Annotated in this window: 39 protein-coding genes (2 of these 39 cut by a window edge); 27 read left to right on the forward strand and 12 right to left on the reverse strand. The window is 70.2% G+C overall.

The window, feature by feature from the left end:
- On the reverse strand, nt 1–140 hold the beginning of the coding sequence (locus AMK34_RS00525) for a PadR family transcriptional regulator (RefSeq protein ID WP_038515089.1). Its footprint begins 454 nt before the window's first position; the window shows 140 of its 594 coding nt (coding positions 1–140); it begins with the start codon at nt 138–140; its stop codon lies off the left edge, out of view.
- A gap of 141 nt (nt 141–281) precedes the next feature.
- A complete protein-coding gene (locus AMK34_RS00530; protein WP_073842274.1) occupies nt 282–578 on the reverse strand; it encodes a DUF1330 domain-containing protein in 297 nt (98 codons plus the stop codon).
- Between the two features lie 301 nt (nt 579–879).
- Here AMK34_RS00530 and AMK34_RS00535 point away from each other — a divergent pair, with 301 nt between their 5' ends.
- Nucleotides 880–1,800 carry a phosphotransferase gene (locus AMK34_RS00535; RefSeq protein ID WP_073842275.1) on the forward strand — a complete coding sequence of 307 codons (921 nt, stop codon included), beginning with the start codon at nt 880–882 and terminating at the stop codon, nt 1,798–1,800.
- 69 nt (nt 1,801–1,869) lie between these two features.
- Here the strand turns inward: AMK34_RS00535 and AMK34_RS00540 are convergent, their stop codons facing one another.
- Nucleotides 1,870–2,427, reverse strand: coding sequence for a hypothetical protein (locus tag AMK34_RS00540; protein ID WP_038515081.1), 558 nt, complete (start codon nt 2,425–2,427; stop codon nt 1,870–1,872).
- A gap of 136 nt (nt 2,428–2,563) precedes the next feature.
- On the opposite strand from AMK34_RS00540, the gene AMK34_RS00545 reads away from it, so the two are divergent.
- The 3 genes from AMK34_RS00545 to AMK34_RS00555 all read left to right on the forward strand — a co-directional run bounded on the left by AMK34_RS00545 (nt 2,564) and on the right by AMK34_RS00555 (nt 6,061).
- On the forward strand, nt 2,564–3,223 hold the full coding sequence (locus tag AMK34_RS00545; RefSeq protein WP_073842276.1) for a DUF4255 domain-containing protein: 660 nt from the start codon (nt 2,564–2,566) through the stop codon (nt 3,221–3,223).
- Nucleotides 3,220–5,208: an ATP-binding protein gene (locus AMK34_RS00550; RefSeq protein WP_073842277.1), complete on the forward strand. Its 1,989-nt coding sequence runs from the start codon at nt 3,220–3,222 to the stop codon at nt 5,206–5,208. The genes AMK34_RS00545 and AMK34_RS00550 overlap by 4 nt, the downstream gene beginning before the upstream one ends.
- A gap of 112 nt (nt 5,209–5,320) precedes the next feature.
- Nucleotides 5,321–6,061, forward strand: coding sequence for an eCIS core domain-containing protein (locus tag AMK34_RS00555; RefSeq protein ID WP_073842278.1), 741 nt, complete (start codon nt 5,321–5,323; stop codon nt 6,059–6,061).
- 14 nt (nt 6,062–6,075) lie between these two features.
- Here AMK34_RS00555 and AMK34_RS00560 read toward each other — a convergent pair whose 3' ends face one another.
- Both AMK34_RS00560 and AMK34_RS00565 read right to left on the reverse strand, forming a co-directional pair.
- A complete protein-coding gene (locus AMK34_RS00560) occupies nt 6,076–6,774 on the reverse strand; it encodes a hypothetical protein (protein WP_073842279.1) in 699 nt (232 codons plus the stop codon).
- Nucleotides 6,771–10,073: a phage tail protein gene (locus AMK34_RS00565; protein WP_241832647.1), complete on the reverse strand. Its 3,303-nt coding sequence runs from the start codon at nt 10,071–10,073 to the stop codon at nt 6,771–6,773. The genes AMK34_RS00560 and AMK34_RS00565 overlap by 4 nt, the downstream gene beginning before the upstream one ends.
- A gap of 189 nt (nt 10,074–10,262) precedes the next feature.
- Here AMK34_RS00565 and AMK34_RS00570 point away from each other — a divergent pair, with 189 nt between their 5' ends.
- The 15 genes from AMK34_RS00570 to AMK34_RS00645 all read left to right on the forward strand — a co-directional run bounded on the left by AMK34_RS00570 (nt 10,263) and on the right by AMK34_RS00645 (nt 28,606).
- Nucleotides 10,263–11,804 carry a phage tail sheath family protein gene (locus AMK34_RS00570; protein ID WP_073842280.1) on the forward strand — a complete coding sequence of 514 codons (1,542 nt, stop codon included), beginning with the start codon at nt 10,263–10,265 and terminating at the stop codon, nt 11,802–11,804.
- 15 nt (nt 11,805–11,819) lie between these two features.
- A complete protein-coding gene (locus AMK34_RS00575; protein ID WP_037344451.1) occupies nt 11,820–12,263 on the forward strand; it encodes a phage tail protein in 444 nt (147 codons plus the stop codon).
- A 4-nt stretch (nt 12,264–12,267) separates the two neighbouring features.
- Nucleotides 12,268–12,708, forward strand: coding sequence for a hypothetical protein (locus tag AMK34_RS00580; RefSeq protein ID WP_073842281.1), 441 nt, complete (start codon nt 12,268–12,270; stop codon nt 12,706–12,708).
- Entirely contained in the window at nt 12,705–12,863 is a 159-nt protein-coding gene (locus tag AMK34_RS42420) for a DUF6760 family protein (RefSeq protein WP_016333592.1), read from the forward strand. The genes AMK34_RS00580 and AMK34_RS42420 overlap by 4 nt, the downstream gene beginning before the upstream one ends.
- Nucleotides 12,864–12,870: 7 nt before the next feature.
- Nucleotides 12,871–15,303 carry a hypothetical protein gene (locus tag AMK34_RS42930; RefSeq protein WP_158073267.1) on the forward strand — a complete coding sequence of 811 codons (2,433 nt, stop codon included), beginning with the start codon at nt 12,871–12,873 and terminating at the stop codon, nt 15,301–15,303.
- Nucleotides 15,304–15,314: 11 nt separating this feature from the next.
- The gene (locus AMK34_RS00600; RefSeq protein ID WP_016333594.1) at nt 15,315–15,761 is read left to right on the forward strand and encodes a phage tail protein; all 447 of its coding nucleotides are present in this window, start codon (nt 15,315–15,317) and stop codon (nt 15,759–15,761) included.
- A gap of 2 nt (nt 15,762–15,763) precedes the next feature.
- Nucleotides 15,764–16,528: a CIS tube protein gene (locus AMK34_RS00605; RefSeq protein ID WP_038515063.1), complete on the forward strand. Its 765-nt coding sequence runs from the start codon at nt 15,764–15,766 to the stop codon at nt 16,526–16,528.
- Nucleotides 16,521–18,341: a VgrG-related protein gene (locus tag AMK34_RS00610; protein WP_038515061.1), complete on the forward strand. Its 1,821-nt coding sequence runs from the start codon at nt 16,521–16,523 to the stop codon at nt 18,339–18,341. Before AMK34_RS00605 ends, AMK34_RS00610 begins: the two co-directional genes overlap by 8 nt.
- 182 nt (nt 18,342–18,523) lie before the next feature.
- Complete coding sequence (locus AMK34_RS00615; RefSeq protein ID WP_037344462.1) at nt 18,524–18,805, forward strand: PAAR domain-containing protein; 282 nt, start codon at nt 18,524–18,526, stop codon at nt 18,803–18,805.
- Nucleotide 18,806: 1 nt separating this feature from the next.
- On the forward strand, nt 18,807–19,217 hold the full coding sequence (locus AMK34_RS00620; protein ID WP_037344464.1) for a GPW/gp25 family protein: 411 nt from the start codon (nt 18,807–18,809) through the stop codon (nt 19,215–19,217).
- Nucleotides 19,217–21,178: a putative baseplate assembly protein gene (locus AMK34_RS00625; RefSeq protein ID WP_073842285.1), complete on the forward strand. Its 1,962-nt coding sequence runs from the start codon at nt 19,217–19,219 to the stop codon at nt 21,176–21,178. Before AMK34_RS00620 ends, AMK34_RS00625 begins: the two co-directional genes overlap by 1 nt.
- Nucleotides 21,175–21,714, forward strand: a complete 540-nt coding sequence (locus AMK34_RS00630; RefSeq protein ID WP_073842286.1) for a phage tail protein — start codon at nt 21,175–21,177, stop codon at nt 21,712–21,714. Before AMK34_RS00625 ends, AMK34_RS00630 begins: the two co-directional genes overlap by 4 nt.
- Before the next feature lie 3 nt (nt 21,715–21,717).
- Nucleotides 21,718–22,692, forward strand: a complete 975-nt coding sequence (locus AMK34_RS00635; protein ID WP_073842287.1) for a zinc ribbon domain-containing protein — start codon at nt 21,718–21,720, stop codon at nt 22,690–22,692.
- 11 nt (nt 22,693–22,703) lie between these two features.
- Nucleotides 22,704–26,702: a DPP IV N-terminal domain-containing protein gene (locus tag AMK34_RS00640; protein ID WP_143202305.1), complete on the forward strand. Its 3,999-nt coding sequence runs from the start codon at nt 22,704–22,706 to the stop codon at nt 26,700–26,702.
- A 584-nt stretch (nt 26,703–27,286) separates the two neighbouring features.
- On the forward strand, nt 27,287–28,606 hold the full coding sequence (locus tag AMK34_RS00645; RefSeq protein ID WP_038515054.1) for a COG1470 family protein: 1,320 nt from the start codon (nt 27,287–27,289) through the stop codon (nt 28,604–28,606).
- Nucleotides 28,607–28,613: 7 nt separating this feature from the next.
- Here AMK34_RS00645 and AMK34_RS00650 read toward each other — a convergent pair whose 3' ends face one another.
- The 3 genes from AMK34_RS00650 to AMK34_RS00660 form a co-directional block, all read right to left on the reverse strand.
- Nucleotides 28,614–29,237, reverse strand: a complete 624-nt coding sequence (locus AMK34_RS00650; RefSeq protein ID WP_038515053.1) for a response regulator transcription factor — start codon at nt 29,235–29,237, stop codon at nt 28,614–28,616.
- Between the two features lie 99 nt (nt 29,238–29,336).
- On the reverse strand, nt 29,337–29,987 hold the full coding sequence (locus AMK34_RS00655) for a response regulator (protein WP_073844463.1): 651 nt from the start codon (nt 29,985–29,987) through the stop codon (nt 29,337–29,339).
- A gap of 5 nt (nt 29,988–29,992) precedes the next feature.
- Nucleotides 29,993–30,670: a sensor histidine kinase gene (locus AMK34_RS00660; RefSeq protein ID WP_073842288.1), complete on the reverse strand. Its 678-nt coding sequence runs from the start codon at nt 30,668–30,670 to the stop codon at nt 29,993–29,995.
- Nucleotides 30,671–31,033: 363 nt separating this feature from the next.
- Between AMK34_RS00660 and AMK34_RS00665 the strand changes: the two genes are divergently transcribed.
- Nucleotides 31,034–31,801: a dioxygenase family protein gene (locus AMK34_RS00665; RefSeq protein WP_038515049.1), complete on the forward strand. Its 768-nt coding sequence runs from the start codon at nt 31,034–31,036 to the stop codon at nt 31,799–31,801.
- A gap of 526 nt (nt 31,802–32,327) precedes the next feature.
- Here AMK34_RS00665 and AMK34_RS00670 read toward each other — a convergent pair.
- Together AMK34_RS00670 and AMK34_RS00675 are read right to left on the reverse strand one after the other, a co-directional pair.
- Nucleotides 32,328–33,563 carry an RNA polymerase sigma factor gene (locus AMK34_RS00670; RefSeq protein ID WP_073842289.1) on the reverse strand — a complete coding sequence of 412 codons (1,236 nt, stop codon included), beginning with the start codon at nt 33,561–33,563 and terminating at the stop codon, nt 32,328–32,330.
- The gene (locus tag AMK34_RS00675; RefSeq protein WP_037348370.1) at nt 33,560–33,934 is read right to left on the reverse strand and encodes a YciI family protein; all 375 of its coding nucleotides are present in this window, start codon (nt 33,932–33,934) and stop codon (nt 33,560–33,562) included. Before AMK34_RS00675 ends, AMK34_RS00670 begins: the two co-directional genes overlap by 4 nt.
- A gap of 266 nt (nt 33,935–34,200) precedes the next feature.
- On the opposite strand from AMK34_RS00675, the gene AMK34_RS00680 reads away from it, so the two are divergent.
- The gene (locus tag AMK34_RS00680) at nt 34,201–35,391 is read left to right on the forward strand and encodes an NAD(P)/FAD-dependent oxidoreductase (protein WP_073842290.1); all 1,191 of its coding nucleotides are present in this window, start codon (nt 34,201–34,203) and stop codon (nt 35,389–35,391) included.
- 27 nt (nt 35,392–35,418) lie between these two features.
- Here AMK34_RS00680 and AMK34_RS00685 read toward each other — a convergent pair whose 3' ends face one another.
- Complete coding sequence (locus AMK34_RS00685; protein WP_073842291.1) at nt 35,419–36,219, reverse strand: SAM-dependent methyltransferase; 801 nt, start codon at nt 36,217–36,219, stop codon at nt 35,419–35,421.
- Nucleotides 36,220–36,467: 248 nt separating this feature from the next.
- Here AMK34_RS00685 and AMK34_RS00690 point away from each other — a divergent pair, with 248 nt between their 5' ends.
- The gene (locus tag AMK34_RS00690) at nt 36,468–37,247 is read left to right on the forward strand and encodes a S1 family peptidase (protein ID WP_083649695.1); all 780 of its coding nucleotides are present in this window, start codon (nt 36,468–36,470) and stop codon (nt 37,245–37,247) included.
- 52 nt (nt 37,248–37,299) lie between these two features.
- On the opposite strand, the gene AMK34_RS00695 is transcribed toward AMK34_RS00690, so the two are convergent.
- Entirely contained in the window at nt 37,300–38,277 is a 978-nt protein-coding gene (locus AMK34_RS00695; RefSeq protein ID WP_038515037.1) for a hypothetical protein, read from the reverse strand.
- Between the two features lie 879 nt (nt 38,278–39,156).
- Here AMK34_RS00695 and AMK34_RS00700 point away from each other — a divergent pair.
- The 5 genes from AMK34_RS00700 to AMK34_RS00720 all read left to right on the forward strand — a co-directional run.
- On the forward strand, nt 39,157–42,552 hold the full coding sequence (locus AMK34_RS00700; RefSeq protein ID WP_241832648.1) for a beta-ketoacyl synthase N-terminal-like domain-containing protein: 3,396 nt from the start codon (nt 39,157–39,159) through the stop codon (nt 42,550–42,552).
- Nucleotides 42,549–46,001 carry a non-ribosomal peptide synthetase gene (locus tag AMK34_RS00705; protein ID WP_073842293.1) on the forward strand — a complete coding sequence of 1,151 codons (3,453 nt, stop codon included), beginning with the start codon at nt 42,549–42,551 and terminating at the stop codon, nt 45,999–46,001. The genes AMK34_RS00700 and AMK34_RS00705 overlap by 4 nt, the downstream gene beginning before the upstream one ends.
- Nucleotides 46,002–46,014: 13 nt before the next feature.
- Nucleotides 46,015–51,327, forward strand: a complete 5,313-nt coding sequence (locus tag AMK34_RS00710; protein WP_073844467.1) for a type I polyketide synthase — start codon at nt 46,015–46,017, stop codon at nt 51,325–51,327.
- 327 nt (nt 51,328–51,654) lie between these two features.
- The gene (locus AMK34_RS00715) at nt 51,655–54,693 is read left to right on the forward strand and encodes a non-ribosomal peptide synthetase (protein ID WP_073842294.1); all 3,039 of its coding nucleotides are present in this window, start codon (nt 51,655–51,657) and stop codon (nt 54,691–54,693) included.
- On the forward strand, nt 54,690–57,671 hold the 5' portion of the coding sequence (locus AMK34_RS00720; protein ID WP_073842295.1) for a non-ribosomal peptide synthetase/MFS transporter. Its footprint extends 2,448 nt past the window's final position; 2,982 of the gene's 5,430 nt are visible here — the first part of the coding sequence; its start codon is at nt 54,690–54,692; its stop codon lies beyond the right edge, outside the window. The genes AMK34_RS00715 and AMK34_RS00720 overlap by 4 nt, the downstream gene beginning before the upstream one ends.

Genomic DNA, 57,671 nt, shown 5'->3' on the forward strand with positions numbered 1-57,671 from the left:
TGATAGAGCGCGCCGTGGGTGACCTTGATCAGGTGATCGAGTCCCTCTTCTCGCAGGCGCTGCCGGACTTCGTAGGGGTGTTGGGGTTGCCGGCTGAGCAGTCGCAGCACGGCCAGCCCGAGGATGGTCAGGGTTCGCAAGGGCGCTTCTCCGATCTGGTCCGATCAGTATAGTCTAAACAGACTAGTTTGTTCGGACGGGTCTGCGATTGGGGCGCGACCAGGGCGGACGCAGAAAACCCGCGCCGGGAGGTCCTCCCGGCGCGGGTGTCGGCTAGAACGTCAGTCGAGGCCTTCGACGATGCGGAAGTCGCGCTCGAACCCTTCGGGGAGTGCGGCCAGTGCCTCCCGGTAGGCCGCGCTCTCGTAGGCGGCGACCGCTTGTTCGAAGCTGTCGAACTCGATCAGGACGACGCGCTCGGCGATCCCGGCTTCGTGGGCGACGACCCGGCTGCCGCCGCGGGCGAACGTCCGCCCGCCCGCGGCCTTGACGGCCCGGCCGGCCAGCTTGTTGTAGGCGTCGAGCGCCGCGGGGTCCGCGATGGTGGGGTAGACGCTGACCCAGTAGCCCTTGGGCATGGAACCTCCAATGTCGAGATGAGTGCATCCTGACTTACCGGGTGGTCCCGGACGAGCGTTGGAGGGTGTGGTTTTCGTCGCGCGGTCCGTCCATTGTGGATGCCGCGGTGCCGGGCGGGCCAGGCGGAACAGGTCATCGCGCTGATCATGCTGACGCCACAGACCGCGGCCAGAGTGGGGAGGATCTTGGACGCTCAACGGCCGGAATCCTCCCCGCTCGACAGGCTTGTCGATTCCGGGGTGAGGCCTTCACGCGCAAACCCGGGCGCGGGAGGGCGGCGAACCTGGCACAGTCCCCCTCGTGGAGTTGAACGATCTACCGGACTGGCTGCCGGTCTGGTGTGCGGAGCATTTGGGAGCCGGGCCCGTCGGCGTCCGGTTCGAACTGCGGTCGATGTCGACGGTGTTCGGCCTGCGGCTGGCGGACGGGCAAGACGTCGTGGTGAAGGCTCGCGAGGACGACGGGCGGGCCGCGTCCTGTGTCGCCGCGCAGACCTGGTTGGCGGACAAGGGGTTTCCGTGTCCGCGGCCGCTCACACCGCCGGTCGGCGTCGGCGCGCTGGCCGTGCACGCCGAGGAGTTCCGCCCCGGCGGCGAGCTGCTGCCTGGCGACTCGCCGGACGTGGCCGCGCGTTACGCGGAGGTGTTCGCCCGGCTGATCGCCGGGCTGGCCGGCTTGGCCGTCCCGCCGCCGTTGCCGAATCCGCGCTGGTCGCGCTGGGATCACCGGGATCCCGGGGTGTGGCCGTCGATCCGGTCTCTCGACGAACTGGATCAGAGCGCGGTGCCCGCGTATGTCGTCGACACGGCACGCCGGGCGCGCGAGCGGCTGCTGGCCGCGGACCTGCCGTGCGTGCTGGGCCACGCCGACTTCGAGGCGCAGAACCTCTGCTGGCACGGCACGGAGGTGTGGTCGGTGCACGACTGGGACAGTCTGGCCTGGCAGCCGGAGGCGGCGCTGGTGGGCGGCGCGAGTGGCGTGTTCCCCAAGACCGGGCCCGCGAGGCTGCCGCCGATCGAGAGTTCCGCCGCGTTCCTAGCGGCCTACCAAGACCATCGTGGACGCCGGTTCACCGAGGAGGAGCAAGAGGTCGCGTGGGCGGCCAGCCTGTGGACGGCGGCGCACGACGTCCGCTGGGAAGCCCTGCACGGCACGGCTCCGAAGGCCGACGACGCTCTCCGCGCACAGGCGGCCGAGCGTCTTAGGCGCGCGAACGCCTGACCCTTCGATACGCATTTGTTCCGCATGGCCCGGCGGGCCACAGTGGACGGCCTTCACGGACTTGTGACGCTAGGCGACCAGGTCCGGCCGGACTCTCGCGATCTCCTGGGTCAGCTGCCGGACGATGGTGCTGTTCGGCAGTCTCAGCTCCACTTCGGGACCGGGAGTGGACGGGCGCGTGAACAGTTTCGCGTGGCGGCTTTCGAAGTACGGGTCCTTGGTGGTGAACACCAGGGCCGACAGGATGACCTTCGCGTTCGGGTCGCCCTGGGGCCGCGGGCGCGGTTCCTGGCCGCGCACCGCACGCACCTCGTCCCACCCGATGAGGTCGGATTTGCGGCCGGCTCGCCACCACAGACCACGTTCGTCGGCCGCGAAGCGAATCTTATGGGGGACCGAGCCGATCGCCGTCAGCAGACCGCCCACCGCGAGCGCGCCGAAGATGAAGGCCGCGGGTTCCTCGGGCATCTTGATTCTGCGCGACGACGAGGGGCTCCCGACGTCCGGGAAGATGGCGGCCAGCCCGAAGAAGACCAACAAGGCCAGTCCGCCGATGAACAACCAGCGACTGGACCGGTACTCGATTACGGGTGTCCCTGGAGTGGGTGACCATGTCTGTTCGGGCACGACCGGCAGCGTAACCGACGGTGGCTCGGTTGCCCGTACGGGCAGCACGGCATACCCGAAGGTCTGCCGTTGCGAGGCTGGCCGCCCGGCGCCACCGCGATCATCGTGGGAAGACCGCCGTTCGAGGAGGTCCGCAGTGATCCATGAGGTCGACGAGGCGCTGCGGCGGCTGGTACGCGGCGAGACCCGGCGCGGCAGCGAGATCGAGGTCGCGTTCGACGCGCCCAACAAGGAATGGGCGGCGCGGCGCAACGCCCCGACGGTGAACGTCTACCTCTACGACGTACGCGAGGACCTTCGACGCCGTTCGCGAGGCCTGCTCAACGAGTACGACCAGCGCGGCAAGGTTTCGGCGCGGCACCTGCCGCCCCGGCACATCAAGCTGTCCTATCTGGTCACCGCGTGGACGCAGCGGCCGGAGGACGAGCACCGCGTGCTGTCCGACCTGTTGCTCGGCCTGCTCGCCCACGACGCCGTCCCCGAGTCGGCGCTCACCGGGTCGCTGGCCGAGATGGGCCTGCCGGTGCCGATGACGGTCGCGTTGCCGCCGCCCGAGGATCGCGCCTTCGCCGACGTCTGGACCGCTTTGGGTGGCGAGCTGAAACCGTCGCTGGACGTCGTCATCTCCGCGCCGGTCCACAGTGGACGGGTGGTCCCGGCCGAACAGCCGCCGAAGGAAGGCCTGAAGCTCGACGCCCACGACGGTGAGCTGGTCGGGCACCACGTGGCGGAGAGCGGAGCGGTCGAAGGGCAGCGCCGGGTCGCGATGGCACGCACCCACCGGAAGTCCCGATGAGCCTGGAGTACCTGTTCGAGCGGCTGGCGCGGCTCGAACAGCGGATCCGCGACGCGGTCGAGAGCCGCCGGGCCGCCGACCCGAACCCCGACGACCCCTTCCGCGGGCTGTACCTGTCGAACGAGACGATCGACGCCCTGCTGGAGGGCCACCGGGAGCCGTTCCCGCCGTTCACGGACTCCGTGCCGGGCGGCCGCCTGTATCCCCTGGCGGAGCGCGCGGGACTCACCGGCGTCGACGTCGAACTGCTGCTCGTCGCGCTCGCACCCGACCTCGACAGCCGGTTCGAGCAGTTCTACGGCTATCTCAACGACGACGTGACCCGGCGGCGGGCGACGGCGGGCTTGGCCTTGCGTCTGTGCGGCGTCCCCGAAGCGTCGGCCGCCGGCCGTGCGCGGCTCGACGCCGACGCCCCGCTGATCACCTGTGGCCTGCTCACCATGGAGGACGAGGAACGTCCCTTCCTGTCACGCACGCTCCGGGTGCCCGACCGGGTGGTGAACCACCTGCTCGGCGACGATCGGCTCGCCCCGGAACTCGCCGGGTGCGCCCACCTCGGCACGAGGGTCACCGACGTGGCCGGTGCCGATCGGCTCATCCGGGCGATCAGAGGCCAGGTCGGGTTGGTCTATCTCAGGGAGCATCCCGGCGGCGGCGCCGAAGAACTCGGTGTCGCGGCGCTGACCGGGGCGGGCCATCCCGCGCTGGTGGTCGACGCGGCACGATGGCAGGCGGAATCCCGGCACGGCGAGCTCACCGGGTCGCTCGTGCGGGAGGCGTTGCTGCGTGGTGCGGGGCTGGTGCTGGGCCCGGTCGACGACTCGCCGCGGCTGGAGAAGCTCGCTCATCCGGCGGTCCCGTTCGTCGTGCACGGCACCGGGGCCTGGGATCCCCGGTGGAGCGCGATCCCGCCGCTGCAGCTCGACGCCTTCCCCCTGTCCGCGGCGAGCCGGGTGGATCTTTGGCGCAGCCATCTCGACGGCGGGCTCGCTCCGGACGTCGATCCGGGGGAGGCGACCGCGCATTTCGTGCTGGGGCCGGGGCAGATCGCCCGCGCGGCGAAGGCGGCGTCGGTGACGGCGCTGGCCGACGGCGGGCCGGTGCGGACATCCCATCTGCGTGCGGGCGCGCGGAGCCAGAACGCGGCCGGCCTGCAGCGGCTCGCCCGGCGGATCGAACCCGTGGTCGGCTGGAGCGACCTCGTGCTGCCTGCGGGCGTGCTGTCCCTTTTGGACGAACTGGCCGCGCGGGCACGCTACCGGGACCAGGTGCTCGACGAGTGGCGGATGCGGCCGGGCGGTGGCCGCGGCCGGGGTGTGACGGGGCTCTTCGCCGGGGATTCGGGGACGGGCAAGACCATGTCCGCCGAGGTCATCGCCGCCTCGCTGGGGCTGGATCTCTACACCGTGAACCTGGCGACGGTGGTCGACAAGTACGTCGGCGAGACGGAGAAGAACCTGGAGCGGATCTTCACCGAGGCCGCCGGAGTCAACGGTGTGCTGCTGTTCGACGAGGCGGACGCGATCTTCGGCAAACGATCCGAGGTGCGCGACGCACACGACCGGTACGCGAACATCGAGAGCGCGTATCTGCTGCAACGGATGGAAACCTTCGACGGTATCGCCGTACTGGCCACCAACCTGCGAGCGAACCTCGACGAGGCGTTCACCCGGCGGCTGGACGTGATCGTGGACTTCCCGTTGCCGGACGTCGAGTTGCGGCGCCAGCTGTGGGACCGCTGCCTCGGCGCCCGGATGCCCCGCGCCGACGACCTGGACCTCGGGTTCCTCGCCGAGGCCTTCGAGCTGGCGGGCGGACACATCCGCTCGGCCGCGGTCACAGGTGCCTATCTGGCCGCCGAAGCCGGCCGCCCGGTGGCGATGACGGATCTGGTCGGCGCGGTCGCGCGGGAGTATCGCAAGCTGGGCAGACTCTGCCTTGACCGCGAGTTCGGGCCGTACCTGGCGATGGTGACCGACGGCTGACCTGCCCGTTCGGGCAGCCGATGCCGCCCTTCCGGCCGCGCATCGCAACCTGGCGCGCGGCGCGGCGACGGCGCAAGCTGGACGGGCGGCGTAGCGACCGAGGGAGCGGACCATGCGCGGGCACAGTCACGACAACGACCTTGAGCCGAGCCTGCGGCCGAAGGGCGACCGGGTAGAGCGGGACGAGGGCGGTCTTCTGGGCCGCGCCGCCGCGGCCGGGCGCACCGACGTCCTTGGCCCCGCCGGCCTGCTCGATCTGCAGCGTGCCGTGGGAAACGCGGGCGTGAGCACCCTGGTCGACGAAGAACGTTCGCCGGTGCACGACGTCGTCGGCTCAGGCGGCGGCGCGCCTTTGGACGCCGCGACGCGTACGGACATGGAGGGCCGCTTCGGGCACGACTTCGGCGACGTCCGGGTGCACACCGACGGAGCCGCCCACGATTCGGCGAAATCCGTCAACGCGCAGGCCTACACCGTGGGTTCGAATATCGTGTTCCAGCGGGACAAGTACGACCCCGGTTCGGATTCGGGCAAGCACATGCTCGCGCACGAGCTGACCCATGTCGTCCAGCAACGCAGCGGGCCGGTGGACGGGACCGACGCCGGTGGTGGTGTGAAGGTTTCGGATCCCTCGGATCGGTTCGAGCGCGAGGCCGTCGCGAACGCGGACCGGCTGATGTCGGCTCCTGCGCCTGCCTCCGCCGTTCAGCGTTGTGAGGACAGTGGGCACTCCGCCGAGGATTCCGCCGCTGTTCAGCGCGAGGAAGCTCCTGAAGCCGAGGAAGGCGAAGAGGAGAAGATGGCGCAGACGTACGTGCAGCGCGAGGAAGAAACCGAAGAAGAGGCCTCGTAGGTTCGTGGCTCACATCAGGTGGGCTCCGCGACACCTGCCGCTCGGAGTTTGCGGATTCCGTCGATGAACGCGGCCGCGTGACGGTCCCTCAGTGGGGTCACCAGAATCGCTTGGTCGTAATTCTGCGCGAGCATGGTCTCGAGAACTTGGGGCCACCACGTCTCTCCAAGATCCAGTGCGCGCCAGACATCTTCGCGCGCGGCTGATTCGCGGAGGACCACCGCTTGGGTCTCGGGATCACGGCGCACGAGGGAGGCCGGTACGTCGTAGATCTCCAGGCTGCGGGCTTCGACGTGGCGGATGTCGAGAGCCCAGTCGATCCGCGAGTAGAACTCTTCGCGTGCTTCGTCGAACAGTGACCCGTTCGCGTCGGGGTAGGTCACGGGGTCGGCGCGCGGCGAGATGACGACACTGTCGAACTTCCCGGTCAGCGTCGTCCGGTGAAACAGAGCGCCTTGAGTGAACAGAGGATTCGATCCCGACTTGAGGCCATCGATCGTCACCTCCTCGAGGATCGGGCTCATGACGAAACACCATGAGGATTCGCAGTCGCGGAGCGTGACGCGGCGGACCGTGGTCCTGGTATCCGGGGTGCGCGCCATCGACAGGGCGCAACTCCGGAACTTGCATCTCACGAACTCGAGATCCTCATAGGTTTCGCCGGAGTCCTCGTCATAGAGATCGGCGAACGTCTGTCGGCTGAATGTGGTCACTTCGGCTCCGGGGGCGCGGTGTACTTGATCAGTATGTCAACCTTCTTGTCCCACCACCAGCGACCCTCGTGCTTCTTGATCGTTGCTTCATTGTCGGTGGTGACGTCGTACTTCGCGCCCTTGATGATGTCCTTGCCCGTCCAGTCCGGCGTGCCCGCGGTGCCGACGTGGGTCAAGTACTTGCGCAGCTTCGGCGAGGCGGCGATCCGGGCGGCCATGACGCGCTCCATGGCTTTGCCGAAGTTCGCGCGCCACAGGAACGGCTTTCTCTCGAGTATCTTCCTTTCCGCGGCGGTCAGGACGGCGTCGACGTCGACCGGAGTGGCGACGAGGTGATCGCGTACCGCGTGCGCCATCGTCTGCAGGTCGGCTCCTACCTCCCCCGCGAGTTTGAGTCGTTCGCCCTCCAGTACTTCGGCTGTGATATCCGTGGCCTTGTATTTCCTGGCGTATGCGACGATAAGGCTCTTCAAGCTGCGGAACGCACCGGGGAATCCGTTGTATTCGAGCAGAGTCTTCGCTTTCCCCTCTTTCCCTGCCTGCTTGACCAGTTTCTCGACGGCCTCGGCGGAGGCGACGATTTCGTTGAGCGCGTCGATCTGTCCCGGCTTGGGCGTGATGTTCTTCTTCGTGAAATCCGCGATCGCTTTCTTGGCCTTGGTCGAGACCTTGCCCCGCGTACTGGCCATCTCGACGACGCCACCGTCCGGCGTCGGAGTGGCGATCAGCGTGTGGCCGTCGCCGTTCATGTTCAGGCTGTCCTGCTCGGGCCTGAGCAGCTTGACGATCTTGTCCTTCAGGTCGCGTCCGGCGCCTTTGACCTTCGACCAGATCTTCTTGCCGGCCTTGACGATCGTCCCGACCACCGTGTCGATCACCTTGCCGACCGGGGCCTGGACCTTCTCCAGGATCGACTTGATCTTCTCCGAGATACCGCCCAGCCCGAGGAGGCTCGCCAGGAAGCCGAGCACCATCGGCAGCGCCTTCGCCAGCGTGCGCTCGATCAGCCCGGCCACCGCGCCCGCGCCGCCCCGGGCGATCGACTCGACCGAGTCCAGCACCGACGAGACGAACTCCTTGATCTGGGCGGCCTTGTCGACGAAGAACATGACGATGTCGTAGATCGCCTTGCAGGCCTTGATGAACGCGGCCGCCGGGTTGAGCATCGAGATGATCCAGGTGATGCCCGCCTTGACGATCTTCTCGATCACGAACTCCTTGATCTGGCCGAGCACCAGCTCCTTGAGGTCGCCCAGTTTCTCGATCACCCAGCGCCAGAGCCCCGGCACGCCTTCGGTGATCAGGATCTTGACCACTTCGAACGTCTGCTCCAGTTTGGCGAGCACGGGTTCCGGGATGAAGCGGAGGATCCGCGCGCGGACACTCGCCCAGGTGAGGCCGAGGATCGACATGATCATCTTCAGGATGCCCTTGGCGTCCAGCGTTTCCGGGATCTCGATGCCCGCGCTGGCCAGGTTTCCGAGCAGCCAGGCCTTCAGACCGTCCTTGAGGTGCTGCACGATGTTCGCGCCGAAGTTCATCACGCCGGTCTTGACCGCGTTGACCAGGTTGCCGAGGAACTCGATCGGTTTGGCGATGATCAGGCCGACCGCGTTCGCCGCCCGCGCCAGCACGCTCAGCAGCATGTCCTTCAGCTTGAGGATCGTGTCGATCGCGCCGCCGATCGCCTCCTTCGCCTTGTCCCACAGGCCTTTGTTCTCCGCCTGCAGCGCCTTGATCTCCTCGTCGACGGCGTTGCGGGCTTCGCTGTACTTCTGTGCCAGATCCTCGACCAGCGACTGCTGTTTCTCGTCGACGGAGTTCTCGAGTTCGTCGAACTGGCCGCCGAACTCCTTGGCGGCCTCGCCCGCGATCTTGCGCAGGGCGGGGGACTGCGAGTCGACCTTCTGCCGCACGCGCTCGCGGCCTTCCGCGATCAGCCGTTTCGCTTCGGTCAGCTGCTGGCCGACGAAATCGGCGATCTCGCCGATGACGCCCTGCATCTTCGACTCGTAGACCTTCTTGGCCTCGAGGAAGAGGTTGTTCGCCTCGGCGGGCAGGCCGGCGAACAGGTCGTAGCTCCAGCGGGCCGCGCCGGTGACGCCGTCGTAGCGTTCGTCCTTGTACTTCTTCATCCGGGCCTGGTGATCGGCGGTGAACGCGGCCTTCGCCGCCGCTTCGCCGGTCTCGAACCGTTTGGCCACCTGTTCGTCGAGCGCGCCGAGGACACCCTCGACCTTCGTCTTGGTCTCCTCGAAGATCGCCTTGATCTCCGCGGTGATCCGCGCCCGGTCCTGTTCGTCCTTGGCCTTCGTGGCCGACTTCGCCGCCTGCCCGCGTTGCCCGGACGACGACCGCGCGCCGGTCATCCCCGCCATCGCGGCCTGCCCGGACGCTTGTGCGGCGCCGGTGACGGCGGCCAGCCGGCCCGCCTCCGACTCGCGGACCGCCGCGGGGGCCGACTCGGTGTGCTGTTCGCCTTCTTGTTTCGCCGCGAGCGCGCCGGTGAACTCGGGTTCGTTGGACTGCGCCAGCTGCTGGTCGGTGACGCCTGCCTCGGCCATCTTGCCGTGGGTTTCGCATTGGTCGGCGCGAAGGTCGGTTTGGGCGGGCGGCGCCTTGTCCGGGGTGGCCTTGCGGGCGTCCGGCGGGGACAACGCGGGCGGTGGAGGGGTTTCCGGCAGCGGTTTCACCGGTTTTTCCGTCGCTCTGCTGGTGTCCGGCGCTTCTTTGGTGCGCTCGGTGACGTCCTTGGCGGAAGCGTCCTTGCCGCTGGTGACCTTGCCCATCACTTCGGACTTGATCTGGTCCGCCTTGCCGGACGAGGCGAACTTGTCGGCCTCGTCGAGATTCTGCGGCGCCTGCTTGGCGACGGCGGCGTTCACCGCGGCGACGAAGGCGGCCTTGTCGAATCCGGCCGGTTTGGCGGCGGCCATCTTGTCCGCCTGCGCCGCCTTGGCTTGGGCTTCCTTGTCGTCGGCGGGCGCGACCGCGGCGTCCTGCGCCTTCTTGACCTCCGCGGAGGCGGGCGGATGCGCTTTGGCCGCCTTCGCCTGGCCGCTCACGTCCTTCTTGAGCGACCCGAACTTCGGGTCCGACGCGGGCGTCACCCCGGCGGGCGCGACCGGGGGAGCGGGGCAACTGCTGCGCTGCAGACCGACGAGGCGGGTCACCGCCGCGTTGCCCGCGGCGGCCTGCAGCCGCAGCAGCGCGGGCGGGGTGGCACGGCGCGCGGGCTTGACCGGCCGCGCGGGTGGCGTGGCCGGAGCCTGTGTCACCTTGTCCCGGCCCGCCGGCATGTCTTCACTTTCGGCGTCGGCGGGCCGATTGCCAACAGCCGGAGGGGCGGGCCCCGCTGCCCGAACGGGCAGTTGCCTTTTCGGGCAGAGATTGGTTCCCGCCGACCTATCCGCTCGGTCGTTCCGCTGTGAACGTCCACGCAGGAACATCGCCGATGTCAGCGAGTGCACCGAAAAGGGGAGGCACGGATGCCCACCTATCTCACGCCGGGTGTGTACGTCGAGGAGATCGAGGCCGGCGCCCGGCCGATCGAGGGTGTGGGCACGGCCGTCGCCGCCTTCGTCGGCTTCGCGGCGGACGGCCCCTTCAACACGCCCACCTTGGTGTCCAACTGGACCCAGTTCACCCAGACCTTCGGCGATTTCGTCGAAGGCTGCTATCTGGCCCAGTCGGTCTACGGCTATTTCCTCAACGGCGGTGCCAACTGCTACATCGTCCGCATCGGCGGTCCGCGGGGGCAGGAGAACGGTGCGGCGCCGAAGGTGGCGACGCGCCAGGCCGTGCTCGGCGGCTACCGTTTCGTCGCGAAAGAGCTCACGAGTGGTGGACAGACCGGAGAGCTCACCGTCGAGGTCACCGAACCGACCGGCGAGAACCCCGGCGACGACCGGTTCACCGTGCTCGTCAAGAAGGACGGCAAGGTCGTCGAGACCCATAACGTGACCACCAAGCGCACCAAGGAAAACGTCGTCACACTGGTACGCGAGAAGTCCAGCTTCATCACGATCGAGGAGCTCGCGACCGGTGGCGCGGTGGCGAAGCCGGACCGTGGCACCGCGGTGCTCACCGAACCGCCGCAGCCCCCGCCCGTCCCGCGGCGCATCGCGGCCGACGACTACGTCGGCGACGTCGCCGACCGCACCGGTTTCGGCGGCCTGGAAGCGATCGACGAGATCACCATGGTCGCCGTGCCGGACCTGATGGCCGCCCACCAGCGCGACCTGATCGACCTCGACGGCGTCAAGGCCGTGCAGCTGGCGATGATCGCGCACTGCGAGCTGATGGGTGACCGGATGGCGATCGTCGACCCGCCACCCGGGCTCAACCCGCAGGAGGTCCGCTCCTGGCGGATGGACCAGGCCGGGTACGACTCGAAGTACGCGGCGTTGTACTACCCGTGGGTGCAGGTGCTCGACGCCGCCAGCGGGACCAACACCTACGTGCCGCCGAGCGGATACATGGCGGGGGTGTGGGCACGCACCGACGCGACCCGCGGTGTCCACAAGGCACCGGCGAACGAGGTCGTCCGCGGCGTGCTGGCGCTCGAAACGCATCTGACCAAGGCGGAGCAGGAACTGCTCAACCCGATCGGCGTGAACTGCGTGCGCTCCTTCGCGGGCAAGGGGATCCGGATCTGGGGAGCGCGCACGCTGTCGAGCGACCCGGCGTGGCGCTACCTCAACGTGCGGCGGCTGTTCAACTACCTCGAGGAATCGATCCTCAACGGCACCCAGTGGGTCGTGTTCGAGCCGAACGACGACGCGCTGTGGGCCCGCATCCGGCGCACGATCAGCGCTTTCCTGGTGATGGAATGGCGCAAGGGCGCGCTGTTCGGCCTCACTCCCGACGAAGCGTTCTTCGTGAAATGCGACCGGGAGACCAACCCGGCCGAGGGGATCGATCTCGGCCAGGTGATCTGCGAAGTGGGCATCGCGCCGGTCAAACCGGCGGAGTTCGTGATCTTCCGGCTGGCCCAGATGTCCGGCGGCACCAGCCTGGTCAACGAATAGTGAAAGGGCTCCGAAATGGCACTTCCCGATCTTGACAAGGCCGTCGGCTGCTCCTTCGGGCTCGAGATCGACGGCGTTCAGATCAAGCAGATCTCCGAGGTCTCCGGACTGAAGATGGAGCAGGACGTCATCGAGCTCAAGCAGAACACCGTGGACGGCAAGTACGTCATCAAGAAGCTCCCCGGCCGCCCGAAAGCGGGCGAGGTGACGCTGACCCGCGGTCTGACCGAGGACAGCAGCTTCGAGAAATGGGTCAAGGACGCGCACTTCGGCAAAATGGGTTCCGCTCGCAAGGGCGGCGCGATCATCGTCTACGACTACGAAGGCGCCCCGATCAAACGCTACAAGCTCACCAACGCGTGGCCGAAGAGCCTGGAGATCGGCGCGCTGAAGGCGGGCGACACCAGTGTGCTCACCGAGAAGCTCGTGGTCACCTACGAGCAGATGGAAGTCGAGTGAGCCCATGCGCAGGGTGATGGCGTCGGCGCCGGCCGAAGAAGCCCCCGTCGTGCCGGAAGCGCAGGCGCGGCCGAAACTGCGGACCGAGTTCGCGTTCGAACTCCCGCGCGGTTATGTCGACGACGCGGGCAACGTGCACCACTCCGGCGTGATGCGGCTGGCGACCGCGCGGGACGAACTCGTCCCGTTGCGAGACGACCGGGTGCGCGAGAACTCGGCCTTCCTCACGGTGGTGCTGCTGGCCAGGGTGATCACCCGGATCGGCGACGTCACCGACGTGCACGCCGGAGTCATCGAGAACCTGTTCGCTTCGGATCTGGCGTTCCTGCAGGACATGTACCGGCGGATCAACAGCGAAGGCCATACGCGGGCGGGCGTCGCCTGCCCGGAGTGCGGCCACGAGTTCGTCGTCGACGTCGCCGGCGGCCGCCTGGGGGAATCGTGACGTACGCGGCCGGACGGCTGCACGAGGAAGTCGCGTACGTCGCCTACCACCTGCACTGGTCGCTCGACGACATCCTCGACCTCGAACACCACGACCGGTTGACCTACGTCGCCGAGATCGCCCGGATCAACACTCGGATGAGCGAGGGACGGTGACGTTTCGATGTGGACGTGGCGCAGGAAGGAGCCGGGCTCGCCCCCGGAAGCGGCGACACCGGCCCCGCTGCCGGTGACCCGTGCCGAATGGCGAAGCCTGCCGCCGATCCAGCGCGTCGTCGCCGAGCATCCGCTGATCAATCCAGTGCAGAGATTCAGTGCTTCGCTGACGTCCTGGCGGAGCCCGGCGTACCTGGAGCCGTTGGGACATCGGGTCGGTCCGGCGGAACCTTCGGGTGTCATCGACGGTCTCGCGCGGGCGCCGATGGCACCGCCGGACATGCCTGTGGTGCAGCGGTCCGCCCGCAAACGCGGCGTGCTGTCGCGTCTTTGGGGAATGTCGGTGCAGCGCGCCGCCGAACCGGCCGGTCCGGTGACCGAAAGCCGTGCCCCTGAACAGGAATCCGTGCCTGCCGTGCAGTCGTACGAGGAGCCGTTGCCGGACGAGCCGGGGCCGGCTTTCGAACCGACCGTCGCGCTGGAGCCGACGGCGACGCTCGTGCTGCCGGCCGTCGCGGCGGCGTCGCCTGACGCCGACCGGCCGCCGATGCCGTTGACCACCGCGGGCTCGTCGGCGCGCCCGCCGGTGAGGACGGTCCAAGCGATCCGGTCGGAAACCCCGAGCGCTCCGGTCCCCACTCCGGAGCCCGCGGCCGAACCGCGGGCAGTCGAGACATTCGAGCCTGACCACGACCCGGTCGTGTCCACGCCCGAGCCGGTCGATGTCGAGACCGTGCCGGTCCAGGTTCCGGACCCGCTCCCCGCCGAGCCACCCACTTCGGAGGTAGTGACACCGCGGCCCGCGCTGCCGGTCGTCCAGAGGACGGAACAGGTCGAGGCGGCGCCGCGGCGGTTGGGGCTCGGCGCGCCGATCGTGCCGGACTCGGTCCAGGCGGAAGTGCCGAGTGCCGACGTGCCAGCAGTAGAAGACAACGTCGCCGAGGTCGACGCGCCACTGGCGGGCGATGCCGAGACTCCGGTGCTGCCCACGGTTTCGACGCCGGCCGAGGTGGCGCGGGAGGAGCGGACGTTTCCGGCCATGCCCGTGGAGACGCCGACGTCGCCGACTTCTGTACCGGCCGTCCAGCGTTCGGTCGTCGAATCGGCTCTGGAACTTCCGTCGCCGAACCATCGGGACGTGTCGCAGGCCGGGGCTTCGGTTCGGAAGCCGGTGCAGCGTTTGCGTGATGAATCGCCGGTGGGGCCGATATCGGTTCAGGGACCGATACAGCGCCTGCGCGAGGAAACACCAGCGGAACCGCTATCGGTTCGGGAACCGTTGCAGCGCCATGAATCGCCAGGCGAGCCTGCGTCGGTTCAGAGGCCGGTGCAGCGTTTGCGGGACGAGTCGCCATTAGGACCGATATCGGTTGAGCGGCCGGTTCAGCGCTATGAGCTATCGGGGGAGCCTGCTGCGGTCCAGGAGCCGGTGCAGCGCTATGAGTCACCGGGGGAGCCTGCGCCGGTTCACCGGCCGGTTCAGCGGTTGCGTGACGAATCGCCAGGGGAGCTGGCTTCGGTTCGGCGGCCCGTGCAGCGCCTGCGGGATGAACCGCCAGCGGCGCAGAGACCGCTGCAGCGTCGGCGCGACGAATCGCCGGTGGAGCCTACGTTCGTTCAGCGGCCGGTGCAGCGCCTCCGCGACGAACCGCCACAGGAGCATGCAGAGGCGCCGATCTTGGTCGCCCGGGCGCTCGAACCGCCGCCGAGCCTGCCGACGGTCGCCTCGTCGCGTTCTTCACCCGACACCACGTTCCACCCGCCCGAACCACCACGAATCCGGTCCGGGACGACAGCAACCCCAGAGCCGCCCGGGACGCCGGGCGGCTCGGTGAGCGCGCCACCGGCATCGGTGATCTCGACGTCACCGCTGCCGGTGGCACGAGTCGTCGACGGCACGGCCGCGGTCTCGCCCGCACCGGCGGCGGTGGACCAGCGCCCGACCCTGACCGCCTTGCTGAGCGGGGGCGGTGCCACTCCGCTGCCTTCCGTATCACCGAGGACTCCGCTCATGCCAGAGACGTTTACGGTCAAGCCGGTTGTTCAACGCCAAGACGCGGAAGCCTTCCATCAGCCGACGACGATGCCTCCGCCGGCGAGACCCGCCGAAACGCGATCCGTGCAACGCACTGTGCCCAGCGAGCCCGTCGCCGACGTCAAGAGCCTCGTGCTCAACCTGCCACCCGCCGTCGTGCCGCGACAGCCTGAACCCCCGGTCGTCCAGCGCGACCCGGAAACACCACCACCGCCGGAACCCGTCGCACCGCCACCCGCGACGCCGGTGCCCGCGACGGCACAGGCGGCACAGGCGGCACAGGCCGCGCAACCGGAGACCGAGGAACTCGTCAAGAAGCTTTTCGACCCGCTGCTGCGGCGGCTGAAGACCGAACTCCGTCTCGACCGTGAGCGCCGCGGCGCGCTCACCGATCGCCCGCACTGAAGGAGAAGCCGATGCCGGACGCGGAAGAAGCCGTCGCCGTTTGCTACGTCGTCAAGCTCGACGACAAGAACCTCGGCAACCTCGGCGCATTCAGCAGTTGCGACGGGCTGGGCTGCGAGTTCGTCATGGAGCAGCGGGAAGAGGGCGGCAACAACGGGATGGTCTGGCAGCTCCCGACGCGGATCAAGTACTCCAACATCAAGCTCTCCCGCCCGGTCACCGAAGCCAGCTCGCAGATCACGAAATGGTTCGCCGGTATGGCGGGCGGTATCGAGCGCAAGACCGCGACCATCGAAGCGCGCACCCTCGACGGCACCGTGATCGCCAGCTGGTCACTCGAAGGGGTCGTCCCTGTGCGCTGGAGCGGGCCGCAGCTTTCGCCCGACTCGCCCAAGGTCGCCACCGAGACGCTCGAACTGGCCCACCACGGCTTCCTCAGCCCGGCGAAGAAGGGCTAGCCATGTCCTCACCCGTCACGTTCACCTCCGCCGGATCCCAGCCGCCCGCGGCGTACGGCTCCGGCGAACCGGCGCCGAACAACCTCCAGCGCGCGCTGCTGGAGGTCCGCAAACCTCCGCAATCCGGCGGCACCGGGCAGCCCGGCGCCAAACTGTTCGAGATCAAGTTCCAGTTCAACCCCAAGGAACTCTCGCTCACCAAGAACGCCAAATGGGGCCGTGACCCGCAGCGCAACGCGAAGAAGAGCGGACCGCCCGAGTTCAAGGGCTCGGACCCGTGCAAGCTCGCGCTGGAGATGTTCCTCGACGCCACCGACAAGATGGACGACGCCGTCGTCAAGAAGGTCGAGCAGCTCTTCACCTGCTGTGTCGCCACCGAGGAAAGCCGCCAGCACGGCAAGGGTTCGCCGCCGTGGGTGATCTTCAAATGGGGCGGGATGACCGGCTTCCCCGCGTATGTCGCCAGTGTGACCGCGAAGTACACGCTGTTCACCCCGTCGGGTACTCCGGTGCGCGCGGTCTGCACGGTGAACCTGGAGGAGATCGCCGGCGAGCTGAGCGGGCAGAACCCGACCTCGGGTGCGCTCGCGGCACGGGACACCCACGTGTTCGTCGCCGGTGATTCCCTGCAGGCGGTGGCGTTCCGTGCCTACGGCGACGCGGGGAAGTGGCGCGAGATCGCCGACGCCAACGACATCGACGATCCGATGCGGCTGCGGCCCGGCACCCGGTTGCTCGTGCCGGCGCTGGAGGAACTCGATGGCTAACGAGAGCTTCGCGAACAACCTCATCGTCGAGGTCGCCGGGGGTCCGCTGCCCGACGACGTGAAGACGCTGCTCTCCTACGCCTACGTCGACGACAGCCGGAACCTGCCGGACATGTTCGTCCTGCGGTTCCGCGACTCCGGGCACGTGGTGCTGGACAAGGGGAAGTTCACCGTCGGTGCGCAGATCAAGCTGAAGGTGCAGACCTCCGATCCGGAAGCCCCGCAGGAATTGCTCTCCGGCGAGGTCACCGCGGTCGCGATCGACCTCGACCGGATCGGCACCTTCACCGAGGTGCGCGGTTACGACCACGCGCACCGCCTGTTCCGCGGCCGCCGGGTCGCGGTCTACCCGGGGATGACGCTCGCGGACGTCGTCACCAAGGTGACCCGGCGCGCCGGGCTGAAGGTCGGCAAGATCGATCAGGTCCCCGGTGTCGGCGGCCGTCCGCACACGCAGTTCAGCCAGGACAACGTCAGCGACTGGGATTTCCTTTCCCGGCTGGCGGAGTCGGTCGGCGCCCAGATCGCCGTGCGCGAGGGCGCGCTGAACTTCCGCCTCGCGGAGAAGCCCTCGGCGGCACCCGCCACCACCGCGAAGGCCAACACCGACCCCTTGGTGCTCGAGGCACACCGGACGCTGGTCAGCCTGCGCGCCAGTGTCACCGCGGCCGAGCAGGTGCCCGAGGTCGAGGCCCGCGGCTGGGACGTCACGACGAAGAAGCCGGTGGTGGCCGCCGAAAAACCGAAGAACGCGGGCACCGAGGTCGAGGGTGTCGACCCGGTGGCGCTCGCGAACAAGTTCTCCAGCCCCAAGTACGTCTCGGCGGATACGCCGCGCCGGACCCAGGCCGAGGCCAAAGCGGCGGCGGTCGCGCTGTCCGAACGGCTCGGCGGCGCGTGCACCGAACTCGACGGGGTCGCCAAGGGCAATCCGAAGCTCCGGGCGGGCGCGGCGGTGACGCTGACCGGCGTCGGCAAACCGTTCGCCGGCAAGTACACGCTCACCAGCACGCGGCACCTGTTCAACGCGGAAGTCGGCTACACCACCGAGTTCGCCGTCTCCGGCAGGCAGGAACGCTCCCTCTACGGGCTGGTCGCCGGTGGTTCCAAGACCTCGGCGTGGCCCGGAGTGGTGCCCGCGGTGGTCAGTGACGCCAAGGATCCCGCCGGGCTCGGCCGGGTCAAGCTGACCTTTCCCTGGCTGGATCAGAACTTCACCAGCAACTGGGCCCGCACGGTGCAACCCGGCGCGGGCAACGGGCGGGGCGCGATGGTCATGTCCGAGGTCGGCGACGAGGTGCTCGTCGGCTTCGAGCAAGGCGATTTCGAGGCGCCGTATGTCCTCGGCGGGTTGTATAACGGCGTAGACGCGGTGCCGAAGTTCACCGCGCCGCCGATCGACGGCAACAGCGGCGAGATCGCCGTGCGGGGTTTCGTCTCCCGCAAGGGACACAAGCTCGAATTCGCCGAACAGGACGGCATCGTCGTCGCGTCCGGCGACGGGAAGCTCGTGGTCAAACTCGACCAGAAGAACCAGATGATCGAGGTGACCAGCGGCAAGGGTGTCACGGTGAAGGCGCGGAACGGGGTGAGCATCGACGCCGGCAGCGGTCCGCTGGAGCTCAAGGGCCAGAAGGTGTCCGTGAAGTCGGCGACCGAGGCGACCGTCGAGGCGAGCAGCAGCCTGAAGCTGTCGGGCACGGCGGGCGTGAACGTCGAGGGCGCGACGGTTTCGGTCAAGGGACAGGGCCAGACGGAGCTGACCGCGAGCGGTGTCGTGACCGTGCGCGGCGGCGTGGTCAAGATCAACTGAGGGAGTGGGGCTGGGATGTATTCGACAGAGGCTCGTGGCGATGTCGCGAAAGCCACTTTCGAGACATCTGACGTCCCGAAAGTGGCTTTCGCGACACGCCGTCCATTCCGCACACCAGCCAGACCGTCGACCGAGACCGGCCCGGTCTTGCACCACCGACAGATCAACTGAGGGGAGCGGGCATGCCACCAGCCGCGAGGGTCGGCGACCCGACCGGGCATCCGGGCGTCATCGCCGGACCCGGTGTGCCGACCGTGCTCATCGGCGGGATGCCCGCCGCCACCGTCGGCACGCTGCACACCTGCTCGTTCCCGCCGCCCGCGGTGCACCCGCCGACGCCGATCGCGCCGCCGGGCTGCCCGACGGTGCTGATCGGCGGCCTGCCCGCGGCGCGGATGGGCGACCTGGCCGCCTGCGGCGCGCCGATCGTCCTGGGCTGCCCGACCGTCCTGATCGGAGGCTGACATGGATTTCCTGGGCAGGGGGCTGGCGTTCCCGGTGCGCACCGACGCGACGGGCTCGATCGCCTTGGTCGGCGGCGAGCGCGAGGTGGTCGAGAGTATCCGGCTGATCCTGGCCACCGCTCCCGGTGAGCGGCCGATGCGCCCGGAGTTCGGCTGCGCCGTGCACGATCTCGTGTTCGCGCCCGCCGACTCGGCCACCGCGGGGCAGATCGCCTACGAGGTGCGCACCGCGCTGGAGCGGTGGGAGCCGCGGATCACGCTCACCGACGTGGTGGTCGGGTTCTCCGAGGCCGAGCGCGGCACACTGCTGATCGACATCAAGTATCAGCTGCGCGGGACCAACGACCCGCGCAACCTGGTCTTCCCGTTCTACGTCATCCCACCCCACGAGTCCATTCAGGACGGTGCGTGATGTCGCTGCCCATGCCCAACCTCGACGACCGCCGGTTCCAGGACCTGGTCGACGAAGCCAAGTACCTCGTCCAGCGCAACTGTCCGGAATGGACGGACCACAACGTCTCCGACCCCGGCGTGACGTTGATCGAGACGTTCGCGCAGATGGTCGACCAGGTGCTCTACCGGCTCAACCGCGTGCCGGACCTGCACTACCTGCGGTTCCTCGACCTCATCGGCGTGCGGTTGTTCGCGCCGACCGCCGCGCGGACCGACGTGACGTTCTGGCTCTCGGCGGCGCGGGACGTCCCCGTGGTCGTCTCCGCGGGGAAGCAGGTCGCGAGTGTGCGCGACGAGGTCGAGGACCCCGTCGTGTTCACCGTGGAGCGCACGCTGACGATCGTGCCGTGTTCGCTCGCGGGCCTCGCCACCGGCGACGCCGACCCCGGTGTGCCGCCGGTCGACCGCACCGACGAGCTGCTGGTCGGCGGCGAACCCGCGTGTTTCGCCGAAAACCCCGCGCCCGGCGACATCGTCTACTTCGGACTGTCGGACGCCGTGCCCGGGTGCGCGGTACTGCTGCGGATGGACTGCGAGGTCGAAGGGCAGGGCGTCGATCCGCACGACCCGCCGTGGGTGTGGGAGGCCTGGGACGGGCACGGCTGGGCCGCCGGCGAGATCGACCGGGACAGCACCGGCGCGTTCAACCGGCCAGGGGACGTCGTGCTGCACGTGCCGCCGGGGCATACGGCGTCGGTGCTCGCCGGTCGGCACGCGGGCTGGATCCGTTGCCGCTTGACGGAACCGAAGCAGAACCAGCCGTTCTTCCAGCGATCGCCGCGACTGCGTTCGGTCGAGGCGTCGACCATCGGCGGCACGGTCGGCGCGGTGCACGCCGAGGTCGTGCACGGCGAGATCGTCGGCACCTCGGACGGCCTGCCCGGACAGCGGTTCCCGCTCGGCAGGCGTCCGGTGGTGGCGGGCGGGGACGAGCTGATCGTGGAGGTGTCCGGTCCCGACGGCTGGCAGGAGTGGACCGAGGTGTCCTCGTTCGCCGAATCGGGCCCGGATGACCGGCACGTCCAGCTCGATCGGGTCGCCGGTGAGATCGCGTTCGGCCCCGCCGTGCGCCAGCCCGAGGGCGGCGTCCGGTACTACGGCGCCGTTCCGGCCAAGGCCGCCGCGATCCGGGTGCCCGCCTACCGGGCCGGCGGCGGGCGGCGCGGCAACGTCGCCCGTGAAGTGCTCGAGGTGCAACGGGATCCGATCCCGTTCGTCAGCACCGTGGTCAACCGGCGTCCGGCGACCGGCGGGGTGGACGGCGAATCGGTACGGGACGCGGCGGTCCGCGGTCCGTTGCTGCTGCGCACCCGCGACCGCGCCGTCACCGCCGAGGATTACGAACAGCTCGCGCGCGAAGCGGCGCCCGAGGCGGCGAGGGTTCGTTGTGTACCCGCGCACGGCCCCGACGGCCGCGAGACCGGCGCGATCCGCGTCCTCGTCGTGCCCGCCGTTCCGGACACCGGCGAGCTCAAATTCGCGACGTTGATGCTCGACCCCGGGATGCGGACCCGGATCGAGCGGTATCTGGACGAACGTCGCTGTGTCGGCGCCCTCGTGTCCGTGGAAGCGCCGTTCTACCACGGCGTCACGGTCGTCGCCCGGCTGCGGTCGCGCCGCCGGACCAGCCCCGGCACCCTCGGCCCGCGGGCGACGCAGGCGCTCTACGACTACTTCAACCCGCTGACCGGCGGGCCGGACGGCGACGGCTGGCCGTTCGGGCGGCCGGTGCATTCGGGCGAGGTTTTCGCGGTGCTGCAACGGCTTCCCGGTGTCGAGATGGTGGAGGACGTACGCCTGTTCGCGGCCAATCCGGTCACGCGGGAACGCGGCGAGCAGGTCGCCCGGCTCGATCTGCCGCCCCACGCGCTCGCGTTCTCGTTCGGGCATCAGGTCCGGGTCCGGGAGAGTGACCGATGAGAGCGGCCGTACCCGGGCTGCCGAGCCCGCATCCGATCGGCGAGCAACTGCCCTCGGTCTACGCCGAGGACCGGTTCGTCCAGGGCTTCACCGGCGCGCTCGACGAGGTGCTCGCACCGGTCTTCGCCACGTTGGACAACTTTTCCGGTTACCTCGACCCGAACCTGGCGCCGGAGGACTTCGTCGGCTGGCTGGCGCATTGGGTGGCGTTGCGCGTCGACGAAGGCTGGAGCCCGGTCCGGCTGCGCGAACTCGTGACCCGATCGGTCGAACTGCATCGGTGGCGCGGTACCCAGCGCGGGCTCGCCGAACACGTACGGCTGCTGACCGGTGGCGCGGTCGAGGTGACCGACAGCGGCGGGGTCGTGGCGTCGCCGGAGCCCGGAGCGCCGCTCCCGGATCCGGGGCCGCCGTGGGTCCACGTGCGCGTGCGAGTGGCCGATCGGAGCCGGATCGACGAACGGCGGCTGACGGCGACGGTCGTGGACGCGGTGCCCGCCCACGTGCGGGTCACGGTGGAAGTGGTGGAGGGGTAGCGGATGGTCATCTACCGGGAATGCGGGCATCAGGGCCCCGCCGACGTCGAGTTCTGCGGCGAATGCGGGCGGTACCTGAAATGGGACGACGAGGAACCCGTCGCGGTGCGTCAACCGATCGCCCAGGCCCAGGTCGTGCAGCCGGCCGAACCGCTCGCGCCGGTCCGGCAGCCGCAGCAGCGGACGGTCGAGGAGCAGGTCCTCAAACCGGGCGACCTGATCTGCGGCAGATGCGGCAAGGGCAACGTGCCCACCCGTAACTTCTGCGGTCGCTGCGGCGCGTCCCTGGCCGAGTCGGAAGTCGTGAAGACGTCGTGGTGGCGTCGGCTGTTCCGCCGCGGACCCCGGGAGCACAAGGCGGGGGAGCGGCCGGGCAAGGACGGCGTCCGCCGCCGCGTCGGCCGGGCCGGTGCCGCGCGACGCAGCGTCGGCAAGGCCGTCCGCCGGGTGATCGCGGTGATGCTGGTGCTCTCGGCGCTGATCTACGCGCTGTACCAACCGTTCCGGGGTGCGATCAACACCGCCGCGGTCGGCCTGTGGAGTCAGGTGACGGGGATCTTCGAGACGAAGCTGAACCCGGTGCGTCCGAGCAAGGTGACCGCGAACGCGCAGTCGCCGGGCCATCCGGGGAACCTGGTCAGCGACAACGCCAAGAACACCTTCTGGGCGGCGACCGCCCAGGGCGAACCCGTACTGGTGTTCACCTTCGACCATCCGGTGGATCTGCGGAAGGCGATCGTGCATTCCGGCAACGGCGCGAACTTCCAGGCCGCGCACCGGCCGAAGACCCTGCATCTCGTGTTCTCCACCGGCAAGACCTACGACATGGTGCTGGCCGACACGCCGGACGCCCAGGAGATCCCGATCGAGAACAGCGCGGGCGCGTCGAGCGTCGAGCTGCACGTGGTCGGGCTGCATCGCTCGCTGGACGGCATGGACGTCGCGATCTCCGAGATCGAGCTGTTCGAGGCCGGCTGAGGAAGGACTGGATGACCATGCGCCCGAACCGAGCGGTGGCGGCGATCGCGTTCGTCGCGGTGCTGGGCGGAGCGGCGATCACCGGGGTGCTCGCGCCGACCGCGGCGCAGGAGCCCGCGCCTCCCGCCGCGCCCTACCGCGTCGGCTACGTCAGCGCCGCGACCACGGCCCTGTTCCAGGCCTCCGGCGCGGCACTGCCCCCGGGCGCCGGGGGCGTCGATTCCGACGCGTCCGCGGGCAAAGGCGGCCTGGTGTGGGTGAGCAAACGGGCCGTCCGTGACGGCGCCGAGCGCGACGGCGAGATCTGGTATCTGCGCGACGGCACCAAGGTCCCGGTGCGCCTGACCGACGACGCGACCGTCGACACGCATCCGGCGTTGTCGCCCGACGGTTCGTCGGTCGCGTTCGTCTCGGAACGCACGGGCAGCAAGGACATCTTCGTGATCGGCGTCGACGGCCGCGGGCTGCGCCAAGTGACGTCGGGACCGGCCGCGGACGATTCGCCGAGCTGGTCGCCCGACGGCGGCCGTCTCGTGTTCAGCGGTACCGGCGAGGATCCGGCCGGTGACCTCTACACCGTGCCGTCGGGCGGCGGCGCGCCGACGCGCCTGACCAACGACCCTGCCGCGGACACCCAGCCCGCCTGGGCGCCCACCGGTTCCCGGATCGCGTTCACCACCACCAGATTCGACCCGGCCGGGGATGTCGTGGTCATGGCCGACACCGGCGGCGCCGTCACCCGCGCGGTCCCGGAGCCCGGTGACTCGTCCGAGCCCGCGTGGTCACCGGACGGCGTGCGGCTGGCCTTCACCACCCGGCAACCGGATCCGCTGGGCGACGTCAAACAGGTCGCGGGTGGTCAGGTCTCGGTGATCTCCGCGTTGTCCGGTGTCGGCGAGACCGAACCGACCTTCCGCGCCGACGGGCAGCCGGTGTTCACCCAGCTCCGCGGCGGGGCCACCACCGACATCTGGAGCGCGGACGCGCGCGGCGGCGACCGCCGCGACCTCACGAACCGGCCGGACGCGGACGAAGCCGATCCCGCCTTCTCCCCGGACGGGACTTCGCTGGCCTACACGGAATTCGGCACCGGCGAGAGCCGGAACAGTCAGGTCGTCGTGGCGAACGCCGACGGCGGCGCGCCGCGACCGCTGACCGCGGCCGAGCGCGGCAAACGGGAGCGTCATCCGGCATGGTCGCCGGACGCGACGAAGATCGCGTTCACCCGGACCGTGTCGGCAGGCGAGGGTTCCGACAGCTTCGTGCGGATCGTGCGCGTCGCGGACGGCCGTGTTCTCGGCGACATCCCGATCCCGGCGCATCTGCGTGGCGACGACTCGCAGCCGGTCTGGTCGGCGGACGGGGCCAAGATCACGCTCACCCGGGCCGCCACCCGGATCGGGCCGCCGGGACCGTCCAGAGTGGACCCCGCGACGGTGGACGTGCCGGTCGGCCGCGGCGGGTCGGCGCGGATCGCCAAGACGGTGCAGACCGACCGGATCCGGTCCCTGCCGGACGTCGTCCTGCTGATGGACCAGACCGGCTCCATGGGCGGGGTGATCGAAGGGGTCAAGACGAACCTCGGCACGGTCATCGACAGCGTGCGGGAACGGGAGAAGGAAGCGAACTTCGCCGTCGTGGCCTTCGGCGACGCGAAAGACCCGGCCCCGCGGCCGTTCTACGTTCAGCAGCCGCTGACCCCGGCGGGTACCGAGGCCGAACGGAAGCTGCTGTCCGACGCGTTCGCCCGGATCAAGGCGGACGGTGGTGGAGACACCGCCGAGGATTGGCTGCTGGCCTTGCAGAAGGTCGCGACCGGAGCCATCACCTTCCGCCCGGGAAGCAGCCGGGTCGTCGTCCTCGTCGGCGACGCCGCGAGTCACGAGACCCCGCCGAGGGCGGAGGTGATCGCCGCACTGAACGCGGCGAAGATCAGCGTGGTGGCCGTTCCCGCGGTCACCGGCGGGTCGAGCACCGATCCCGACCGCGGTCTCGACGCGCGGGGACAGGCGACCGCGGTCACCAGCGCCACCAACGGTGTCCTCACGCCCGACACCGACGCCGGCCGGATCTCGGAGGCGATCATCGCGGGTATCGGTGATCTCCCGGTCAGCGTCCAGCCGGTGAGCTTCTGCGATCCCGGCCTCACGATGACGTTCGATCCCGCGGGGCCGCAGAGTGTTCCGGGCGGCACGAACGCGCGGTTCACCGAAACGGCGACGGTGTCCCAGACGGCCGCTGTGGGTTCTTTCCTGCGCTGCCGCGTGGAATTCCGGTTGAACGGGGAGCCGACCGTGCGGCCGGGATACACCGAAAACGTCACCGTGCGCGTCAAGGATCCGGCTCTGCCCCTGATCACGCTGCACGACCGGACGGTGACCGGAACCGGCCCCACGGTGATCGAGTATCCCGCGACCGCGGTGGACGTGGACGGGAGCCCGCTCGAGCCGAGCTGCACTCCGTTGTCCGGCAGCCTGTTCCCGGTCGGGGCCACCACGGTGACGTGCACGGCGCGCGGGAAGAACGGCACCGCCGTCGAGACCGCGGTCATGGCCGTCGCCCCGCCGGGAGAGGAGCGGCGGAAGCAGTTGTGGCAGGTCACCCTGACCCAGCCTTCGCCCGACGTCGTCGTGCCGGGAGACCAGCGTGACCTTTCGTCGCTGTTCGGGCCGGGTTGCGGGGCCGGCGTGGAAAGCGCGGCGGACGTCTCGCCGGACGGGGCCACCCTCGCGTTCCAGAGCGGCAACGCGCTGGTCTGCGTGGCTCCCGCCGACGGGGGCGCGGCCCGGATCCTGGTGCAGCGCATGGGATACGTCGACGATCCGGCCTGGTCGCCGGACGGCGGTCTCGTCGCGTACACGAACTCGCCGGGCGAGTCCCCGCCACGGATCGCGGTCGTTCCGTTCACCGGTGGCGACGGCCGGATCCTCATCGACGGCCCCGGTGGTGCCTCGCAGCCCACGTTCCAACGGATTCCCGATCTCGCGGTGAGCACGAGCGCCGTACCCACCGCGATCCCGTTCGAGGGGCTCACCACGTTCGAGTTCGTCGTGACCAACCGCGGCGCCACCGCGTCGCCCCTGGTGGGGCTGTTCGTCCGGCTGACGGCCGGACTGCGACCGGCGGCGGTCCTCCCCACCAAGGGCACCTGCACGCCGGAACTGGTGTGCGCGTTCGGCACGCTGGTGCCGGGCGAGGAGGTACGGGTGCGGTTCGGCGCGACCGGTCTGGTCGCCGGAGCGCAGGCGGCGACCGGAACGGTCACCACGGCCGGTCCCGACGCCGACGCACGGAACAACTCCGCCACAGCGGTCGTGACGGTCGGCGAAAAGCCGGCGCCACCGGTGACCCCCGGATCCTTGTCGGTCGGGATGTCGGTCTCGGCGGTCCCGTTGTTCGCCGGCGGTGACGACGTGGTGCTGACCTACTTGGTGCACAACGGTTCCCAGGCCCCGATGCCGGCCGTCCGGCTCGTGACCCAGCTGCCACCACAACTTCCCGCGACTTCGGCCGCACCCGGCTGTGTGCCCGGTGGTGGAAGTTGCGCGCTCGGGACGCTCGGGCCGGGGCAGACGGTGACGGTCCGGATCTCGTTGGCCGCGAAGGCCGCGTTCGAGGGCCAGGTGTCCGGCACGGTGAGCACGACCGGACCGGACAACAACGCCGGGGACAACACGGCGACCGCGCGTGTGGTGGTCCGGCAGCCGGTGGTCGAGCTGGATCCGAAGATCGGCACGCTCGGCTTCGTCCCGCGGGTGCGGGGAACGGACTTCCCGCCGGGCGCGGTGGTCCGGCTGGCCTGGTCGGCGGGCATCTCCGCGCCAGGGCAGGTCACCGTCGGCGCCGATGGAAGATTCGAGGCGTACTTCCTGATCTTCCACCACGACCTGATCGGCCCGCGCACGGTGAACGTGACCTCGGTCGGCGGCCCGAAATTCGGGACGGCGGCGTCGAATCCGATCCTGGTCGTGCTCCGCACCCTGCAACCCCCGTTCATCACCCGAGGCTGAGGGGCCGCGTCGTGAGTGGCGTTTCGGCTTCTAACCCGAAACGCCACTCACGACCACCTGGACCGATCGGCCGCACTCGCGTGATCGACGCCGGAACTCACGTGATCGAAGGCGGAACTCGCGAGTGCGGCCTCCAATCACGCGAGTCACGTCCCTGATCACGCGAGTCACGCCTTTGCGCACGCCGCGCCCTGTGCGCCCAGTCCCCGTTGGTGAGGCAGGCGGGGCAGTGAAGCTCATGCCGGCTGTCGTCTTGGGTGAGTGGGGAAGATTCCGGCCGTCCAACGTCCGGGATCTTCCCCACTCGGTCGTCGCTCCCACGCAGGTCGGACGTAGGTAGGCACAGAGCACACGGTTGGCTCTAGCCCGAAACGCCACTCACGGCCAGTATCCGGCCGGGGCGAAGGCTCCCTTCGCCGCATCGGATGCGGTGAAGGGAGCCTTCAGCCCACTCGTGACAGCATGAAACCGCTCAGACAGCTTCCGAGCACACCGGCCACTGCCCCTATGGGCAACGACCGGCGCACGGCCGCACACCCGTCCGCTGCTGCCGGTCGTCGCGCCGGACGCGCAGACTTCCGGGTATGGGAGCAACGGCGACGCTGTCCGAGGCGGGTCTGGTCGCGGAACCGGGCCAGGAGATCAGCTGCTCGGTGACCATTCGCAATGCCGGCCGGGTCGTCGATCAGTTCGCGATCGAGGTGGTCGGCGATCCGGGTGCCTGGGCCACCGCGGAACCGGCGACGGTGAACCTGATGCCTGGGGAGGCGGGGACGGTCGTCGTGCGGTTCTCGCCGCCGCGGTCGTCCGACGTCCGGGCGGGCCAGATCCCGTTCGGTGTCAGGGTTTTCTCGAGCGAGGACCCGGCTGGGTCGGTGGTCGAGGAAGGCAGCATCCAGCTCGGCGCGTTCACCGAGGTGACCGCCGAAGTCGTTCCGGCGAAAGTGGAGGCCGGTTCCAAGGCCGATTTCGAAGTCGCCGTCGACAACCGCGGCAACCATCCCGTCGCCGTCGAACTGAGCGCGCTCGACCCCGAGGACGAGCTCGACTTCCAGCTCGAACGGAACCGGGCCGACCTCGCGCCGGGTACGGCCGCGTTCGTCCGCCTGCGGGCCCGGCCGCGGAAACGGTTCCTGCGCGGGCAACCCGTCCGGCACCGCTTCCAGGTGTTCGTCGTCGCGGACAACGCCGAACCGCTCAAAACCGAAGGCACCATGGTGCAGCGGCAGTTGCTGCCGAAGTGGTTGCTGCCTGCACTGGCCGCGCTGCTGGTGTTGCTGCTGGCCCTGGTGACGCTGTGGTTCACCGTGCTGAGGCCCGCGGTGAAGTCGGCCGCCCGCGAGGCCGCGCAGGAGCAGAACCAGGAGGTGATCAAGGCCGCGCAGGACGCCGGTGGTGCCGCAGGGGAGGCGAAGAAGGACGCCGTTCAGGCCAAACAGAACTCCGAAGACGCGATGAAGGCCGTCGGGCTGACCCCGCCTCCGGACGGCGCGCCGCCCGGGCCCAGGGCGTCGAACGGTGTCCCGAACCCGGCGGGCAACGCGAACGGGACACCGACCGACTTCCGCGTGGCGGCGGACGCGGCGGTCGACTCGAACGTCAACCGCTTCGCCGAATTCCCCTACGCCGTTCCGGATGCCGCGAAGACACTGGTCGTCACCGACCTCATCCTGCAGAACCCGCGTGGTGACAACGGAACCCTGCGGCTGTTGCGGGATTCCGGTGGCACCAAGACCGTTCTTCTCGAAGTCGGCCTCGCGAACTTCCGCGACCTCGACCACCACTGGTTGCAGGCATGGCGGTTCGCCCCCGGGGAGAAGATCGTGCTCGCGGTCAGCTGCCAGACGCCGGGAGGCGGCAGCCGGTGCACTCCGTCGGTCTCCTTCTCGGGCCGCATCGAATAGACGTGGATCAGATCAATCCCTCGCGCAAGGCGAACGCGACGGCGTGCGCGCGGTTGCGGAGCTGGAAACGGTTGGTGATGTCGTGCAGGATCGATTTCACCGTCCGCTCGGAATAGCTCAGCTGGTCGGCGATCTCCTTCGTCTCGAAGCCGTCGGCGACCATCCGCAGCACCTTGGTCTCGCGTTGGGACATCCCGGCCAGATCCCAGCCGTTCGGTTGCAGCACGTCCCGCTGCAACCGGGACACCCTGGACAGCAGGCGGCCGAGCAGATCCGGCGGCAGCGCGCCTTCCCCGGCGGCCGCGGCCTTGACCAGCCGCACCAGGGTGTCGGGGGTGGCGTCGGCCCGCCGGATGATCGCGGAGACACCGTTGCCCACGACGTCCAGCAGCTCCGAGTCGTCCACCTCCCCGGCGACCAGGACGACCCCGGCGCAGCCGGCGCAGTGGAGGCTGCGCAGCAACTGCCGTGCCTCCTCGTTCAGCCGCTCGACGATGACCAGTACGACGGCCGGCTCGTCGGTGTCGTCGGCGAAGCGGATCTCAGGGCGTGCGCGCAGCGCGGCGGTGACACCCGCGTGCGTGATGGTGTCGGTGGCATGGAGCAGCACCGGGATCTGGTCGACGAGCATCGATGAACCCCTCCCGCGAACGGCGTTTCGTCATTCCCAAGGATCGTGCGGACGGGGTGTCGCGAACAGGGATCCGGAGTCCCGATATGTCCCGCTTTGCTACTCCGATCGAGCGACGCCCGCCTTTCTGATCTTGGCGATCGCCTGGGCCCGGTCGGTGACCTGGAGCTTGCGGAAGATGTGGGACACGTGGTTCCGCACGGTTTTCGGGCTGAGCACCAGCTGGTCGGCGATGGAGGCGTTGCCCATGCCCTGCGCGATGAGCCGCATGATCTCCCGCTCGCGCGCGGTCAGCTTCGGGAAGGACTCGTTACGCGGGGATTCCGTGCCCAGCAGGGAAAGCACCTGGGTCGCGATCGCCGGGCTGAAGATCGCCTCGCCGTCGCCGATCACCCGTACCGCGCGGACGACCTGCTCGTTGCGTGCACCCTTGAGCAGGTAGCCGCGCGCACCCGCGCGCATGGCGGCGAACACCGCGGCTTCGTTCTCGAACATGGTCAGCATGAGCACACCGGTGTGCGGGAAGGCTTTCACGATCCGGCGGGTCGCCTCGACGCCGTCGAGGTCCGGCAGGTTCAGGTCCATGAGGATGACGTCGGGTTCCAGCCTGCCCGCTTGCGCGACCGCGGTGAGACCGTCGGCGGCCTGCCCGACGACGTCGATGCCCTGGGTACCGTCGAGCATCGCGCAGATGGCCGTCCGGAAGGCGGGATGATCGTCCACCACGAGGACGCGAAGCGGCGGGAACATCGCGTTCACTCCTGGGTGGCGAGCGGCAGCCAGGCGGCGATCCGGGTGCCGCCCGAGGGCACCGGCTCGACCACGCAGCCACCGCCGAGATCGACGGCGCGTTCCCGCATCGACCGCAGCCCGGTCCCGCCGACCACGGGCGGCGGCTCCCCGCCCGTCCCGACCCCGTCGTCGACGATCTCCACGCGCAGGTCGCCGTCCAGCGGCCAGAGGCGCACCGTGCACTGCCGGGCACCGGAGTGGCGGGCGATGTTCACGAGCGCCTCGCGGATGATCCGGTAAGCGGCGACCTCCACCGCGGCCGACAGCGGCGGCAGCTCGCGGCGGACCTCGACGGTCACCGCGAGTGGTCCGTGCTCGGCGGGTACCCGGTCGGCGAGCATGCCGGCGTACCGGCGCACGGCCGTGACGAGGCCCGCCTCGTCGAGCGCGGGCGGGCGCGCGTCGGTCACGATGCGGCGCAGTTCGGTGATGGCGCCGTAGAGCTCCTCCTCCAGCCTGGAGAGGAGACGCTCGGCCCCGGCTCGGTCACGGACGAGCAGATCACGGGCCGCGCGCAGGCCGAGCACGGCCACGGCGAGGGTCGGCCCGACGCCGTCGTGGAGGTCGCTGAGCACCGTCCGGAGCCGGTCCTCGTACCCGGCAGGATGAACGACGTCGGTGACGACGAATGTCCGGCGCATTGTCTCCCCCGTCGGGCGGTGGCGCGGCTCGGTGGTGCGTAGCGTGCTGGTCACTCGCTGTACTAGTCGCGGAACCCGCTCCCGGCGTTTCCCCGCCTGCCGCGAGTTCAGGTAACGGTTTGGAGCCGATGCGGACGCCTGCCCCGGCGGCCGCGAACCGTGCGGCGGCGAAATGCCGTAATAGGGGTTCGAGAATTCGGGTCATAAAATGATGGTGCTCGCTTCGAAGTATGATGCGCGCGAGTGAACTTTCTCGACAGTGGACGGGCCGTCACGGACAATCGGTTCCGCGCGGCACCCTGCGAGCAAATCCTTCTGTTGCGCTCAGTTCCCTGCTCCCATCATTTGGCGAAAAGGAACCCTATGCATGACGATGACGAACCAGTAGGCCGGGTGCTCGGCAGGCGGCAGGCGTTGATTCTGCTCGGCGCCGCCGGTGCGACACTCGCCGCCGCGGGCTCCGCCACGGCGAGCACCACCACCTCCACCGAGGGCACTCCCGAGGTCTGCACGCTGGATTGTGTGGTCAAGCCAGAGCAAATGGAGGGTCCGTACTTCGTAGACGAGCGGCTCAACCGCTCCGATATCCGCAGTGAACCGTCCACCGGACAACTGGTTCCCGGTACCCCGCTGGTAATCAATTTCACCGTTCAGCAGGTTCGCCAGCAGCAGTGCACCGCGCTGTCGGGGGCGATGATCGACCTCTGGCAGTGCGACGCTTTCGGGCTGTATTCGGACATTCCGTCCCAGGGCAGCCGCGGCCGCCGTTTCCTGCGCGGTTATCAGAACACCGACCAGGCGGGCACGGCCCGGTTCACCACCATTCTTCCCGGCTGGTACACCGGACGCACGCTGCATATCCACGTCAAAATACGCACCATCGGAACCAACGGCCGCCCGTACGAGTTCACGTCGCAGCTCTACTTCACGCCCGAGTTCGGCGCGGCCTATCTGCGGACAGACCCGTACCGGCGGAAAGGCCCGGCCGACACGACCAACAGCCGGGACTCGATCTACCGCAACGGCGGATCCCAGATGCTGCTGCGTCCACAGCAGTCCGGAACCGGCTACACGGCGGACTTCGCCATCGGGCTCGACCTGTCGAACACGCAGGTCGGCCGTCCCGACTAGCCCGCCCGACTCGGTCCGAAGGCTCCCTTCGTCGCATCAGAGGCGGCGAAGGGAGCCTTCGGCCCGGTGACTCAGATCGCGGCCCGGGCAGTCGCTCACCGGTCAGGGCGGCCGCTCGGATGTTCTTGTCCGTCGCGGCGGGGCTTTCCAGCACGGCGTGACGCAGGTTCCGCGCCACGTCTCCGTGGTCGGTTTTCCGTCCCTCATTGAGAAGGAAGCCGGGGAACCGGTAGCCGAACCGGTGCAGCGACCTGGTCCCGGTCTCCAGCTGGCCGTCGCGCAGGACGAAGCCGAAGGCGTTGGCGAGCCGGTTGACGATGTTCCAGACGAAGGTGGCGTCGATCGAGCCGGGATCTCGGCTGACGGCCTCCAGAAACGTGCGGACGGCCGTGAGCTCGGCGTGGGTGACGGCGCAGAACGGGCATTCGTGCAGCCGTGCGGTGGACATGGCGAGGTATTCGCGTTCGCCGGCGGTCCAGTGGGACGGCCCGCGCATCGCGTCGGCCGTGGTCGAGAATGGACAGTCTCATCGGGACTCCACGGTGCCGAGTTCGGCCAGCCGCTTGGTGAGATAGCGCCGGTCGGCGGGTTTGACGGCGAGTGCGTGCGCGCGCCGGTACGCGGCCGCGGCGTCGGCGCTCCTGCCGAGACGCCGTAGGAGATCGGCGCGGGCGGCGTGCAGGAGGTGGTACCGGTCGAGGCCCTCGATGTCGTCGATGAGCACGAGGCCGTCCGCCGGGGTGGTGGCCATGGCGACCGCGACCGCGTGGTTCAGGGCGACGACGGGGGAGGGGCTCAACTCCAGCAATCGTTCGTAGAGTCCGGCGATCCCCGCCCAGTCCGTCTCGTCGGCCGTCGGCGCTTGGGCGTGCAGCACGGCGATGGCGGCCTGCAGCTGATACGGACCGGGGTTTCCGTGGCGCAGCGCCCGGTCGAGCAGCCCGACGGCCTCGGCGATCTCGGCCCGGTCCCATCGCGACCGGTCCTGGTCGGCGAGCAGGACGACGTCCCCGTCGGGCCCGTAGCGTGCCGCGGCGCGGGAATCCTGCAGCAGGAGCAACGCGGCCAGGCCGAGCGCCTCCGGCTCGTCGGGCATGAGCGCGGCGACGAGTTCGGCGAGCCGGATCGCCTCCCGTTGAAGCTCCCGGAACTCCGGCTGGTCGCCGTCCGCGGTGTAGCCCTGGGTGAAGATCACGTAGACCACCGCGAGGACTCCAGAGAGCCGCTCCGGTAGAAGGTGATCGGCGGGAACGTCGAGGCTGATCCCGGCGTCGCGGATCTTGCGTTTCGCCCGCACGAGTCGTTGTGCCAACGTCGCCTCACCGACCAGGAACGTGCGCGCGATCTGCCCCGCGGTCATCCCGGCAACCGCCTGCAAGGTCAGCGCGACCCGCGCTTCCTCGGCCAGCGCGGGATGGCAGCAGGTGAAAATGAGACTGAGCCGCTCGTCCCCGACGCCGAGCAGGCTTTCCTCTCCGATGTCCATTCGCGCCACCTCCGGCGGAAACCCCAGCTCGGCGAGTTTTTCCTGACCGCGGCGCGCTCGGCGCAGCCGGTCGATCGCGCAGTTGCGCGCCGCGGTCAGCAACCAGGCCACCGGATCGTCCGGAGCCGCATCACCCCATTTGCCCACGGCGAGCGCGCACGCGTCCTGCAGGGCGTCCTCGGCGAGTTCGAAGTCGCCGAGCACCCGGACCAGCGCGGCGAGCATCCGGGATCGATGCTCGCGATACGTCTCCGACAAGACCGGCGCCGACGTCATACGCCGGTCGCCGCCCGGTGGTCGAGAGCGGGCACTCCGGCGATCGGGCGCACCTCGATCGTGCCGTCTTCGGCCATCGGGCACAGCGCCGCCAGCTCCAGCGCCACATCGAGACCGGGACAGTCGAGCACGTAGGTGCCGCCGAGGTGTTCGTGGGTTTCGGGGAACGGGCCGTCGGTGACGAGCGTCTTGCCCTCGCGGACCCTGACCGTGGTCGCGGTGTGCTCGCCCTGCAGCGGATGCCCGGACACGAAGGCGCCGCGGCGGCGGCACTCGTCGGCGAACGCGTTCACCCGGGCCAGTGCCTCGGGGAAGCGCGGGTCCTGCGGCTCCGGGCGATCGCAGTTGTAGATCAGCAGCATGTACAGCACATGTCCTCCACTCGCCGGTGTCGATCTGTCGAAGAGGATGACGAACGGGTCGACGGTAACTCGACAGTTCACCGGTTACCGCGTTGAGACCGACATCGACTGTGTGGATTTTGGGGCGTTGGATGACCAGAAATCCACACAGTGCCCGTGAGGACTTGACCGCCGAAGATAATAAGACCAAACTTCATTGGCGAAAAGAAGTGCTGCTCGCGGCCCTGGCGACGGCGGCAGCCGACCTCCTGACCGGACCCTTGAGGAGCGGATAAGTGGAATCGCCGACGTTTGTGATCATCGGTGCCGGCCTTGCCGGTGCGAAGGCCGCGGAAGCCTTACGTGACAAGGGATTCGACGGGCGGATCGTGCTGCTCGGCGACGAGGGGCAGCGTCCGTACGAGCGGCCGCCGCTCTCGAAGGACATGCTCACCGGAAAAGCCGACAGCGCCTTCGTGCACGACGAGGGTTGGTACTCCGGCCACGAGATCGACCTGCGGCTCGGCGCCCGCGTGACCGCGATCCACCGGGCGGCCCACGAGGTCGAGCTCGCCGACGGAACCAGGGTCGGCTACACCAAGCTGCTGCTGGCGACTGGGGCCGAACCTCGCGTCCTGCCGGGTATGGAGGGCGCGCTCACGCTGCGCCGCCTCGGTGACTCCGAGCGGCTGCGGCAGGTGCTGGCGACGGGGTCCCGGCTCGCCGTGGTCGGCGCGGGGTGGATCGGTCTCGAGGTCGCGGCGGCGGCCAGGCAGGCCGGTCTCGACGTGACGGTGCTGGAAGCACTCGAGTTGCCACTGCTGCCCGTGCTGGGGCCCGACGCGGCCAAGGTGTTCGCGGACCTGCACACCACGCATGGCGTCGACCTGCGGCTCGGGGCCAAAGTGGCCGGAACGGGCGCGAAGCACGTCAGTCTCGCCGACGGCGCCCGCGTCGATGCCGACGCCGTCCTCGTCGGGATCGGCGCGGTCCCGAACACCGCGCTGGCCGAAGCCGCCGGACTGACGGTGGACAACGGCGTCCGCGTCGACGCGCACCTGTGCACCAGCGACCCGGACATCTTCGCCGCGGGGGACGTCGCCAACGCCGATCACCCGTTCCTCGGCCGGGTCCGGGTGGAGCACTGGGCGAACGCGCTCAAACAGCCCGCAGTCGCGGCCGCCGGGATGCTCGGCAAGGACGAAACCTACGACGAACTCCCGTATTTCTTCACCGACCAGTACGACCTCGGGATGGAGTACCTCGGCCACAACGCCGGTCACGACCGTGTCGTCTTCCGCGGCGACGTCCAGGCCCGGGAGTTCATCGCCTTCTGGCTCAAGGAAGACCGGGTGCTGGCAGGGATGAACGTCAACGTCTGGGACGTCGGCGACCCGATCAAGGCCTTGATCCGCGGCGGACGGCCGGTGGACCCCGACCGGCTCGCCGACACCTCGGTGCCACTCGCGGAGGTCGCCGTCGGCTGAACCCGGAGGAGCGGCGGGGTCGGACGCTCAGGCTTTGCGTCCGACCCCGGCGTAGACGTCGTCCGGCTCGACGTCGCGGAGGCCCGGTTCCGCATGCCACAGCGGCGCGCTCACGACACCGGGTTCGACCAGGTCCAGCCCGTCGAAGAGGGCGGTGACCTCTGCGTAGGGGCGGAAATACATGGGGTCTCGGCTGTTCTTCATCGCCTCGGTGACCGCCGCCATCGCCTCGGGCGCGTGATCGGCGGTCAGATGCGACAGCGCGACCAGGCTGCCGCTCGGCAGCGTTTCGCGGTAGCGGGCGACGATCTCGGCGGGGCGCAGACTGTCCGGGATGAAATGGAAGACGGCCACCATGAGCAGCCCGATCGGCCGGTCGAAGTCCAGCATCCCTTGCGTCGCGGCGGAATTCAGCACATCCTCGGGTCGGCAGAGGTCCGCCTCGACGACGGTGGCGTTCGGGTTCCCGTCGAGGATCAGGCGGCTGTGGGCGACGGCGACCTTGTCGTAGTCGACGTAGACCACCTTGCAGCCGGGGTCCATGTCCTGCGCGATCTCGTGCACGTTGCCGACGGTCGGGATCCCCGAGCCCAGATCGAGGAACTGGGTGATGCCCTGGCCGACCATGTACCGCACGGCACGGCGGAGGAACGCCCGGTTGGACGCGGCGACCCGGCGTCCGGACGGCAGGACGGCCACGACCTTCTCCCCGACGGCGCGGTCGGCGTCGAAGTTGTGGCTGCCGCCGAGCAGCCAGTCGTAGACCCGGGCCGCACTGGGCAAGCGGACGTCGACACCCTCTGGAACCCGTTCACTCTGCACGGACACCCCACACCTCACACCGCATCGGCCGACGGAACCCCTTCGTCCCCAGCACCGTACCGACTCCGATGCCCGTGACAAGCCGGTTACGGCCGAAGGAGCGGACGCCGACCGGACACCCATCGTGTGGCGCGGTCACGCTGGGTCGGCCATTCGGCCGATGTCGACCCGGCCGATGAGCCGATCCAGTCATGATCTTCGCCCCATAGTGTGACGACTGTCAGTAATTCGTCGTCTACGGGGAGATCACGATAATGCTTCGCAAAACAGGGGTACTGGCGGTCGGACTGGCCGCGGCGGGAGCGATGCTGATCCCGGGGGTCGCCTCGGCGGCCGGCGGGCCGACGCCCTTCGTCATCGGCGGGCACGACGCGACCGAGGACTACTCGTTCATGGTGTCGCTGCAGCAGGGCGGCAACCATTTCTGCGGTGGTTCGCTGATCAGTGAGAACTGGGTGGTGACCGCGGCGCATTGCGTGAAGGGGGCGCAGCCGGGGGAGATCAGGACCAGGATCGGGGCGCGGCAGCACAACAGCGGAGGCACCGAGACCGGCGTCAGCCGGATCATCGTGCACCCGGACTTCGTCGGGCAGAACCCGCCGGGTGGGGACATCGCGTTGGTGCGGTTGGACAAACCGGTGACCGAAAAACCGATCAAGATCGCCGAGGCGGTGGGCGACGCGGGGACGGCGACCCGGATCCTCGGCTGGGGTGAGCACTGCGCCGACCAGACCTGCGGGGCACCGGAGATCCTCCAGGAGCTGGACACCAAGGTCAGGCCGGCGGAGGAGTGCCGCAATCTGGCCACGGGCAAGGAGATCTGCACCGGTTCCGACACGCCGGACGCGATGGGCTGCTACGGCGACTCGGGCGGGCCGCAGATCAAGGGCAGGCCGGGCGAGTGGGAACTGGTGGGTGCCACCAGCCGCGACGGCGACGCGGACCCGAAATGCGCCAGCGGCCTGGGCATCTGGACCGACGTGACGGTTTACCGGGACTGGATCGCCGAGCAGCAGGCGAGCAGCGTGGCGTGACGAACGGGCGAGGACGGTGTTGAGACCGTCCTCGCCCGCTCACCGCGATCTGTCATCGGGGCGCGAGTTGCTCCAAAGAGGACAGTGGCGCCTTGTGCAGGTTCGAGATGATGTTCCTCGGCTTGTCCGCGGCCTTGCTGTAGTAGTGCGCGCCGGACTCGAACGCCAGGTAGACGTTGCTGCCGTAGACCGTCAGCCCCTCGGACATGCTCGGCGCGCGGAAGCAGTGCTTCTTGGCCGTGTCCAGGTCCTTGTCGCCGGCGCCGCGCCGGACGACGTAGATGTTGCTGCGGTTGTTCCTGCCATGCGAGGTGCTGTAGATGAACAGGTCCTTGGTGACGATGAGACCCTGCGTCTTCGTCGGCACCTCCCACGACCCCGGCCGGTAGCCCAGTTTGCCGTCGGCCCCGACGGTGTACGAGTGCATCAGGCCGCGCTTGGCGTCTTCGAATTTGCCTGCCCACAAGGTGTTGGTCGGGCCGTGGCTGGTGAGGAACGAGGATGCGTAGACGGTCTGCGCCTTTCCCTCCTGCTCGATGGGCAGCGACTTCTTGATCGCGTTCTTGAGCTTCGCCAGCGAGTACTTGCGGATCGTGTCGCCCTTGCCCGACACGAACGCCCAGCCCTGCTTCTCGAACACGGCGATCCCGCCGACGTGCGAGTACGCGAGCAGCGCCTGGCCGACCTGCTTGCCGGTCTTGGCGTCGATGCCGATGATGATCGCGCTGCGGTGACCCGACTCGTACGAGGTGACCAGGATCAGGTCGTTCGACCCGTCCCAGTTCGACCAGGTCGCCGTGCCCTGCGGGATGTTGGTCTCCAACGCGGGGATGGGGTGACTCTTGCTGAAGCGGTTGTCGTAGGCGTAGGAGGCGGATTCCCCACGGTAGAAGGGCCCGTCCTTACCGCTGGACTTCGAGTCACAGGTGATGGCCGCGGCCTCAGCGGAGGCGGTGCCCACCACGGTGAGGCCGAGCAGCAGGGTGCTCGCCGCGGCGGTGATCGTCGCCTTCTTGAGTAGCGTCTTCATTCAGTCCCTTGTAGTCGTTGTGCGTCCAGTTCTCAACTGGGACTCGCGGGAGGCGCGGGCGGTTCCATCGCCGCGTCTGCAGGCGGTCGAGTGTCCACAAAAGACATGCTCTGGCGAGCGAATCTGGCATCGAAGGCCTCCTGCCTGGTCTTCGCGGGTTTCCGCGTGTCGAACGTGTCGCGAAAGCCACTTTCGAGACATCTGGCGTCGCGAAAGTGGCTTTCGCGACGCAGGCGCCGGCGGCGAGGTGGCCGGGGCGGGTGAGTGACCGGGGTGAAGGCTCCCTTCACCGCATTAGACGCGGTGAAGGGAGCCTTCACCCCATCGTCGACCCGTCCGCGACCACGCCATGTCTGCCTTGCTTGCGCAAAAATGCGCAAAACGGACACCTTGACCTGGCTTCGCGGGGAAGGGTGGGCGAGCGCTCTCGGGTGGGTGCAACGTCGCGGCAGGCGTAAGTCTGTCCCGCGCGATCATGAATGCTATTTCTGAATCGATTGTGGAAAATTGTCCACTTTGTTTTGGTGAATGCATTCCGCGGCACGGTGTCGGTTAATATCCGACACATTACCGAACGTAGTCGACCGAGTGTCGATGGTGGCCGAAGGATGGGCCGTGAAGATCGTCAAGGTCGCCGATTGAGCTGGAAGACGCGGCTAGCTGCGTCTTGTGGTCCAAGATCAGTGCGCCATTCGGCCCAAATCGGCGGAAATCGTATTCCTCGTCGCGGCGGATCGTCTTAACCTTGCGTAATTCTTCACCTGCATGGTCACTGGGGAGCAAGATGAAGTCCACGCCGTTGTTGTCGTGCGCCCGAAAAGCCTCGGAGCGACTGCTCGACGCCCGATGAGAGAAGCCGGCTGCGTCAGCCGATTCGATGTGCACGCCCGGAAATCGCCCGACCGGGTCGCGGTTTTCGAGCACGGCGCCGGGCTCACCTACGCCCGGCTCGCCGGGCTCGCGGGCGGCCGCGCGCTGCGGTTGCGCGACGCCGGTGTCCGGCAGGGGGAGCGGGTCGGGCTCGTCACCGGGCACGGCAGCGCCGCGATCGCGGCGATCCTCGGCACCCTCGCCGCGGGCTGCACCTACGTCCCGCTGGACCCGACCTTTCCCCGGGAACGTCTCGAGTACCAGCTCGCGGCCGCGCGGGTGACCGCCGTGCTCGCGGATCCCGAGTACGTCGAGCTCGCGGAGTCCTTGTGCCGCACCGGATCCGCGCGGCTCGTGCGCTCCGGCATCGAGACCGCGCCGCTCCCGGTACCCGAAACCGATCCGGACAGCCCGGCGTACGTGCTGTTCACCTCCGGGTCCACCGGCAGGCCGAAGGCCGTCGCGCAGACCCACCGCAATCTCCTGCACGTCGTCGACAACCAGATCGCCGCGCTCGGTATCACCGCGGCCGACCGGCTCAGCCTGCTCGCGTCGTTCGGCTTCGACGCGGCGATCCCGGACCTGTACCCCGCCCTGCTCACCGGCGCCGCGCTCGTGCCGGTCGACCTGCGCGCGCACGGTCTCGCCCACGCCGCACGCGAGCTGGCCAGGCATGAGGTGACCGTCTACCACTCGACGCCGACGGTCTACCGGCACCTGCTCGACGTCCTCGGCGAGACCGGCCTCCCGTCCGTGCGGACCGTGCTGCTCGGCGGCGAGCAGGCGACCCACGCCGATGTCCGCCGCGGCCGGTTCGCGCCGGACTGCGTGTTCGTCAACGGTTACGGCGCCACCGAGGTGACTTTCGCGGCGCACTACCGGACGACCGCAGCCGAGCTGGGCCCGGACGCCGACGGGCCACTGCCGATCGGGCGTGCGCTGCCCGGCTTCACGCTCACCGTGCTGGACAGCGGTGAACTCGAAGTGCGCGGGCGGCACCTCGTCGAGGGCTACCTCGACCAGCCGAGCCCGGCGTTCGGGGTGACGGCCGACGGCGTCCGCCGCTACCGGACCGGTGACCTCGGGCGGCTGCTGCCGGACGGGAACCTCGTCTGCCTCGGCAGGCTCGACCGGCAGGTCAAGGTCCGCGGTTTCCGGGTGGAGCTGACCGAGATCGAGGCCCGCCTCGCCGAACAGCCCGGCGTGGCCGAGGCCCGCGCGATCGTGCGCGACGGCGACCTGCTCGCCTACGTGACCGCGGACGGCCCGCGTCCGGACGGCCGGACGCTGCGGGCGGCGCTGGCCGACGTCCTGCCCGGCTACTCGGTCCCCGCCGCCGTCGCGGTGCTGGACGGTTTTCCGCTGACCGTCACCGGGAAACTCGACGAACTGGCGCTGCCGGACCCGCGGGCGGCCGCGACCGTCCCGGACGAGCGGCTGACCCCGGACGAGGAACGCGTGCACCGGATCTGGTGCGCCGTCCTGGGCCGTGACCGGGTCGGGCGCAGCGAGGCGTTCTTCGACGCCGGCGGCGACTCGCTGCGGCTCGGCCGCGTGCAGGCGGGGCTGGCCGGCGAATTCGGCGTGGACGTCCCGCTTCTCGCGCTGTTCGAGCGTACGACGATCGCCGGACAGGCAGCCTGGTTCACGGAGTCCACTTCGGACACTCTGCCGCCGGTCACCGCGGAGGAGCAGACCGGGGATCTCATCGCCGTCGTCGGGCTGGCCTGCCGGTTCCCGGGCGCGCCGGACGCCGCGTCGTTCTGGTGGAACCTTTGCGCGGGCGTCGACTCGATCCACGACTACACCGACGACGAGTTGGCGGCGCTGGGCATCGGACCGAGCCTGCGCGCCGACCCGGCGTACGTGCGGGCGGGCGGACGGATCGAGGGTGTCGAAGACTTCGACGCCGGTTTCTTCGGATTCACCGCCGACGAAGCCGCACGGACCGACCCGCAGCACCGGCTGTTCCTCGAAACGGCCTGGCAGGCGCTGGAGGACGCGGGCCGCGACCCCGCCGCCGAGACCGGGCCGGTCGGGGTGTTCACGAGCACCTCGGTGAACCGCTACTTCCTGTTCCACCTGTTCGGCAACCCGGCGGTGACCGGCGACGTCGACCCGGACGACTGGGAGGGGCGGCTGCCCGGCCGTCAGCTCACCGACCACCTGCCCGGCCAGGTCGCCTACCGGCTCGGGCTGACCGGGCCTGCGGTGGCCGTGCAGAGCGCGTGCTCCAGTTCGCTCGCGGCGGTGGCGCTGGCCGCGCAGAGCCTCCTCGACTACCGGTGCGACGTCGCGCTGGCCGGCGGGGCGAGCGTGACGTGGCCGCGCTATCGCAGCGGCGGGCTCGTGTCGCCGGACGGCCGGTGCCGCGCGTTCGACGTCGCCGCGGCGGGTGCCGGATTCGGCTCGGGTGCCGGGGCCGTCGTGCTGCGGCGGCTGGCGGACGCGGTCGCCGACCGCGACCACATCTACGCCGTGCTGCCCGGCTGGGCGATCACGAACGACGGCGCGGACCGTGCGGGTTACGCCGTGCCGGGACCGGCCGGGCAGGCGGCCGCGGTGGCCGAGGCGCTGGCCCTCGCGGACGTCGCGCCGGACGAGGTCGCGCTGCTCGAAGCCCACGGCAGTGGCACTCCGCTGGGCGATGCGATCGAGGTGGCCGCGCTCAACCGCGTCTACCGGGACGTGTCGCCGGAAACGTGTGCGCTGGGTTCGGTGAAGACGAACATCGGGCACCTCGACGCGGCGTCCGGTATCGCCGGGCTGATCAAGGCCGTGTTGTCCGTGCGGCACGGTGTCATCCCGCCGAACCTGCACTTCACGGCCCCGCATCCGGAGGTCGATCTGGCGGGCGGCCCCTGGTACGTCCCGGCGAAGGCCGCCGACTGGCCCGACCGTGAGCGGCGGGTGGCCGGGGTCAGCTCGTTCGGCATGGGCGGCACGAACGTGCACGTGATCGTGGAGGAGGCCCCCGCCGGGCAACCACGGGCGGAGGCGAGCGGTCCGTTCGTCCTGCCGGTGTCCGCGCGTGACGCGAAGGCGTTGCGTGAGGCGGTTTCCCGGCTGCGCGACCGGCTCTCCGCGGACGCGCCGGACCTCGGGGACACGGCGTACACGCTTTCGGTCCGCCGGGCGTTCGCATGCCGGGCCGCCGTGGTGGCGGATTCGGTCGAGTCGGCGGTCGCCGCGCTCGACGCGGTGCTGGCGAACGGAACCGACGTCGAAGGCCCCGCCGGGGCAGAGCGGGACCTGGCCGTTCAGTGGGCCGGGGGCGGCGACGTCGAGTGGGCGGCGGACGGCGATCCCGGCCGCGTCCCCTTGCCGGGTTATCCGTTCCAGCGGGAGCGGCACTGGATCGACCCACCGCGTCAGCACACAACCGACCAGGAGACCCCTCGGTGACCGACACCTTGCCCGTCGTGGGTGGCCACGGCCCGCCACTGTCCTATCCGGACACCACGCTCACCGGGCTGATCCTCGCCCAGGCCGCGCGCAGCCCCGACGCCGTCGCCGTCCGGCAAGGGGACGCCCGGCTGACCTACCGCGAACTGGTCGCGTCGGCGACCGGCGTCGCGCGGCTGCTGTGGTCCCGGGGTGCCGGGCCGGGCACCCGCGTCGGCGTCTGCGCAGACCGGCGCCCGGAGCTGATCTCGACAGTCGTGGGGGTGCTGCTGTCCGGGTCCGCCTACGTACCGCTCGAGCCGGGCGGCCCGAAGGCGCGGCTGGCCGAAATCGCCGCGGACGCCGAGGTCTCCCTCGTCGTCGGTGACCGCGCACGGGCCGAATTCGGTGCCACGGCGGGCATCGAGGCGCTCGACGTGCCCCCGCCCGTCGAGGAACCCGTCGAGTGCCCCGCCGGGCCGGACGACCTCGTCCACCTTCTCTACACCTCCGGCTCCACCGGCCGTCCCAAAGGCGTGCTGACCAGTCACCGCAACGTGGTCGCGTTCGTGACCGGATTCGCCGCCGCCCTCGGGATCCAGCCCGGCGCCCGCGCGCTCGGCATCTCTTCACTCGCCTTCGACGCCTTCACGATGGACGTGTTCGTCCCGCTGACGAACGGCGGATCGGTGCAGCTGACCGGGGTCGCCGACCGGGCGGACCCCGAACGGCTGCGGCGGTTCCTCGTCGAGCACGACGTCGAGTGGGGCTTCGTCACGCCGACACTGCTGTCCATGGTGGACCCCGCGGCCGTCCCCGGCTGGCGTGTCATCGCCTGCGGTGGCGAGCCGGTGCCCGCGGAGCTCGCCGCGCGCTGGCTGCCGGGACGGCGGTTCTTCAACGCCTACGGCCCGACCGAGACCACGGTCGTGGTCGTCACCGACGAGGTCACCGGCATCCCCGCCGACCCGTTGCCGCTCGGCCGCCCGACGCCGAACCACCGGGCGTACGTCGTGGACGCCGAGCTGCGGCCGGTCGCGCCCGGCGAGATCGGCGAGCTGCTCATCGGCGGCCCCGGCCTCGCGCTCGGCTACCTCGGCAGCCCGGAGCTGACCGCCGCGAAGTTCGTCGACGACCCGATCACGCCGGGGGAGCGGCTCTACCGCACCGGAGACCTGGCTCGTGAGCTGCCCGACGGGCGGCTCGAGTTCGCAGGGCGGGCCGACCGTCAGGTGAAGGTTCGCGGCCAGCGGATCGAGCTGGGCGAGGTGGAGGCCGCACTCACGACCCATCCGGACGTCGACGCCGCCGCCGTGACAGCCGTCCCCGGACCGGCGGGCACCCGGCTGGTCGCCTTCGTGGCACCGGCTTCCGCACCGTCCGATGTGGACGAACTCGGCCGTGACCGGCTCACCGCGGCGATGCGGCCCGCCGCGGTCCGGGTGCTCGACCGCCTGCCGGTCAACCCGCTCACCGGCAAGATCGACCGGCCCGCGCTGCGCGGCCTGGCCGAAGCGGAGCTGGCGGGCCAACAGGAACTCGGGCCGCTCGGCACCCCGGCCGAACGCGCGGTCGCGGCCATCTGGCGGCGGGTGCTCGGCGACGGCGCGGGGACGGATTTCCTGGCCTCGGGCGGGAACTCGATCGCCGCGATGCGCCTGGTCGCGGCGCTGCGGACGGAGCTCGCCGCCGACATCGCCACGGAGGACGTCCTGGCCGGGGGCACGCTCGACGAGCTGACCCGGCGGGTCGCGGCCGCGGCGCCACTGACCGGGCCGGGCCTGACCACCGGGCACGCGCCCACGCTGTCCCCACAGCAGCGGCGGATGTGGTTCCTCGACCAGCTCGCCCCGGACGCCGCGCCGTACAACATCGCGATGGCGTTCCGGCTGACCGGCGCGCTGGACGTCGATGCGCTCCGCCACGCCTTGCGCGCGGTCGCCGAGCGGCACGACGTGCTCCGCTGGCGGATCCGCGCCGTCGACGGCGCGCCGGTGGCGGATGGCCTGCCGCCGTCGGACGTTCCGCTGCCGGTGGCGCCGGTGACCGAGGACGGATTGCGGGCCCGGCTGGCCGCCGACGCCGCGACACCGGTGCACCTCGACCGTGAGGCTCCCTGGCGTGTGCGGCTCTACCGGCTCGGCGAGACGGAGCACGTACTCGGCTTCACGCTGCATCACGCGGTGTTCGACGGCTGGTCGCAGGACCTGCTGTGCGCCGACCTGTCGGCGGCTTACCGGGGCGAGCCGCTGCCGCCGCCGGTGGCCTCCTATGCGGACTACGCGGTGTGGCGGGCCGGACGTGACGAACGCCGAGAAGCCGTGGATGTCGCTTGGTGGAAAGAACATCTGGTCGGTGTACCGACCACAGTGGACCTTCCGCGTGACCGGCCACGGCCGGCCGTGCAGACCTACCGGGGCGCGAGTCTGCGTCAGTCCTTTCCGGACGGTGCCGCCGAATCGGTGCGGGCGCTGGCCGCCCGCACCGGCACGACCCGCGCCGGGGTCCTGCTCGCCGCGTTCGGCCAGCTGCTGCGGCGGCTCACCGGCGCGGCCGACCACCTCGTCGCCACGGTCGTCGCGGACCGGCAGCTCGCCGAAAGCCAAGACGTCGCGGGGTTCTTCGTGGACATCGTGCCGGTGCGGCTGCGGGCCGACGACGCCGCGGACTTCACCGCGCACGTCCGCGACGGCGGCGCGGAACTCCTCGCCGCGACCGCGCATCCGGCCGCGCCGGTCGAGCGGCTCGTCGAGGCGCTCGGCGTGCCCCGCGATCCCGCGCACGCGCCGCTCGTGCAGGTGATGTTCAACGTCCTGAACTTCGCCGAGCCGCGGCTCGACCTGCCCGGCGTGGCTTCGGCGTGGCTGCCGGTCGACAAGCCGGGGTCGCCGTTCGACCTCACGGTGTACGTCCACGACGACGGCGTCGAACTGCTGTACAACCCGGATCTGTTCGACCACACCAGGATGGCCGGCCTCGCCGAGGATTACGTCGCCCTGCTCGGCGCGCTGGCCGCGGCGCCGGACGCGCCGGTCGGGACGAGTGTGCCGGAACTGCCGAGGGCGGGTGTCCGCACCGCCGCTCCGGCCGCGACGACCCGCGTCCGGGCACGGCCGCCGTCGGTCGCCGCGGACCCGGCGGTGCTCGCCGCGACCGAGGCCGTGATCGCTCGGGCCTGGTGCGACGTCCTCGGCGTCGCCGAAGTCGGGCACACCGACAACTTCTTCGACGTGGGCGGGCATTCGCTCGCCCTCGCCAAGGTGCACGCCCAGGTCACCGCCCGGCTCGCCCGCCGGATCCCGATGGTCGACCTGTTCACCCATCCCACCGTCCGCGCCCTCGCCGCGCACCTGCACTCCGATGGCGCCGCCAGCCCGGAATTGGCTCGTGCCGCCGAACGCGTCGCCGCCCGCCGCGGCCGCACCCAGACCAGAAGACCCCGTCGCACCGCCGGCCCGGCCGGCCCCTGATAGGAGCACCACCGTGACCCACCTCCCCGAAACCGGCACCGGCGATCCCGGAGCCGAACCCATCGCGATCGTCGGACTCGACGTGCGCGTGCCCGGCGCGCGCGACGCGCGGCAGTTCTGGCGCAACCTCGTCGACGGCGTCGAGTCGATCGTGCCCGCCACCCGCGAGGAGATGATCGCCCGCGGCGCCGCACCGGACACAGTGGACGATCCGAGCTGGGTGAACGCCACCGCCGTGGTCGACGGCTTCGACGAGTTCGACGCGGAACTGTTCGGCATGACCAGCCGTGAAGCCGAGATCACCGACCCGCAGCACCGGCTGTTCCTCCAGTCGTGCCACGCCGCGCTGACCGACGCGGGCTACGACCCCGCCCGCTTCGACGGCGCGATCGGCGTCTACGGCGGCTCCGGGGGCACCGGCTACCTGACGGAGAACCTGCTGCGCAACGAGCGGCTCCTCGCCTCTCAGCACGGCGGGATCGGCATTTCGACCGGTAACCAGCCGAGCTACCTGACGACCTCGGTGTCGTACAAGCTCAACCTGCGAGGCCCGAGCCTCGCGGTGTTCACCGCCTGCTCGACGTCCCTGGTCGCGGTGCACCTCGCCTGCGAGGCGCTGCGCAACGGCGAGTGCGACATGGCACTGGCCGGCGGGGTCAACGTGGAGATGCCGCACGGTGTCGGCTACATGGGCGTCGACGGCTTCACCTCGCCGGACGGCCACGTGCGCGCGTTCGACGCGGACGCCAACGGCACGGTCTGGAGCAGTGGCGTCGGGGTCGTGCTGGTGAAGCGGCTGTCGCAGGCGATCGAGGACGGCGACCATATCCGGGGTGTCGTGCTGGGCAACGCGATCAACAACGACGGCGCCACCAAGGTCGGTTTCTCCGCGCCCAGCGTGTCCGGGCAGACGGAAGCGGTCGCACAGGCCGTCGGCATGGCCGGGGTCGATCCGCGCACCATCGGCTACGTCGAGGCGCACGGCACCGGCACCGCGCTGGGCGACCCGATCGAGATCACCGCACTGTCCACTGTGTACGGAAATGGGATCGCGGACACCGGCTGGTGCGCGATCGGCTCGGTGAAGTCCAACATCGGCCACCTTTCGCAGGCGGCGGGCGTGGTCTCGCTGATCAAGGCCGTACTCGTCATGGAACACGGCCTGATCCCGCCGACCATCAACTACCACGAACCCAACCCCGGTATCGACTTCCCGGCGAGCCCGTTCTATCCGGCCCGCGAAGTGACGAAGTGGGAGGCGGACCGGGTGCCGCGGCGGGCGGGCGTCAGCTCGTTCGGCGTCGGCGGCACCAACGCGCACGTCGTGCTGGAGGAGGCGCCGAGCCCCCAGCGGTCCCGGACGCCGCATCCCGCGCATCTGCTGCGGATTTCGGCCAACACCACGGAAGCGCTCTCGGCCGCGGTCGACCAGCTCGCCGAGCGGCTTGCCGGGGACATCGACCTCGACCTCGCCGATGTGGCGTACACCCTGGCCGCCGGGCGCACGGAGTACCCGCACCGTGCAGTCGTCGTCGCCCGTGACCCGGAGGACGCGGTCGACGGGCTGCGCGACTCCCGGCGCCTCGTCTCCGCACAAGCCGGGGAGACGAACGTCGCGTTCCTCTTCCCCGGGCAGGGTTCCCAGTACGCCGGGATGGGCGCCGAACTGTACGACGCCGAGCCGGTGTTCGCCGCGGCCGTCGACGAATGCCTGCGGCTGCTCGAAACCGAGCTGCCGGAGCTCCGCGACCTGATCTTCCGGCCCGGTGGCGAGCAGGCGCTGCGGGAAACCCGCGTGACCCAGCCCGCGCTGTTCGTCGTCGAGTACGCGCTTGCGAAACTGTGGCAGAGCTGGGGAGTGCGGCCCGCGGCGATGATCGGCCACTCGGTCGGCGAGTACGTCGCCGCCACCGTCGCCGGGGTCTTCACCCTGCCGGACGCGCTGAACCTGGTCGCCACGCGCGGCCGCCTGATGCAGTCGATGCCCGCCGGGGCGATGCTGGCCGTCCAGCTCGACGAGGAGAGCGTCGCCTCACGGCTGCCGGACACGCTCGCGATCGCCGGCGTGAACGGACCGGGCACGTGCGTCGTCGCGGGGCCGTCGGACGCGGTCGCGGATTTCGCGGCGACGCTCAAGTCCAGCGGCGTGCAGTGCCGCGAACTGGTGACCTCGCACGCGTTCCACTCGCCGATGATGGATCCGATCCTCGCCGAGTTCACCGCGGCCGTCACCGCCGTCACCCGCGCCGCGCCCGCGCGGCCGTTCCTGTCGAACGTCACCGGTGACTGGATCACCGACGCCCAGGCCACCGACCCCGCCTACTGGGCCTCGCACCTGCGCCAGGCCGTCCGGTTCGGTGACTGCGTCAAGAATCTGTTCGCGCGCGGCGGCCGGTGGGCGCTCGTCGAATGCGGGCCGGGGCATCAGCTGTCCGGGCTGTCCCGCGGCCAGGTTCCCAAGGGGATGCCCGCGCCGCAGCCGAGCCTGCCCGGCCGGACCGAGCGCATCGGCGACGTCGAAACGCTGTACGGCGCGGCCGGTCTCTTGTGGACGAACGGGGTTTCCCTCGAACCGCGGACGTTCGGTGCGCCCGGCAACCGGGTCCCGTTGCCCGGCTACCCGTACGCACGCAAGCGGTACTGGGTCGACCCGGACCCGGCGACGGCCGTCCAGCCCGTGCGGTCGACCGGTCCGTTGCCGTTGTCCGAGTGGTTCGCGGTCCCGGCGTGGCGGCAGGCGGAACCGGAGCTGAGACGCGAGCCGTTCGCGAACGCGCTCGTCTTCGCCGTCGACGACGTCCTGCCCGGTCTGCTGCGCGACGCGGGGGTGGCGGTCACCGAGGTGCGCCCTGGCGACGGCTTCGCCGCGACGGAGACCGGATTCACCGTGCGGCCCGGGGTGCGCGAGGACTACGACGCCCTCGTGGCCGCGCTGTCCACCCGGCCCGAGCGGGTCGTCCACGCCTGGACGCTGGCCGGTGACGAGCGCGGTATGGCCGCCCAGGACCACGGGTTCTTCAGCGTGCTCAACCTTGTTCAGGCGTGGGGCGAGCCGGTGCGGATCGACGTGCTGAGCACCGGCACCGCCGACGTCACCGGCACCGATCTGACCCAGCCCGAGCACGCGACCCTCGCCGGGATCGCGCGGGTGGTGCCGCTGGAGGGGCCGGGCACGGTGGTGCGCCGGATTGACACCGATCGCTTGCAGGACACCATCGCCGAGCTGTTCCGCCCGGCCGACGCGGCTGCCGAGGTCGCGCTGCGGGCCGGTCGTCGCTGGGTGCTGGACTACACCCAGCTCGCTTTGCCCGAGGCCGCCGAACCGGTGCTGCGCGACGGCGGCCGGTACCTGATCACGGGCGGGACCGGCGGGATCGGGATCACGCTCGCCGAGGACCTCGCCCGCCGGGTGCGGGCGAAGCTCGTGCTGCTCACCCGCGCCGGACTGCCGCCGCGGGCGGAGTGGGACGCGCACCTCGCCGCGCAGGGCGGCACCGACCGCGCCGGGCGCGCGATGCTCGCCGTGCGGCGGATGGAGGCCGCGGGCGCGGTGGTGCACGTCGTCGCCGCCGACGTCACCGACGCGGCGCGGCTGCGCGAAGTGCGTGAGCTGGCCGAGCGCGAGTTCGGCGGTCTCGACGGGATCGTGCACGCCGCCGGGCTGCCCGGCGGCGGCGTCGCCGAGGTGAAGGAGCGGGCGGCGGCCGAGGCCGTGCTGGCCCCGAAGATCGCCGGGACACTGGCGCTGGCCGAGGCGTTCGCCGACCTGCCGATGGACTTCGTCGCGCTGTGCTCGTCCATCACCGCGGCGGTGGGCGGCATCGGGCAGGTCGACTACTGCGCCGCCAACAACTTCCTCGATGCCTACGCGCGGGGCGGCCACGGCTGGCGGGCGCGGCTGGTGTCGCACGCCTGGGGTGGCTGGGACGAGGTCGGCATGGCCGCGGAGGTGGCCGCGCCGACGACGATCCGCACCACCCGGTCGCGGGCGCTCGGCCCGGTCGAGCACCCCGTGCTCACCACGCGCACCGAGGACGGCGCGCACGGGCTCGTCTCGGCGGCCACGCACTGGCTGCTCGACGAGCACCGGATCGCCGGGGTGCCGGTGGTCCCGGGCACAGGACACCTGGAGACCGTCCGCGCGGCGGTGGCCGCGGCGCTGCCGAAACCTGGCGACGGACACGTCGTCGAGCTGCGGGACGTCGCGTTCCTGGAGCCCTTCGGCGTCCCGGACGGCTCCACCGCGGAGTACCGCGTGGAGTTCGACGGCGACGAATTCACCGTGACCAGCCACGTCGCCGGCGCGAGCCGGACCCACGTGCGCGGATCCGCCGGATGGGTCCCGGCCGAGCCGGTGTCCACTGTGGACATCGTGGCGGTGACCGGGCGGACCGAGCCGATCGACGACGGGCACGGCTTCGGCACTGGCCGCACCAGCATGGTCACCTTCGGCCCGCGCTGGGCGGCGTTGCGTGAACACCGCATCGGTGCGGAGGAGGAGCTGGCCACGATCACGGCGCCCGAGGCGGCGGCGGGTGACGTCGGCGCTTGGGGGCTGCACCCGGCACTGCTGGACGTCGCGACCGCGTTCGGCCGCGGCCGGGGGAGTGGCACCTACCTGCCGATGAGCTACGGCCGGATCGTCGTGCACGACGTCCTCCCGGCGAGTTTCCGCAGTCACCTGCGCTACCGCGACTCGGGCGGCGACCAGGTGGTGGCGGCCGATCTCTCGCTGTGCGACGAGACCGGCCGAGTACTCGTCACGATCGAGGATTTCGTGCTGCGCCAGGTCGATCAGGACGCCGTCGGCGGTGGCCTGGCTTCTGCGTCCACTGTGGACACCGCGGGCATGTCGACCGGGATCCGGCCGGTGGACGGTGCCGAGGCGTTCGTCCGGGCGCTGGCCCCCGGCCTCGGCGGGCACGTGGTGATCACCACCCTGCCGGTGCGGGAGCTGATCGAACGTCAGGTCGGTGCCGAGGAACTGGAGGAACCCGGCGAGACGGCGGTGGTGGTGTCGGAGGACGACTACGTCGCCCCGCGCACCGAGCTGGAGGCCGAGATCGCCCGGCAGTGGACCGAGCTGCTCGGCGTGGAGAAGATCGGCGTGCACGACGACTTCTTCGCCCTCGGCGGCAACTCGCTGGTCGCCATCCAGCTCATCGCGCAGGTGCGCAAGGCCACCGGCACGCGGCTGGCGATGAAGACGCTGTTCGAAGCGTCCACAGTGGCCACCCTGGCCGAGCGCATCGAGGAACTGCGCGCCGGCAAGGTTGAGGTTCCCGTCGAATCCGCCCGGACCACCATCCCCAAGCTCGAGCGCTGAGAAGTGACTGTCATCGAGGACAAGACGAACGCGGCGTGTCCGGTCGCTCGCGTGCCCACCGGCCCCGGTGTCGCGAAAGCCACTTTCGGGACATCAGACGTCGCGAAAGTGGCTTTCGCGACACTTCCGAACCTCCGTCGCCCACGCCCCTCGGCTCGGCGCGGGCTGATGGGTCGACGGCGTTGTGAAAGCCACTTTCGCAACGTTGAAGGTTGCGGAAGTGGCTTTCACAACATCCGAAGCCGGCACACCGGTGAGCGAGCAGCACATCTTCGCCTTGCCTCTCGCGAGCACTCCACCTTCGACAGACACTGAGAACAGGAAATCATGAGCGACACGAAGGAATGGACGTTCCCGGCCTCGTTCGGGCAGGAGCGGATCTGGCTGTCCGGCCAGCTCGACCCGGCGTCCCCGGTGTACAACCTGCACTGTCAGGCCCGGCTCGACCGCCCGCTGACCGCGGAGCAGTGGCGTGCCGCGCTCGGCGTCATCGTCGGGCGGCACGAGGCGCTGCGCACGTCGTTCCGCATGGAGGGCGGCGCGCTCATGCAGGTGGTGCACGCCGAGGTGCCGATCGAGCCCGAGGTGCACGACCTGCGGGACCTGCCCGCCGACGCCCGCGAAGCCCGGCTCGCCGAACTCGTCGGCGAGGTTTCGCGCGGGGCCATCCCGCTCGATTCGCCGCCGCCGTGGCGGGCCCAGGTGTGCCGGACGGCCGACGACGAGTGGGTGCTCACGTTCGTCGTGCACCACACCGTGTTCGACGCCGGTTCGGTGCTGGTGCTGGGCACGGAGCTGGGCGAGGCGTGCGACGCCGTGTTCGAGGGTCGTGAGCCGAAGCTCCCCGAGCTGGCCATCCAGTACCCGGACTTCTCGGCCTGGCAGCGCGGGCAGCTCGAAACGTCGAGCGAGCAGCTGGACTACTGGCGCAAGCAGCTCGCCGGATTGCCGCCGGTGCACGGCCTGCCCACCGACCGGCCGCGGCCGTCGGAGCTGACGTTCGCCGGTGATCAGGTGCATTTCACCCTCCCAGACGGTCTGATCGACCGGGTCGGCGAGCTGAGCCGGGAGCTGTCGGCGTCGCCGTTCATGGTGCTGCTGGCCGGTTACGCGGCGCTCCTTTCGCGACTGTCCAGAGTGGACGACATCGTCGTCGGCGTCCCGGTCGCCGGCCGCGACCTGCCGGAGCTGGCCGACCTGATCGGCATGTTCGTCAACCAGATGGCCGTGCGGATCGACTGCTCGGGCGCGCCCGCGTTCACCGAGCTGGTCGGCCGGGTCCGGACCACGCTCCTGGAGGCGATCGACCACAGCCAGGTGCCGTTCCAGGCGGTCGCCGAGGCGGTCGGGGCCGAACGCGATCCCGGCGTGCAGGCGCTGTACCAGCTCGGATTCAACTTCCTGCCCGACTCGGGACTGGAGCCGATCCGTTCGGCCACCGCGAAGGACGACATCGCGATCGACCTGACCTCCGTGGACGGCAGGCTCGTCTACCGCACCGACCTGTTCGACCGCGAGACCGCCGAAGCCATCGCCGAGCGGTACGTGCGGCTGCTCACCGCGGCGCTGGCCGATCCGGGCGGGTCGGTCGCGGATCTGCCGCTGCTGTCGGACGCCGAGCGCGAGCTCGTCCTGAACGGGTGGAACCCGACGGAACTGTCCACTCCGGACACCAAGACGGTGCACGCCCGGTTCGAGGAACAGGCACGACGGACCCCGGACGCGCCCGCCGTCGACTTCGGCGGGGTCCGCCTGACGTATGCCGAGCTGAACACGCGAGCCAACCGTGTCGCACACCGGCTGCGTGAACTGGGCGCCGGTCCCGGCACCGTCGTCGGCGTCTGTGTGCCGAACTCGGCGGATCTGCTGACCGGCGTGCTCGGGGTGCTGAAGAGCGGTGCGGCCTACGTCCCGCTCGACCCGGCCAACCCGGCTCCCCGGCAGGCGCTGATCCTCGCCGACGCGGGTGTCCCGTTCGCGCTGGTCACCGGTGAGTCCACAGTGGACACCAAGACCCTGGCACTGGACGATCCGGCCGAGTGGTCCGCCGCGGCCACCGAAGACCCGGAACCGGCGGCCGGTCCGGGCGACGTCGCCTATGTGATCTACACGTCGGGCTCGACCGGGCGGCCCAAGGGCGTCGAGGTCGAGCACCGGGCCGTCGACGCGTACCTGGCATGGGCGCGAGAGGCGTACCCCGGCCTGGCCGGACGGGCGTTGCTGCACACGTCGCCGTCGTTCGACCTGACCGTGACGACGCTACTCGGCACCCTCACCGCCGGGGGCGCGGTCGTCGACGGCGGCCGCCCGACGTTCGTCAAGGCGACCCCGACGCATCTCGCCATCCTCGCCGAGGAGCTGTTCCCGACGGGTGAACTGGTGCTCGGTGGTGAAGCGCTGACCGCCGAGGCCGTCCAGCCGTGGCGGGAGCGTCACCCGGGCACGCTCGTCGTCAACGAGTACGGCCCGACCGAGGCCACGGTCGGCTGCGTCGTGCACCGGATCGAACCCGGGGACGCGCTGCCGTCCGGACCCGTCTCGATCGGCCGCCCGGTGCCCGGCACCAACGCGTACGTGCTCGACGAGCGGGAACAGCCGGTGCCGCCGGGCGTCCCGGGCGAGCTGTACGTCGCCGGGCGCCAACTCGCCCGTGGCTACCTCGGCCTGCCGGACCTGACCGCCGAAAAGTTCGTCGAGGGCCCGTCCGGCCGGATGTACGCGACCGGTGACCTCGTCCGCTGGCGTCGCGACGGCACGCTCGACTACCTCGGCCGCGCCGACGAGCAGGTGAAGCTGCGCGGTTACCGTATCGAGCCCGGTGAGGTCGAAGCGGCGCTGCGTGAGCTGCCGGAGGTGCGGGACGCGGCCGTGGCGGTCCGCGGCGACACGCTCGTCGGCTACGTCGTCGGCAGCACCGAGGGCGCGGCCGAGGCCCTGCGGAAGACGTTGCCGGAGTACCTGGTGCCGACCCGGTTCGTGTCGCTCGACGCGCTGCCGATGGCGGCCAGCGGCAAACTCGACCGGGCGGCGCTGCCGGATCCCGAACCCGATGAGGCACCGGCGTACGTCGCGCCCCGCACCGCGGCCGAAGAACTCGTCGCCGAGGTGCTCGGGGAGCTGCTCGGCATCGACGACCTCGGCGCGCACGACGACTTCTTCGCCCGTGGCGGCAATTCGCTGCTGGCGATTCGCGCGATGGCCCGGCTGCGCAAGCAGATCGAGGTCGACATCCCAGTGCGGGGGCTGTTCACCCTCACCACCGTCGCCGCGCTCGCCGCCGAGATCGAGCGGCGGCTCGAGGAAGACCTCGACCAGCTCAGCGACGAAGAGGTCCAGCGCCAGCTGGCCGAAGGCGGGAACTCATGACCGCGATCGACGAAACCAGCGCGGCCGCGCGCCGCGCCCTGCTCGAACGGCGGCTGCGGCGGCGCGCGGAACCGGCCGCGACCATCACTCCGCGTCCTGCCGATGCCGTCGTCCCGCTGTCGTATCAGCAGGAACGCGTCTGGTTCATGGAACAGTTCGCACCGGGCACCGGGTCGTACCACATCCCGGTGCCGATCCGGTTGACCGGCAGGCTCGACGTCGCCGCGCTCCAGTCCGCTTTGGACAGCCTGCCCGCGCGGCACGAGGCGCTGCGGATGCGGTTCCCGGAAGGGGACGACGGACAGCCGACCGTCCACATCGAACCCTCGGTCACGGTCAACATGTCCATAGTGGACTCCGGAAGCGAAGAGGCGGCCCGCGCGGCCGTCGACGCCGCCGCTGCCGAGACGTTCGACCTGGCCACGGGGCCGCTGCTGCGGGCGACGCTCGCGCGGGTGTCCGACGAGGAACACCTGCTGGTCTTGTGCACGCACCACATCGTGGGCGACGGCTGGTCGGTCGACCTGCTGCTGCGCGACCTCGCCGCGCAGTACCACGCCCTGAGCACCGGTGGCACGGCCGAGCTGCCCGCGTTGAGCATCGGGTACGGCGACTTCGCGCACTGGCAGCGCCGCACGCTCACCGGCGGCGAACTCGACCGGCAACTGGAGCACTGGAAGGCACAGCTCGCCGGGGTCGAGCCCCTGGAGCTGCCCACCGACCGGCTCCGGCCCGCCAAGCAGAGCTTCGACGGCGCGATCCACGAGTTCTTCGTCGAGCGCGAGCTCACCCGCGCCCTGGGCGACCTCGGCCGCGAGCACGGGGTCACCCTCTTCATGACCCTGCTGGCCGCCTACCAAGTGCTGCTTTCGCGGTACTCCGGCCAGGAGGACTTCGCGATCGGCTCGTCGTCGGCCGGGCGCGGCCTGCCCGAGCTGGAGGGCGTGGCGGGCATGTTCATCAACATGCTGCCGCTGCGTGCCCAGCTGGCGGACGACCCGACGTTCGCCGAACTGCTCGAACGCACCCGGCGGCACGTGCTGGACGCGTTCGAGCACGCCGACGTCCCGTTCGAGCGGCTCGTGAACGCGCTCGGCGTACCTCGCGACGTCAGCCGCTCGCCGGTGTTCCAGGCGATGTTCGTGCTGCAGAACTACGAGATGGGCCGGATGGGCGAGGCGGGCGAGTCCGAAGTGGACTTCCGCTGGCTGCCGATGGATCTGCCCGCGACCCGGTTCGACTTCGAGTTCCACGCGATCGAGCTCGAACGCGGGCTGATCGGCAAACTCGTGTACAACACCGCGCTGTTCACCGAGGACACGGTCGCCGGGATGGCCGGGCGGCTGGTCACCCTGCTGCGTTCGATCGTCGCCGACCCGGGCCGACGTCTGTCCGAAGTGGACATCCTCGACGACGCGCAGCGTGAACTCGTCCTGGAGCGCTGGAACGACACGACCACCGAGTTCCCGCAGACCACGCTGCACGCGCTCGTCGAGGAGCAGGCCGCCCGGACGCCGGACGCGCCCGCGGTGACCTTCCGCGGCGCGTCGCTGACCTACCGCGAGCTGGACGAGCGGGCCAACCGGCTCGCGCACCGGCTGCGTGGGCTCGGTGTCGGACCGGGCGTGCTCACCGGTGTGTTCGCGGAACGGTCGTTCGAGCTGGTCGTCGCGCTTCTCGGCGTGCTGAAGGCCGGTGGCGCGTACGTCCCGCTCGACCCGGAGTATCCGGCCGACCGGCTGGCGTTCATGCTGCGGGACGCGGCCGCGCCCGTGGTGCTGACGCAGGCGGCGTTGCGCGAAACGCTGCCGCCGGGGGACGCGACCGTCGTCGTCCTGGACGACCCTTCCGAGACAGCGGAGCAGCCGGGCACTCCGCCCGAAGCTCTCGCCGGCCCGGAAGATCCGGCGTACGTCATCTACACCTCGGGCTCGACCGGGCAGCCGAAAGGCGTACCCAACGGTCACCGCGGCATCGTCAACCGGCTCGACTGGATGCAGCGCGCGTACCGCCTCGACGGCACCGATTCGGTCCTGCAGAAGACCCCGGCCGGTTTCGACGTGTCGGTCTGGGAGTTCTTCTGGCCGCTGATCACCGGCGCGCGGCTCGTGCTCGCCGAACCCGGCGGCCACAAGGACGCCGCGTACCTGCGTGAGCTGCTGGCGTCGGAAAGCGTGACCACCGCGCACTTCGTGCCGTCGATGCTCACGCTTTTCCTGGCCGAACAAGGCGTCGAGACGTGCACGGCGTTGCGGCGGGTCGTGTGCAGTGGCGAGGAACTGCCGCTCGACGCGGCCCGTGAGTTCGTCCGGCGGTTGCCGGGCTGCGAGCTGCACAATCTCTACGGCCCGACCGAAGCCGCCATCGACGTCACCTCCTGGCATTGCACGCCCGCCGCGCTCGCCGACGTCGCGTCGGTGCCGATCGGGGCACCGATCCAGAACATCCGGATCTACGTGCTCGACCGTGCCGGGCGGCCGTGCCCGGTCGGCGTCCCCGGCGAGCTGCACATCGCCGGCGTCGGCTTGGCCCTGGGCTACCACAATCGCCCGGAGCTGACGGCCGAGCGGTTCGTGCCCGATCCGTTCCACAGTGGACGGATGTACCGCACGGGCGACCTCGCGCATTGGCGCCCGGACGGGACGATCGCGTTTCTCGGCCGGATCGACCACCAGGTCAAACTACGCGGTCTCCGCATCGAGCTGGGGGAGATCGAGACGACTCTGCGCGCCCAGCCGGGAGTACGCGACGCCGCCGTGATCGTCCGCGAGGACACGCCGGGGGACAAGCGGCTGGTCGGATACGTCGTCGGCGACGCCGAGCCCGGCACACTGCGGACGGCGCTCAAGCAGAGCCTGCCGGACTACATGGTCCCGCCGTCGTTCGTCACTCTCGACGAGTTGCCGCTCACCCCGAACGGCAAACTCGACCGCAAGGCACTTCCCGCGCCGGTCGCGTCGAGGGACGCGACCAAGGAA

The sequence above is a fragment of the Amycolatopsis sp. CB00013 genome, assembly GCF_001905755.1.
GTDB classification, from domain to species: domain Bacteria; phylum Actinomycetota; class Actinomycetes; order Mycobacteriales; family Pseudonocardiaceae; genus Amycolatopsis; species Amycolatopsis japonica.

Bases quoted from the DNA above. Each gene is read 5' to 3' on its own strand.
- AMK34_RS00530 (WP_073842274.1), bottom strand. From the start codon at position 578: ATGCCCAAGGGCTACTGGGTCAGCGTCTACCCCACCATCGCGGACCCC.
- AMK34_RS00550 (WP_073842277.1), top strand. From the start codon at position 3,220: ATGAGCCTGGAGTACCTGTTCGAGCGGCTGGCGCGGCTCGAACAGCGG.
- AMK34_RS00555 (WP_073842278.1), top strand. From the start codon at position 5,321: ATGCGCGGGCACAGTCACGACAACGACCTTGAGCCGAGCCTGCGGCCG.
- AMK34_RS00565 (WP_241832647.1), bottom strand. From the start codon at position 10,073: ATGCCGGCGGGCCGGGACAAGGTGACACAGGCTCCGGCCACGCCACCC.
- AMK34_RS00570 (WP_073842280.1), top strand. From the start codon at position 10,263: ATGCCCACCTATCTCACGCCGGGTGTGTACGTCGAGGAGATCGAGGCC.
- AMK34_RS00575 (WP_037344451.1), top strand. From the start codon at position 11,820: ATGGCACTTCCCGATCTTGACAAGGCCGTCGGCTGCTCCTTCGGGCTC.
- AMK34_RS00580 (WP_073842281.1), top strand. From the start codon at position 12,268: ATGCGCAGGGTGATGGCGTCGGCGCCGGCCGAAGAAGCCCCCGTCGTG.
- AMK34_RS42930 (WP_158073267.1), top strand. From the start codon at position 12,871: ATGTGGACGTGGCGCAGGAAGGAGCCGGGCTCGCCCCCGGAAGCGGCG.
- AMK34_RS00600 (WP_016333594.1), top strand. From the start codon at position 15,315: ATGCCGGACGCGGAAGAAGCCGTCGCCGTTTGCTACGTCGTCAAGCTC.
- AMK34_RS00605 (WP_038515063.1), top strand. From the start codon at position 15,764: ATGTCCTCACCCGTCACGTTCACCTCCGCCGGATCCCAGCCGCCCGCG.
- AMK34_RS00610 (WP_038515061.1), top strand. From the start codon at position 16,521: ATGGCTAACGAGAGCTTCGCGAACAACCTCATCGTCGAGGTCGCCGGG.
- AMK34_RS00615 (WP_037344462.1), top strand. From the start codon at position 18,524: ATGCCACCAGCCGCGAGGGTCGGCGACCCGACCGGGCATCCGGGCGTC.
- AMK34_RS00620 (WP_037344464.1), top strand. From the start codon at position 18,807: ATGGATTTCCTGGGCAGGGGGCTGGCGTTCCCGGTGCGCACCGACGCG.
- AMK34_RS00625 (WP_073842285.1), top strand. From the start codon at position 19,217: ATGTCGCTGCCCATGCCCAACCTCGACGACCGCCGGTTCCAGGACCTG.
- AMK34_RS00630 (WP_073842286.1), top strand. From the start codon at position 21,175: ATGAGAGCGGCCGTACCCGGGCTGCCGAGCCCGCATCCGATCGGCGAG.
- AMK34_RS00635 (WP_073842287.1), top strand. From the start codon at position 21,718: ATGGTCATCTACCGGGAATGCGGGCATCAGGGCCCCGCCGACGTCGAG.
- AMK34_RS00640 (WP_143202305.1), top strand. From the start codon at position 22,704: ATGACCATGCGCCCGAACCGAGCGGTGGCGGCGATCGCGTTCGTCGCG.
- AMK34_RS00645 (WP_038515054.1), top strand. From the start codon at position 27,287: ATGGGAGCAACGGCGACGCTGTCCGAGGCGGGTCTGGTCGCGGAACCG.
- AMK34_RS00650 (WP_038515053.1), bottom strand. From the start codon at position 29,237: ATGCTCGTCGACCAGATCCCGGTGCTGCTCCATGCCACCGACACCATC.
- AMK34_RS00655 (WP_073844463.1), bottom strand. From the start codon at position 29,987: ATGTTCCCGCCGCTTCGCGTCCTCGTGGTGGACGATCATCCCGCCTTC.
- AMK34_RS00660 (WP_073842288.1), bottom strand. From the start codon at position 30,670: ATGCGCCGGACATTCGTCGTCACCGACGTCGTTCATCCTGCCGGGTAC.
- AMK34_RS00665 (WP_038515049.1), top strand. From the start codon at position 31,034: ATGCATGACGATGACGAACCAGTAGGCCGGGTGCTCGGCAGGCGGCAG.
- AMK34_RS00670 (WP_073842289.1), bottom strand. From the start codon at position 33,563: ATGACGTCGGCGCCGGTCTTGTCGGAGACGTATCGCGAGCATCGATCC.
- AMK34_RS00690 (WP_083649695.1), top strand. From the start codon at position 36,468: ATGCTTCGCAAAACAGGGGTACTGGCGGTCGGACTGGCCGCGGCGGGA.
- AMK34_RS00695 (WP_038515037.1), bottom strand. From the start codon at position 38,277: ATGAAGACGCTACTCAAGAAGGCGACGATCACCGCCGCGGCGAGCACC.
- AMK34_RS00715 (WP_073842294.1), top strand. From the start codon at position 51,655: ATGAGCGACACGAAGGAATGGACGTTCCCGGCCTCGTTCGGGCAGGAG.